Raw genomic sequence first — 57,671 nt, 5'->3', positions numbered from 1 at the left:
CTCATATTCAATTATGGTAAATTCGTGGTAAAACACTTATTTTTTCAAGTGATGAACAGCCCTTAAATGCTGTATTTATGCGGATAATCGGATTTTCTATATCAAGTTTTTTTTAATGTCAAGTTATTTTTGTTTCTATTTTATATATGACCTCTTTGTTGCTATCATATTTTGTGCATAATGCACAAAATCAAAGTACCAATATTAGTGCTTTCCACGATTGTACTTTTACAATGAAAAGACGAAGTACCTGTGATAAATTCATTGCTCTAAAATTATTAGAGAAACTATACAATATAGCTATCCTTTTTTCTCTTGTCTGCCATAAACAGAAAAGAAAAAGCCCTGTCAAGAGCCTGCCACTTCTTTAGAAGTGGTGCTTGCACTCTTGATCTGGGCTTTTTGTTTGCTGTATCTTTCACGCAAGAGGAAAAAGGCTACTCGTCCCCGTTGTCAAAATCACTGATTTTTAATACTTCCCGTAACAGCTCCATATCCTCTTTTGAGTTTGGGTTTATCTTCTTTACAACCTGATAAGGCGTACCGTACTTATGTCCCTCTGTGCTTTCCCCGAACATATCCATGCTGTATAAATCATCATAGCGGTTTAATACTTTCTGAAATTTCAAGTGCTGGATAAATTCCTTGATAGGGTAAAGGTCGGACGCTTGTATGTCTGTTCCGCTGATATAGTCTGTGATATATTTCCGCAACTGTTCCAGCTCATATTCCAGCCATTCTTCCTCGCTGTCAAAGAAGTTATCATAGTGTCCATGTTTCAACTCTGCGTTTAGGCGTTCTTCCGTCCTTAAAAACTGGCATACCTCCTTTTCCGCCTGTTGGACAAACTTCCATTCCCCCGACAACAATTCATTGGGCGTTACTCCCAGTACGTCCATTATCTTTTCCAGCGTGTCAAAGGTCGGATAGTTTACCCCTCGTTCAATCTTGGAAAGGCTCTGCATATTGATACCGATGGCGTCCGCAAGCTCCTGCTGTTTCATTTTCCTGTGTTTTCTTATGGTCTGTATGTTCTCCCCTAAAAAATTTATTTTCTTTGTATCATGCTCCATAACTTCTTATATCTTCTCCTTTCCCGGCTTTTTCGTTCCTTTATAAGCCTATCATACTTATTATAGACGAAAAAGTCAAGAAAAAGTTCTTGACAAGTAATTCTAAAGGCGTTATTATCATAGCAGATATAGTGATTAAGCACAATGAGGTTAATCACACGCTTGAGTAAGCATAGAAAAGAGTTGTTTTCGCTTTGATAGCATGAATAGGCATGGACTATCCGACCGAAAACTGTGTTTCTTCCTGTGCCTGCCCCGTTTAGCCACGAGCCTCCCAAAGGCTCGTGAGCGTTAAGAACGGGGCTGGTGCAGGAAGAAAAGGGAACGCCGCAGGCGTTCCGTACAGGGCGTATATGTAACACCGCCCTGCGCATACATGTCATAGTACCTAGAAACTGTGATAAATAAAGGAAAAAACACAATTTTTACACCGCAAAAAACGGGACATACGAAAGGAGTAATGCACTATAACTACACACAAAAATTTATCCGTTAAGATTGATTACATCAGCATTGTATTTGAAACGGCAACTGCTGAAGATGTCATCATGCACATTTTAGGTTTACCGACTGACATTTTCAATGTCTATCCGGCAAGCATTAAATACAAAACCTATCAAGCACGCTGGCAGATTGGAGATATTTATGTATCGGGCGACGCAAGAAAAACAGAGGATAACCCACAAGGGTTAGGCTGTTATCTTGTTATGACCGGCAGAGGGTGTGATGATATTTTCCGTATTCTCGACAGTAGGAATTGTACTTTTGGGGATATGTTCAAACATTGTGAGCGAAGATACGGACAGGATAACTTCCACTTCACAAGGCTTGATATTGCCATTGATGATAAAAACGAAAAGCCATTTTTTACCATAGAGCAGATAAAGAAGAAATGCGAAAAAGAGGAATTTATCTCGAATAGTGAGGGCTACCACTTTGACGAAAGCAAGTTTGATGATTTCGACACCGCAAAGACTGTTTATATCGGTGCTGGTAAATCGGGATTGTCCTACCGCTTTTATGATAAGGATAAGGAAGTCTGTTCAAAACATAATAAGACGCTTGAGGAAGTCGGCAGTTGGAAACGGACAGAAATGCAACTGCGTGATGATAAGGCTCATGCTTTTGCCATGACATTCAAGGAAAGACCGCTGGAACTTGGAGAACTGGCTTTCGGTCTATTGGCAAACAACCTACGCTTTGTCGTACCAAACAGAAACGAAAGTAATAAGAGCAGATGGAAAACTTGTCGGTTTTGGGAACGCTTTTTAGGGGCTGTGGAAGTCTTAAAACTGCAAGTACCAAAACAGCAAAATTCCCTTGAAGAAACACAGCAATGGCTCACAGAGGGTGGCGTGATTTCCGCTGTCAAAAGTTTTTACTTCTTGGAAGAACATGACGCATTAGGCGGACTGGAAAAAGTGGGAACTATGCTTGATAAGGCAAGATACAGCAATTCCCTTTCCAGTAAATTAACCGCCCATTTACAGAGGATAAACCGCACCGACCTTATCCCCTATATCCAGTATGACACGAAACATGGGAAAGGGGGTATCTGATGAATAACAACGATATTCCCGTATGGGAAAAATACACCCTTACCATTGAAGAAGCGTCAAAGTATTTCCGTATCGGAGAAAACAAGTTAAGACGCTTAGCAGAGGAAAACAAGGACGCTGGCTGGCTCATTATGAATGGCAACCGCATACAGATTAAACGCCGACAGTTTGAACAGGTTATTGACAAATTGGACGCAATCTAATGCAAATGAGCCTTGTATGTGTTATGATGAACACAAGTCATATCAAGGCTCTTTCCAACAAGGAAAGGAGCAGACACCATGAAAGAAAAAAGACGGGATAACAAAGGTCGTATCCTGCATACTGGAGAGAGCCAACGAACAGACGGGAAATACTTATATAAATATGTAGACGCATTTGGAAACACAAAATATGTGTATGCTTGGAGATTGACACCCACAGACCCGACACCAAAGGGAAAACGGGAAAAACCCTCACTTCGTGAACTGGAACAGCAGATAAGACGGGATATTGAGGACGGTATCGACAGCACAGGCAAGAAAATGCCGCTTTGCCAACTCTATGCCAAACAGAACGCACAGAGGGCAAATGTGAAGAAAAGCACAATAAAACAACGGGAACAACTCATGCGGTTATTGAAAGAGGATAAGTTAGGTGCTAGGAGCATTGATACGATAAAACCCTCTGACGCTAAAGAATGGGCGTTACGCATGAAAGACAAAGGCTTTTCCTACAATACCATTAACAACCATAAACGCTCGTTAAAAGCGTCATTCTATATCGCCATACAAGACGATTGCGTAAGGAAAAATCCCTTTGATTTCAAGTTAAGTGAAGTCCTAGAAAATGATACCAAAGAGAAAGTTGCATTGACAGAGGAACAGGAACAAGCCTTACTCTCATTCATCAAGACGGACAATGTGTATCACAAGTATTATGATGATGTGCTGATACTGTTAAAAACAGGACTTCGTATCTCGGAACTGTGCGGACTGACAGTAGCCGATATTGATTTCAAGAATGAAGTTGTGATTATCGACCACCAGTTACTAAAGAGCAAGGAACAAGGCTATTATATTGAAACGCCTAAGACGAAAAGCGGAATAAGGCAAGTACCATTAAGCAGAGAAACGATACAGGCATTTCAACGGGTTATGAAGAAACGCCCAAAGGCAGAACCATTTGTGATAGACGGACGGGGCAATTTCCTATTTGTCAATCATAAGGACAAGCCAAAAGTTGCGATTGATTACAACGCCTTATTTGTCCGTATGGTAAAGAAATACAACAAGCACCACAAGGACAATCCCTTGCCACATATCACACCGCATACGCTACGCCATACGTTCTGCACAAGGCTGGCAAGCAAGAACATGAACCCAAAAGATTTACAGTATATCATGGGGCATTCAAACATTAGTATCACAATGAATTGGTACGCTCATGCGTCCATAGATACCGCAAAATCAGAGGTTCAGCGTCTAATTGCATAGAAGTATTTACCACGATTTTAACCACGCTTGATAGCGAAAATATAAGAAGATAGACCTAGATATGTGAGGTTTACCACAAAAGCAAAATGCCCGTAGAGCCGATAAAATAAGGCTTTGCGGACATTTAAGAAGATATAAAAAGATAGTCAAAAAGACATATATAATTTGTCCCAAATCTTAAGAATTTTGTTGGCCGAATCGCTTGACAAGAGTGGTTCGGCCATTTTCTATTCCGAGCCCTCAGCCTGAGCCTTCACTCGCGCATAAGCGCGCACGATACGAGAGACGGTACTCTTGCTGATTCCCGTATACCGTTCGATCTCGCGCAGCGTGTAGCCGACATTGTGCAGGGCGAAAATGATTCCGTCTCGCCGCGAGGGTGCTACGGTCTTGAGTTCGTTGAGCGGCACGCCCAGGCGCTTCGCCATCTTGTCGGCAAACGCACGCCGCTCCCACTCCGTCTCATCCATATCGTGAATCACCGGATCGGAACCATCGGGCATCGACAGAGAATAATCCAGAAACCCCTTGGCAGACTCAAAGAGCTCAAGCACACAAGAAGGGTCCGAAAATCCCCTCGTCGTATCGTTGTCATACGCTCGCAGATACTCGGCAAAGCTGCTCCAGGGATAACGCTCGATCAGGGCGATACCCGCCTCCTGCGGATTAGCGTGAACATAGCGAATGGCGGCCATTAGATAACGGTCGGTATCGAGCGAGCGCCGGTCAAAACGGTTCTGGAACAGATGGCCTGTGCGCCCCGTTCGTTTATTGAACCGCCGCGCGTACGTCAAAAGCAGCCGGTGCATCGCCGCGCTCATCGCGTCCTCGTAATCTGCAAGCACCAGATGCACGTGATTGCCCATAAGGCACCAGGCGATAACCGTCACGCCCGCCTCGCGGCAGCACTCGCGCATCAGCTCCAAAAACTCCCACCGGTCTTCATCGCCCTCAAAGATGAGCTGCTTGCCCGTACCGCGGGCACAAACATGGTAAAAGCCGGTAACCGTTCTCCAAACGCGCTGCATGGCGCTCCCTTCGCCGGGATCTGCTTGCCATCCAATACAGCACGATTGAAGCGTGCCATCAACACATTCACGCAAAACAATACTCTCGCGCGGCCAAAGGCAGTAAACAAGCGGCGAACGGCACCGTTGCAACAGGTCAACCCCTGCAACGCTTGCAAGAGCTGACCAAAAGCTTGCCCAAGACGAACCCCCTCTACGGAAGTTCGCGACCACAGAACATATAGTTAAACCGTTTCAATTAAAACTTCCGGACTTCTCGCTACGAAAACTGAGCCGTTCGCCGAATATTCCGTGCATTTCGCGGTATTATAGGGGCTGCATGTCATGTCCCTTTCGAAGGGTCGCCCGGCAATCGCCAGCCACGACCCCCAGACGGGACGCCAACACGATAGAGAGGAGAGGCATGCAGTACTCACAGGAAGTGGAGAACATGTGCCCCGTTGCCAAGGGTGCATACCACGGCCCCGCACCCATCCCCGAGGAGGGCAAGTGGGTCCAGGCTAAGGAGATTTCCGACATCTCCGGTCTTACGCACGGTGTGGGTTGGTGCGCACCTCAGCAGGGCGCCTGCAAGCTCACGCTGAACGTCAAGGACGGCATCATCGAGGAGGCCCTCGTTGAGACCATCGGCTGCTCGGGCATGACCCACTCTGCCGCCATGGCTTCCGAGATCCTTCCCGGTAAGACCATCCTCGAGGCCCTCAACACCGACCTCGTCTGCGACGCCATCAACGTTGCTATGCGCGAGATCTTCCTGCAGATCGTTTACGGCCGCAGCCAGACCGCGTTCTCCGAGGGCGGCCTGCCCGTGGGCGCCTCCCTCGACGACCTCGGCAAGGGCCTTCGCTCTCAGGTCGGCACCATGTTCGGCACCAAGGCCAAGGGCGCTCGTTACCTCGAGCTCGCTCAGGGCTACGTCACCCGCATGGCTCTCAACGACAAGAACGAGATCATCGCATTCGAGTTCCTGAACCTCGGCAAGTTCACCGACGCCGTCAAGGCCGGCAAGACCCCCGAGGAGGCCATCGCTGGCGCTATGGGCCACTATGGTCAGTGGGAGAACGCTGCCAAGTACATCGACCCGCGCACCGACGAGGAGACTCACTCCGTCGCCAGCGTGTTCCCGGTTCACGAGTAGAAAGGGAGGGAAATAACTATGACTGTTACGTTCGAAGGTTACGAGCGCCGCGCTGACAAGATCAACAAGTGCCTCGCCGACAACGGCATCGCCTCCCTCGAGGAAGCTCTGCAGATCTGCACCGACAAGGGCTTCAACCCGCGTGAGATCGTCAACAACACCCAGTCCATCGCCTTCCAGAACGCCGAGTGGGCCTACACCCTCGGCTGCGCTCTCGCTGTCAAGCGTGGCGCCAAGACTGCTTCTGAGGCTGCCGCCATCATCGGCGAGGGCATCCAGGCCTTCACCGTTCCCGGCTCCGTCGCCGAGGACCGCAAGGTCGGTCTGGGCCACGGCAACCTGGGCGCTATGCTGCTCTCCGACGACACCGAGTGCTTCGCCTTCCTGGCCGGCCACGAGTCCTTCGCTGCCGCTGAGGGTGCTATCGGCCTGGCTCTGAACGCCAACAAGGCTCGCAAGAAGCCGCTGCGCGTTATCCTGAACGGTCTGGGCAAGGACGCCGCCCAGATCATCGCCCGCATCAACGGCTTCACCTATGTGAAGACTCAGTTCGACTACTACACGGGCGAGCTCAAGGTCGTCGAGACCATCCCCTACTCCGATGGTCCCCGCGCTGCCGTTAACTGCTACGGCTCCGACGACGTCCGCGAGGGCGTTGCCATCATGTGGCACGAGAACGTCGACATCTCGATCACCGGCAACTCCACCAACCCCACGCGCTTCCAGCACCCCGTCGCTGGCACCTACAAGAAGGAGCGCCTCGAGGCTGGCAAGAAGTACTTCTCCGTCGCTTCTGGTGGCGGCACTGGCCGTACCCTGCACCCGGACAACATGGGCGCCGGCCCTGCCTCTTACGGCATGACCGACACCATGGGCCGTATGCACTCCGACGCCCAGTTCGCCGGTTCTTCCTCCGTGCCTGCGCACGTCGACATGATGGGTCTCATCGGCATGGGCAACAACCCCATGGTCGGTGCCACCGTCGCCTGCGCTGTCGCCGTCGAGGAGGCCCTCAAGGCCTAATCACGCCCGCGCGATGCTCATATAGTTGAGCTTTAGAGCCGCTACCTTTCGAGGTAGCGGCTCTTTTTGTTTGCGCTATCGCAGGGTAGCGAATGCCGATATATCAGTTGGGGCGAAATACGAGATGTGACGAGATGAAACGTCAGAGCGTCCATGACGCCCACCTGTCATATGTGCCCTTTACCGATTTGCCGAGTCTTTGCGGCCCCATTACCGATCACCCGTGCGACAATGCGCCGGACGAGAAAGGAATCCGATGGAATCGACTGATGTACTGGTAATTGGATCTGGCATTGCGGGCCTTTGCGCCGCCATCGAAGCGGCGCGCACGGGTGCAACCGTCGCTGTGGCAAGCGCCGGCAAGACTATGAGTGGATCGAGCTTCTTCCCCGGAACCTGGGGCCTGGGGCTTATCGGACCCGTTAACGAAGACGACGAACAAGACCTCATCGACACCATCCAGACCGTTGGTGGCGGCGTCGCCGACCCCGAGCTTGTCCAGACGTTTGTCCACAGCATTCCCCAGGCAATTGAATGGCTTGAGCAAGACCTGGGCGTTGAGCTCCAGCGTCCGCAAAGCGCTGAGAGCGCTCAGCAAAAGCAATTTATCCCCTGCTTTGACCACAAGACGCGCATGTGGCGCGGCCTCACCCGCAAGCCCCTTGAGGACGCTCTGACGACCCGGATCGAGTCACTCGGCATTCGCCTGCTCCCCCGCCATGAGCTTATCGACCTTGTTGAGGACACGGACGGAAAGATTGTCGGCGCCACGCTCTACGACCGCGCAAACGAGCATCTCATGTCTCTGGCAGCTAAAGCCACTATCATTGCTGCGGGCGGCACGGGTGGCCTGTTCGAGCGCAGCCTCACTTCCGCCGACGTGCTCAGCTCATCACAGGCTATCGCGCTGGTGCACGGCGCATCGCTTACTAATATAGAATTCATGCAGATGATGCCCGGCTTCATCGAGCCCAAGCGAAACCTTGTCTTTAACGAAAAGACCTGGCGCTACGTACATGTAGACCAGCCGGTCGATATTGCCGACGGCAAGCTAAACGATCTGCTTGAGCAGCGCTCCGGATATGGCCCCTTCACTTCGCGCCTGGCTTCCCGCGCCATCGATCTTGCCATCGATCAAGCAGGCGCCGAAGGCTTGGCGCTCCACTACGACTTCCCCCGCGAGGACATCCCCGAGTTTGTGCAGACCTTTGCCACCTGGCTACAAGACGAGCACGGCATCGCGCCGACCGACGAGATGCGCGTGGCGATGTATGCCCACGCCGCTAACGGCGGTATCAAGATCGACAAGGCAGCCTTCACGGGCGTCGAAGGCCTCTACGCCTGCGGTGAGGCGACAGGCGGCATGCACGGCGCCGATCGCATTGGTGGCCTGTCAAGCGCCAACGGCATCGTGTTTGGGCGCATCGCGGGCGCATCGGCAGCCCAGGCAGCACAGAATGCAGCTGAGGCATCCCTGAAGGCGGATATCGCCCTCCCCCAGTACGGCATTGCCACAACAGACGCCGAGCGCCTGACACGCAGCCTTAGGCACACGATGAGTACCTATTGCATGATCAACAGGACCGAGACGGGCCTATCAAAGGCACTACACGAGCTTGAGGGCTTGAAGACGGAGGCAACGACCTTGAGCACACAGAAAGTCCAGGACAGCGAAGTCGCAGCCCTCGCTCGCCTGCAATCGCAGATTCAACTAGCACAGGAAATGGTCAAAGCCATGCGCGCACGGACCGAAAGTCTCGGATCGCACTATCGAGCGGACTAATTCGATTCTCACTTAGAGTTTGATCACAATTTCTCAACATGCATCGAGCCCCGTAAGCATGATTCCCCAAGGAGAACACGCTTACGGGGCTTTAGCCGTGTTTTCCCTAAGGGAATAACGGTGCAGATAGCTCAGCTCCGCGCCCTTTCGGGTCCGACCACATGCGAGGTCAACAAAAAAGACGGCCAACTTTCGTTGACCGTCTAAACATGCTTTGGTGGGCCGTCAGGGGGTCAGCCTGCTGTGCAGGCGGCCGCTGCGGCGCTTCGCGCCTTGCGCGCTGCGCTGGCAAATGCTCGGGCATTTCCTCAGCTCCGCGCCCTTACGGGTTCGAACCCATGTACTGTTAACAAAAAAAGACGGCCAACTTTCGTTGACCGTCTAAACATGCTTTGGTGGGCCGTCAGGGGGTCGAACCCTGGACCTTGGGATTAAGAGTCCCCTGCTCTACCAACTGAGCTAACGACCCAAAGCTAAAGTCCGTTATAGCGGACTTTAGAGGAGATATCGTGTGGTGGGCCGTCAGGGGGTCGAACCCTGGACCTTGGGATTAAGAGTCCCCTGCTCTACCAACTGAGCTAACGACCCGATATCAACACGAAGCAAGAACTGGGGTGGGTAAAGGGACTCGAACCCTCGACCTACGGGACCACAACCCGTCGCTCTAGCCAACTGAGCTACACCCACCGTGTCCTGTGCGCTTCGCGCTCGACTATTATTGCAAGGAACGCCACGCGATGCAAGCCCCAATTTTCAAGAATTTTGAAAAGAGTTTTTCGAGACCATTTCAAGCAAATCCCATCGGTTCCATAGGAGTAAACTTGCTCCACCCAATGCTCGAAAGGATAGGCATGAAAGAACTCTCCAACCGCACGGCGGCGTTTACCGATTCGGTCATCCGCCGCATGACGCGCATCTCCAACAAGTATGGTGCCGTCAACCTGTCGCAGGGCTTCCCCGATTTCGATCCCCCGGCGCAGCTGCTCGATAGCCTCAGCACCATTGCCACCGACCCCAAGCCGCTTTACCACCAGTACTCCATCACCTGGGGCTCCCAGGTCATGCGCGAGGCGCTTGCCACCAAGCAGGAGCACTTTATGGGCATGCCGATCAACCCCAACGAGAACATCGTGGTCACCTGCGGCTCCACCGAGGCCATGATGGCCGCCATGATGACGGTCACAAACCCCGGCGACAAGGTCGTCATTTTCTCGCCGTTCTACGAGAACTACGGCGCCGACACGATCCTCTCGGGCGCTGAGCCCATCTATGTGCCGCTCAACCCGCCCACCTTTGACTTCGACCGTGAGGTCCTCGAGGCAGCCTTCCGAGACAACGATCCCAAGGCAATCGTCCTATGCAACCCGTCCAACCCCTGTGGCAAGGTCTTTACCCGCGAGGAGCTCACCTTTATCGCAGACCTGTGCAAAAAGTACGACGCCTACTGCATCACCGACGAGGTATACGAGCACATCGTCTACGCGCCCCACGAGCACGTCTATATGGCCACGCTGCCCGGCATGTTCGAGCGAACCATCAGCTGCAGCTCGCTGTCCAAGACCTACTCCATCACCGGCTGGCGTCTGGGCTACACTATCGCCCCTGCCGAAATCACCGAGCGCATCAAGAAGGTCCACGACTTCCTCACCGTAGGCGCCGCCGCTCCCCTGCAAGAGGCCGTCGTCACCGCCCTCAACTTCGACGACAGCTATTACCAGGAGGTCCTCGACCTCTACACCGCCAAGCGCGACCTATTCTGTCAGGGACTCGACAGCATCGGCCTCACGCACAACGTGCCGCAGGGCGCCTACTACGTGATGATGGACATCTCTGAGTTTGGCTATGACAGCGACCTCAACTTCTGCGAGGATCTGGCCTCCAAGGTGGGCGTGGGCGCCGTTCCGGGCTCCAGCTTCTTCCGCGAGCCCGTCAACCACCTCATCCGCTTCCACTTTGCCAAGCGTGACGAGACGCTCAACGCAGCACTGGAGAACCTCAAGTTCCTGCGTGATAAAATCAAACCGCGCGGGTAAGTACGGTCAGTAACTAAAGGCACTAAAGAAACCTCGTGAACCCGTTGGGCCACGAGGTTTCTTTTTATAGCGACCTCATTTATTTTTTAGAGCGCTATACTTTAGTCACGGAGCAACTCGTCCCAGAGAGGAATACTATGGCAGAGCAGCAGCTCATCGGAGCACTCGAGGCCGGCGGCACCAAGATGGTCTGCGCCACGGGCTATGCAGACGGCACGGTCCTGGAACGCGAGCAGATTGCGACCACGACCCCGCAGGAGACCGTTGAGGCCGTCAACGCATGGTTTGCCGACAAGGGCATCGCCGCGCTGGGCATCGGCGCCTTTGGCCCCACCGCAGTCAACCCTGCCTCGCCCCAATACGGCAAGATCCTGGAGACGCCCAAAACGGCATGGCGCTACTTTGACCTGCTGGGCACCATCCAAAACGAGCTCAATATTCCCTGCGGCTACGACACCGACGTCAACGTCGCCTGCCTGGGCGAGGTCACCTTTGGTTGCGCCCAGGGCCTCACTGACGTGGTGTATCTGACCATCGGTACCGGCGTGGGCGCCGGCGTGCTCTCGGGCGGTAAGCTCGTGCACGGCATGATGCATCCCGAGGCCGGCCACATCCTGGTCACTCGCGACCCGCGCGACACCATTGGCGAGCACAGCGGCTGCCCCTTCCACGACAACTGCCTCGAGGGCCTCATCGCCGGTCCCGGCGTCAAAAAGCGCTGGGGTGGCAAGAGCGCCGGAGAGATGGCCGATGACCCGGAGGCCATGGACCTGCTCGCCGGCTATCTGGCGCAGGCGCTCATGACCTACATCCTGTGCTACGCACCGCAGAAGATCGTCATCGGTGGCGGCGTGGCCGACCACACCCCCATCGTGCCGCTCGCGCGCAAGAAGTGCGCCGAGATGCTCAACGGCTACATCGTCACGTTCGAGATGGCCGACATCGATAGCTACATCGTCAACAACAGCCTCGAGGGCAAACAGGGCATTATGGGCTGCCTGGCCCTGGGCGCACAGGCGCTTCAGTAGCAGACGCACCCGCAGGGCATGGCGCGCCCGGCAAATCCGACCTACGGAACAACGCCATCACGCCTCATATAAGCCCTCAAATAAAAAAGGCCGCCTAGGACCAAACAATACGTCCTAGGCGGCTTTTTTGGCGCACATCAGCGACCGTAAGAGATATCGGAGCACAACACCCGTTGCCGCTCCACAGCAGTCGATCATCACATCGGTGATCATGCCGGCGCGCCCCGGCACAAAGAGCTGAATCGTCTCGTCGATCGAGGGAATCAGCAGCAGGAACACCGCCGTGGGCAGCAGCACGTCAAAGGTGCGCCGGCCCTCAAAATCAAAGGCATGCGTTGCCAGGACGCCGAGCACCATATACTCGGTAAAATGCGCGCACTTGCGAACAACAAAGTTGGTCACCCATTCATATGGAAGTCCCACGCCGTGCAGGAAACCGCGGATAGCTTCCATGACCGTTAGGCTCAGCGAGCCCGACCCCGAGCCGGGAACCAGCGAATTGCCCCAGATCAAGAGCGCCATCAGGCAGGTCACGACCGCCCATTTTCGATTGATCTTAACCATGCAGAAGTTATGCCTCCGCGCGGAGCGGCGCGAAGCTGGCGGTACCGCCCTCGATAACGCTCAGATAGGCACGGCCCGTACGCTTGGCGGTAGAGGACTGCAGGCGCTCGATCTCTTCCTCGAGGATCTGATTGACGCGCTCGTGACGACGATTTTCCATAATGCCGGCGGCAATAGCCTCGGCCCGCTCGATGCCCTCGCGCGAGATACGGGCGGTATCCTCGGGGAACACAGCGCCGTGACGGCCGACATAGGCGGGTGCAGCAGGCTGAGGGGCAGCGACGGGAGCGGGAGCTGCAACAGGAGCCGGCTCGTCGATCTCGTCCAGAATCGCGGTGGCGGCGGCCCACATGTCCTCGTGGCCCGAGTAATCGGCCATGGGGACATCAACCTCGAGCGAGGCATCCGGAAGGTCGCCGGTGTCGATGCGATCTTGGGCATCAATCGATGCGGTGATGGCCGCAGGCTCATCGAGGTCATCGAGATCGATGTCCGCGACACCGGAAATGATAGGCATGCTGGCGAGGTTTGCGTTGTACGGCGCAGCCTCAGCCGCCTGCTGCTGGGCAGGAGCGCCCCAAAGCGAGCTTTCGGCGGCGCGGCGGGCGGCAACGGCCTCCTCGTCCGCGGTCATGGCTTCATCAATGTACGAATTATCGGCAGAAGCGTTCGCGTCCGCCGAGGTAGCGCTGTAGGCGTTATTGCCTGCCGCGTTGGCAACGAGTGCCACGAAAGCCGCCGTGCTGCCCGCAGGGGCGGCCTGGGAGCCCGACACGGCGCGTGCCGCGGCGGCGATGTCATCGCGATTGAAGGAGCCGGTCTGCCCGCCGTTGGTGAGCTCGTCGATGGCGACTTGATAGACGTCGCGCGAGCGCGCAGGGTCGCAGCTAACCGGCGAATCGTCGTCGAGCATGCTGTCGATCATGGACCAAGCCTCGGCCTCGTCCATAGCATCTGCGGCTCGAGCGATGGTAGGGACACCATCATCGGCATGACGGCGCTGGAACGCACCAGTCAGGCCGGAAAGGAATGCCGAGGTAGACTGCTCCGACTGAGCCTGAGAAGCAGAAGCCGCAGCGTAAGGAGTAGCATCATGCTGCTGAGCTGGAATCGAGGCGGTCTTGAACTCGCTTTGATGCTGATTGAGATTGGCGGCACCGCCCATGGCATCGGGCTGGAACAGACGCTCTTCACGCTGCGCACGGTACTCGGAGATACCCAGCGAGGCGGCATAGATACCCACGCCCGCCACCGCGCCCACGGCGAAGGGAACCGCACCCGCTACGACCGTCTCGTTCACCGACGAAAACGGCAGCGTCGCGCCATACATAACCACGGGAGCGGCAAGGCCGATCCCGCACGAAAGTCCGGCAAGGACTGCTCGTTGTGTTGCATCAGAAGAAGCCATGAGCTCTCCCCATCTTCCAGCACCCAAATCGCATCATTCAGTTGGCTGCGCGAGAGAAGATGAAGCGGGGCTATGCCCCAAAGCAACGGTATATGGTTCGTTTCATCTGCGTTTTCCGTCGCGAAGCTTAAAAGCTATTATGCGAAACCGCCCTGTCGATTGCAAGCGACGATGTCGGATTGAAACGGGAAACCTGCTGCTCGTCGGTCTTACGGTCAAAAATAAGCGCGGAGCGGCGCTATGGAAAAGGGCCGAGGCTCAAAGCCCCGACCCTTTATCGCATTGATGACTATTGCTGCGCGTGGATGACAACCTAGAACGTCTGCTCGTAGTCGCTGTGTTTTTTGGCCGAACGCACCAGGAACTCCTGGTTGGTGTTGGTGCCCTTAAGACCCTTGATAAACGATGCGGCTGCGCGCTCGGTGTTGTTCATGCCGGCAAGAATGCGACGCAGACCAAAGACAAACGGGCGCATCTGCTCGTCGACCAACAGGTCCTCGTTACGTGTACCGGAGGCAACGGGGTCGATAGCCGGGAAGATGCGGCGGTCGGCCAGGTCGCGGTCGAGCTTAAGCTCCATGTTGCCGGTACCCTTGAACTCCTCAAAAATGACCTCGTCCATCTTGGAACCGGTGTCGATGAGGGCAGAGGCCAGGATGGTGAGCGAGCCACCGTTCTCGATATTGCGGGCTGCACCCAGGAAGCGCTTGGGCGGATACAGTGCCGCCGAATCGACGCCGCCCGAAAGGATGCGGCCCGAGGCGGGCGCCGCCAAGTTGTAGGCGCGGGCGAGGCGCGTGATGGAGTCGAGCACCACCACGACGTCGCCACCCAGCTCTACGATGCGCTTGGCGCGCTCGATGACGAGCTCTGCCACGCGGGTGTGGTTGTCGGCAGGCATATCGAAGGTCGACGCTACAACCTCACCCTTGATGGAACGCTGCATATCGGTGACCTCTTCGGGGCGCTCGTCGACGAGCAGGCAGATGAGGTGCACCTCGGGGTTGTTAATCGAGATAGACTGGCAGATCTTCTTGAGGATCGTGGTCTTGCCGGCCTTGGGTGGGGACACGATCAGGCCACGCTGACCCTTGCCGATCGGTGACACGATGTCGATGGCGCGACCGGTAATAGAGTCCTTGCCGTGCTCCATGCGCAGCGGCTCGTTGGGATAGACCGGAGTGAGGTCGCCGAACTTGGGACGGTTGCGAATCTGCTCGGGGTCCAGACCGTTGACGGTCGTGATTTTGGCGAGGCCGGCGCGCTTGTCGCCACCGCGCGAAGGACGCAGCGAGCCCTCGATGACGTCACCCGTGCGCAGGCGCGCGGAGCGGATGAGGTAGGCGGGCACGAAGGCGTCGTCGTTGGACTTCATGTAGCCATGGGCGTGGATGATGCCGGAGCTGTCCGGGCGAATCTGCAGAATGCCCTTGATATCGCGGAAGCCCTCGGCTTTCGCGGCGGTGACGTAGATCTCCTCGACGAGCTCGGCTTTCTTCTTGCCGGTCGTCTCGATCTCGAACTCCTTGGCCTTCTCGCGAAGTTCGGCGACCTTCATGGCAGCGAGCTCCTCGCGCGAAAGCGTGGGCTCGGTGGGAGCGGCATTACGCTCCTTGTTGCGTTGCTTGCGATCGCGCTGGCGGTTGCGACGGTCGTTGTTGCGCTCGTCCTTGCGCTCGTTGCGCTCCTCGTTGCGCTTGTGCTGGCGACGGTTTGGGCGAGCGCCGTCTTCGCCCTCGGCGTGGGCGGCACCATCGGTTGCGGCGGTGTCAACATTGGCCGCAGCGGCGTCATTGGCCTCGGCGCCAGAATCAACCTGCGCTTCGACATCAGCCTGCTGCTCGGCGGCCTTGGCCTTAACGGACTTCTTGCGACCGCGCTTGGGCTTCTCGGATGCAGGCTGTTCGACGTCCTGGGGCTCGACGGCATCAGTCGATGCATCGGCGGTCGTCTCGGCGGAATCCTCGGACGCACCCTTCTTGGCAGCCTTAGCCTTGGACGTGCGCTTAGCAGCAGTGCGACGGCTGCGACCGGGACGGACGTCGGCGGGCTCGGCATCGGCAGAAACGGCCTCGGAAGTCGTAGCATCCTGGACGGGTACATCGGCAGCAGTTGAGGACTTGGCGGTCACCGCAGCATCCCGAGCGGCGGCGGCTGCGGCTGCGGCCTTCTCGGCCTCGACAAAGGCCTTGGGCTTGCGACCGCGACGGTGCGGGCGCAAAGCCGGATCGACAACGGGAACTTCGTTGGCCTCGACAGGCGCAGCGGGCTCAACAGGCGATGTGCCCTCCCCTGCCGCGGAACGGACCGAAGCCTCAGTGAGCTCGGGGGTTACCTGATCGGCAACCTGCTCGGCCTTAGCAACCGTGCGACGGCGTGTGCGCGGTGCCGGCTTCTCGGTCGGCTGGTCGGCGGCAGGCGTCTCGGGCACAGACGGAGCTGCAAGCTCGGTCAGAGCCGCGGCCTCACGCTCGGCAGCACGACGGCGGGCGCGCACCACCTGGGCCTCGCTAATCTGCGCCAACGCACGTGCCTGCGCGACCTCATCGGAAATCGGCGCCGAGGAGTCAGCTGCAACGGTGCGCTTGGCGCGCGTCGTGCGCGTGGTACGGCGCTTGGGCTTGGTGACCTCCTCGCCGTCAGCAGCAGGCTTGGCCGTGCGGCGCGTACGCTTGGGCTTTGCCGGAGCAGCCTCCTCACCAGTTGCAGGCACGGCCTTCTCAGCCGTTGCAGCCTTAGGCGTCTCAGGAGCCAAGGCTTGAGCGGGCGCCGCGACCTGGTCCGACGCAACCGGTGCAGCGGGAGCGGCCTGCGTCGTCGTTATTTCGTTTTCTTGCTGTTGATCAGACACAGTGTTTGCTCAACTTTCTTTTCAAGCCCTGTGATCACATGCTCCCTGCATAAACCTTCAGGGCGGCTAAACAGTCTAGTTCCGTTCAAAACGACGGACATCATTGATCTGTATCGAGATGATTGCGTCAACTACGCAGCGTTAGTGTAACACAACCGCCGCCACCTGCAACTTAGTCATTGGGGACGTTCTTAAACGACTAGTCAAAAGGGACACTCTTTGTTTGCCACCCACAAATCTGACTGCCTCCGCCAAAACTATGGCGGTTTACTACGATGAATCGCTCAACCGCGACCACTCCGAAACTTGTTGAACTAAAACCGCAGGTAGATGCCTTGCACTTTTTAGCAAAAAGCCGGCGTGGTTAGAATTCCTCAATTCATCGTAGTAAACCGGCATAGTTTCGTATTTCCAGCAGTTCCAAATTCATCAATACGTCGGCGTTTGCGAAAAAAGCCCGACCTCCGTAGGAGATCGGGCTTATAGGGCTCAGTTAAACCAAACCTACACGGTCAAATGACCCGCAGATTACATCTGCTCGGGCGCGGAAACGCCAACAAGGGTAAGCACCAGGGCGAGCGTCACGCGGACGGCGTCGCAGGCGGCCAGACGGGCGCGCGAGAGCTCGGGGTCGACGGGACGGCCCTCGCTCGGCAGAACCTGGCAGGCAGCGTAGAAGCTGTGGAAGTCACCGGCGAGTTCCTCAGCAAAGTGGGTCAGACGGAACGGAGCGCGATCGCGAGCGCAGCTGGCGATCAGGTCGGTGAGCTCGTTGAGCTTGCGCGAAAGGGCGAGCTCGGTCGGGTCGGTCAGCAGCGAGTAATCGACGTTCTCACCGATGGCCTTGGCGGCAACGGCCTTCATGCCCATCTCGTCGGCCTGCTCAGGCGTTACGTCGGCGGCACGGCGCAGGATGGAGCACACGCGAGCGTGAGCGTACTGCACGTAGTACACCGGGTTGGAGTTGTCGCGCTTCTTGACGGCCTCGATATCGAAGTCGACCATCTGGTTGGAGCTCTTGGAGATGAGCGTGTAACGGGCGGCGTCGGAGCCGACCTCGTCGACGAGCTCCTGCAGGGTCACCATGGTGCCCTTGCGCTTGGACATACGGACGGGCTTGCCGTTGCGCAGCAGGTTGACGAGCTGGCCCAGCAGAACCTCAAACTTGCCGGGATAGCCAAGAGCGTCGCAGACGCAGCGGACGCGGTCGATGTAGCCGTGGTGGTCGGCGCCCCAGATGTCGATGACGTGGTCGACGCGCTGGAACTTATCCCAGTGATAGGCAACGTCGGAGGCGAAGTAGGTGTACTCGCCGTCGGACTTGATCAGGACGCGGTCCTTGTCATCGCCCAGGTCGGTGGAGCGGAACCACAGGGCCCCGTCCTTGGTGTAGAGGTAGCCCATCTTGTCGAGCTTCTCAAAAGCGCGGTCGACGGCGGAGGTGCCGGCGGTCTCGCCCTCGGTGTCCTTCACGTACAGCGAACGCTCGGAGTACCAACGATCGAAGTCGCAATTGACGGCGTGGCAGAGGTCGCGCATGTTGTCGACCATCTTCACATAGCCGCGCTCGCGGAAGCTCTCCATACGCTCCTGCGGATCGGCGTCGACCCACTTGTCGCCGTCGGTGCGCCAGAACTCGGCGGCCTCGTCGATGATGTAGTCGCCGCCGTAAGAGTCCTTGCCCAAGGTCTCGGCAAAGTTGTCCTGATACGGATGGGTCTCGGGGTGCTCGTCGTTCTCGTCGGCAACAAAGGCGTCGCGGTCGGCGATCAGAAGCTTGTGAGCCTCGTCGATATCCACGCCCTGCTTGGCGATGATGTCGGCAAGCTGCATATAGCGCGTGCTGATGGAGTTGCCGAAGGTGTTCATCTGAGAGCCGTGGTCGTTGATGTAGAACTCACGCTGGATGTCGTAACCGGCGTGGTCCATAACACGGCAAAGGGAGTCGCCCAGAGCGGCCCAGCGGCCATGACCGATGTGCATGGGGCCGACGGGGTTAGCGGAGACGAACTCGACCTGGGTCTTCAGGCCGCCACCGACGTTGGACTTAGCGAAGTCCATACCCTTCTCGCGAGCCTCGCCAAAGATGGCGTTCTTGACGGCAACGGAGAGATAGAAGTTGATGAATCCAGGGCCGGCGATCTCGACCTTCTCGATTGCGGGATCCTCGGGCATATGGGCAACGACGGCCTCGGCGATCTTGCGCGGGGCGCAGTGAGCCAGCTTGGCGGACTTCAGGGCCATGGTGGAGGTCCACTCGCCATGAGAAGTGTCAGCCGGTCGCTCGATAGCGCAATCGTCAAGTTCAAATGCGGAAAGGTCGCCGGCCTCCTGGGCCGCAGCAAGCGCAGCGCGTACCAGCTCTTCAATCTTCTCGGGCATAGATCCTCCTTGTGTTAAAGCCCCCGAGCTCTTGGTCACTCGTAGGGCAAAAGCCAGAGTTTGTAGCACTCTATCACAAGCGACGGGCACTATCGCAGGGTAAAGCCAATCGAAATTGCATATGCACAAAATTGACTACAGCTTGTATGGAGTCTCTCAAAGATGCCGGTCTGCCTGCAGATTATGCACGCGTTGAAAATGCATAAAGGTGTGAATGAGCTGTGTCTTTTATCGAATACTCTTACCTATCGGAGTTGTGTGCTTTTCCTGCATAAAGTAAGGGTTTCCGCACGTCAGCGTGGTATTCTAGACATACGCAAATTCGTATAAGTTGGAGGTAGCATGTTCTCAATCGGTCAACACGTCATTCATCCGGGTCAGGGAGTCTGCACCGTCGTCGGTTTTAGGGACGACACGCCGCAGCCCATGCTGTTGCTCGAGACCAAGCAGGGACATGCGCAGACGATCCTCATGTACCCCGTGGCGCAGGCCGATCGTTTGCATGCCGCCATCTCCCAGCAAGATGCCGAGCACCTGCTGAGCCACTATGACGAGCTGGAGTGCGACACCTTTACCGAGCGTAACAGCTCGCTTGAGGAGACGCACTTTAAGCAGCAACTCAAGCTGGGCGCGCCCGAGACGGTCCGCGTGGCAAAGACCATGATGCACCGCATTCGCCAGGCCGAGGAAGCTGATAAAAAGCCCAGCTCCTACTACATGCGCGTACTTAAGGAGGCCAAGCGCCGCTCCATAGAGGAGTTCGCCGTGGCCCTGGGCGTCACCGAAGAGGCCGCCGAAGCCCGCCTAGCCCAAGCCGCCCTCAACTAACCCATCCGCGCCAAAAACCACCACAAAGGGGACAGGCACCTTTGTGGTGGTTTTTTCGTTCTAGTCGTTCTAGTAGTATTCATTCTTAGCGATACCTACGAGCACAAGGAGCCTCTTATGGCAGAGCCACTTACCGCCGGAATCACCCGCGACCGCGCATTCGAACTGCTCAACGAGCACAACAAGGACCCGTTCCACATCACCCATGGCGAGACGGTCGAGGGCACCATGCGCTACTTTGCGCGCGAGTTCGACCCTGAGAACGAGGAGTTTTGGGGCATCGTCGGCCTGCTGCACGACCTGGATTGGGAGGAGCATGAGGACGATCCCATGAACCACACCATCTATGCGGCCGAGATCCTCGAGGGCGAGGGCGCCTCTCCCGATCTCATTCGCGCCATTCAGACGCACACGTCCGATTTCAACACCTCGCTGCCCAAGCCCGAGCTGCAGATGGAAAAGATACTGTTTGCCTGCGACGAGCTCACCGGCTTGATCGGCGCTGCCGTCATCATGCGTCCGAGTAAGAGCGTCATGGACTTTACGACCAAGTCGCTCAAGAAAAAGTTCAAGGACAAGCGCTTTGCCGCCGGCTGCTCGCGCGATGTGATTTCGCAGGGCGCCGAGATGCTGGGCTGGGAGCTCCCCAAGCTCTTCGACCGTACCATCGCAGCCATGCAATCCTTCGCCCCCGACCGCGACACCTTCCAGGCTTAATTCCAAAACCACCACAAAGGGGACAGGCACCTTTGTGGTGGTTTTTGTTTGCGCGGGCGTTAGGGGCGGACCTGGCCGGTGCCGCGGAGCTTGTATTTGTAGGTGGTGAGGGCCTCGGCGGCAAAGGGGCCGCGGGCGTGGAGCTTTTGGGTCGAGATGCCGATCTCGGCACCCAGCCCAAACTCGCCGCCGTCAGTGAAGCGCGTGCTGGCGTTGGTATACACGGCCGAGGCATCGACCGCATCCAGGAAGCGCTCGCATGCATCCTCGTCCTCGGCGATGATGGCCTCGGAATGCATGGTCCCGTAGCGGTTGATGTGCGCGATGGCCTCATCCTCGTTCGCCACGACCTTCACGCTCATCTCGAGCGCCAGGTACTCACGGCCCCAGTCCTCCTCAGTCGCGGCGACGTAGTCATCGCCCTCCACAAAGCCGGCGTCAGCGCACGCGGAGCACGTAGCCTCGTCGCCGTGAATGAGCACGCCGTGGTCATGCAGCACGGCCACGACCGCGGGCAAAAACGCATCGGCCACGGCACGGTCGACCAGCAGCGACTCGGCGGCATTGCACACGCCCACGCGCTGCGTCTTAGCGTTGACGATAATATTGAGCGCTTTATCGAAGTCGGCGGATTCATGCACGTAGATGTGGCAGTTACCCGTGCCCGTCTCGATCACCGGAACGAGTGACTCGCGCACGCAGCGCTGGATCAGGCCCGCACCGCCACGCGGAATGAGCACATCGACGACGCCGCGGAGCTTCATGAGCTCGCCGGTGGCCTCGCGGTCGGTAGACTCGATCATCGACACGGCCTCGCGCGGGAAGCCCTTGGTCTCGAGCGCATCGGCCAGCAGCTCAGAAATCATGGCGCACGAGTGATAAGCTAGCGAACCGCCGCGCAGAATGCAGGCGTTGCCGGTGCGGATGCAGATGCCCGCGGCGTCGGCCGTCACGTTGGGGCGCGCCTCGTACACCATGGCGACCAGGCCCAACGGCACGCTCACGCGGGTGAGGTCCACGCCGCTTGCGAGCACGCGGTGGTCGAGCACGCGGCCGACAGGATCGGGCAGCTCGGCAAGCTTCTCCAGGCCGGCGGCCATACTCTCAACGCGCTCGGGCGTCAGCAGCAGACGGTCGAGGAGCCCCGCCGAGGTCCCCGCATCGCGCGCGGCGGACATATCGAGCTCGTTGGCGGCGACGATGGAGTCGACACCGTTGCGCAGTGCTGCGGCCATGGCGCGCACGACCTCCTGGCGCTGCTCGTCGCTCGCCGTGACAAGCGAGGCCGACGCTGCCTTAGCGGCAACGGCAAGATCGTGGACATACGTGGCTATATCGACCGACATGGGCGGCCCTTTCTCCTAGAAGTTTGCAACCATGGTAGCCGATTTGCGCATGGCCTCGCGCGCGGCGGTAGAATTGGTCAACCCGAAACACCGCAACGAACGGAAGTATCACATGGCGCTCATCACCTCGTACCACGTCCCCGGCCTGTATGTCGAGGACCACAGCATCGACGTCCCCCTCGACTGGCGCGGCCTGGAGCCGATGCTCCTGGCCGTCGGCAGCACCATGCGCCGCGGCGCTATGCCGGCACCAATCGCCGGCGCGCCCGAGAGCATCAAGCTCTTCTATCGCGTGGTTTGCGCGCCCGACCGCATCAACGACGATCTGCCGCTGCTCCTGTTTTTACAGGGCGGCCCCGGCGGCGAGAGCCCGCGTCCGTTGTCGCCCACAAGCGATGGCTGGATCGAGGAGGCCGTCAAGCACTTCCGCGTGGTCCTGCCCGACCAGCGCGGCACCGGACGCAGTAGCTGCGTGGACGGACGCACGATCGCGGCCTTGGGCGAGCGCGCCGAGGCAGCCGGCGCCGATGCGGACCGCTCGCAGGCAGACCTCCTCAAGCGTCACCTCGCCAGCTCTATCGTGCGCGATTTTGAGTACCTGCGCCTGGTGGGCTTTGGCGGCAGGCCCTGGGTCACGCTCGGGCAGAGCTACGGCGGCTTTTTGACGCTGAGCTATCTGTCACTCTTCCCCGAGGGCGTGGCGGCAAGCTTTACCTGCGGCGGCATCCCCCACGTGCCGGCGAGCGCCAGCGAGGTCTACGCGCACACCTTCCCGCGCATGGCTGCCAAGACGCAGCAGTATTACGACCGCTACCCCGCCGACGTCGAGCGCGTGGCAGCCCTGGCCGATGCGCTCGAGGCTCAGAAGCCCGTGCTACCCGACGGCTCGCCGATGACGGTCGAGCGCCTACAGCTCATGGGCAGCGACTTTGGCATGAAGCCGAGCTTTGAGCGCATGCATTGGATTATCGATCATGCTTTTGTTGACGGCGACGGCACGCTGACCTGCGGTGCCTCGGTATCTGACAGCTTTTTGATGCGCGCCTTCGAGCGCACCAACACGCGCACGAATCCGCTGTACTGGACGCTTCAGGAGTTCATCTACGCCGACGGCGACACCATGCCCATTCGCTGGGCCGCGGCAGAAGAGAAGGCACACCGTGCCGAGTTCGACACGCTCGCGCGACCGCTCATGTTTACCGGCGAGGCCATGTTCCCGTGGATGTTTGAGCAGATGCCCGAACTTAAGCCCTTCAAGCCGGCGATGGACCTGCTGATGGAGGACACCAGCTGGGACAAGACCTACGACCCGCAGCGCCTGGCCTGCAACGAGGTGCCCTTGCAGGCCGCGGTGTATTTCGACGACATGTACGTCGATTCGGGCCTGCAGCTCGATACGCTCAGCCGTGTGGGCAACTCGCATGCCTGGGTGACCAACGAGTTCGAGCACGACGGTCTGCACGGCAGCGTGGTGTTCAAGCACCTCTTCGACGAAGCCCTCAACCGAGGAGACCTGCGCCGGATCTTCTAGCAAAGGAGTGCCCCCCTGCTGGCACAAAAGGAACGTCCCCAGGTGCCAGGTTAATGAAGTCATTGCAGAAAGAGGACGGAAAGCGAAAACGCCCCCAAGCGAGCAAGGTGACGTGAAAGAGGAGGGCATTGACCTTTTGGTCATGCCCGACGATTGAACGTCAGATTGCCGCTTAGGGGCGTTTGCAGCGTCAATTGGTTACGCGAAGACGATTAAATTGTCCCTGTGTATCGCCGGCTTCTCGGCCAGGTTAGCGAGCAGGCGGTTGCCGGCAATCTGGTCCTGGCGGCGGCCGGCGGCAAGCTCCAGCACGTCCGAATCGGCCTCGGCGATACCGCGGGCGACGACCATACCGCTCGGATCGCACACATCGAGCACATCGCCCTCGGCAAACTGGCCATCGACCTCGCGAATACCCACCGCAAGCAGGGAAGATCCACGGCTGACCAGCGCCTTCGCAGCACCATCATCGACCGTCACCGAGCCATGCGCCTTGTCGCCCAGCGCGATCCACAGCTTGCGGGGTGCGATGTCCAGACGCTCCGCCGGCGGATCGAACAGCGTGCCCACGCTCTCGCCGCGGGCGAGACGCACGAGCGCATCGGGCTCCTCGCCCGAGCAAATCACGCTCTGAATGCCCGCCGTCATCAGGATGCGGCTCGCGCGGATCTTGGTAATCATGCCGCCCGTGCCCACCGATGTGGAAGAATCGCCCGCCGAGGCAATAATCTTGGCATCGATCTTATGCACGACCGGGACGAACTCGGCCGTGGGGTCTTCATGCGGATTGGCAGTATAGAGACCATCGATGTCCGAGAGCGTCACGCACAAATCGGCAGAAACCAGGCAGCTCACAAGCGCCGCCAGCGTGTCGTTGTCGCCAAACTTGATCTCGTCGACGGTAACGGTATCGTTCTCGTTGACGACCGGCACCACGCCAAGCTCCACGAGGCGCAGCAGGGCGTCGCGCGCATGCAGGTAGGACGTGCGGCGGGCCGTATCGTGGCGCGTGAGCAGAACGAGCGAGGTGAGCAGGTCGCGCGCATGGAACTCCTCGTCGTAGGCCGACGAGATGATGCACTGACCGGCCGAGGCGCAGGCCTGCAGGCTCGGCAGGTCACCGACCGGCTTGCGGTCGAAGCCCAGCACGGGACAGCCACAGGCGATAGCGCCCGAGCTCACCACAACCAGACGCCAGCCGAGCTTGCGCAGCGCTGCGGCCTGATCGGCAAGTCCGCCGATAAAGGCGCGGTTGACCTTGCCATCGGCACCCACCACCGTGGACGAACCGATCTTTACCACCATCGTTTTATAAGAAATCGTCATACGTCAAACCAATCAACTGTTCAGCGAACGGGCGAACGGGCAACGAGAAAATGATCCGTTTTCCTCCGTCCCCAAGGGATCATTTTGCCCAGGGGAAAGCCGAGGCCGCGGCCATGTTCTTGCGCACAAGCTCGTCTCGCACCTGAGCCAGGCCCTGCTCCATGCCCACCACATAGGTCTGCGGGTACAGGAAGCGCTTGAAAGCTGCGTCCAGATGATCGAGCGCCCAAGCACAGCGCTCGCGCGCGTCCTGGATGCTCTCACGCGGAGCCACCGCACTGCCATCGCGCACGATCGGCACCAGCAGCTCGCGATACTCAAGTTCGGACACGTCGGTCACCAAGGCGGCATCATTCACGGCCACGAGGGTATTGCCGTGCGCGGCGCCCTCCCCCGCCAGATGGTCCTCGTCGTAGATCATGTCGCAGACCGGGCCGCCAAAGCCGTCGTAATAACGGCGCACACGTTGCACGCCCGGGATCGTGCGCTTGTAGGGCTGCTCGGAGAGCTTGACCACCGGCGTCCATGGATCTGCCTCGCTCGCACGGCGGGCGGAAAGCTTGTACACGCCGCCCAGCGCCGGCTGGTCATAGCAGGTCGCAAGCTTGGTACCCACGCCAAAGCTGTCGATGGGCGCGCCCTGGTCGAGCAGCGACTGAATCGTGTACTCATCCAGATCGTTGGAAACCGAAATCCCCACATAGGGCAGGCCCTCGGCATCAAAACGGCCGCGAACATACTTGGAGAGCTTGGCGAGGTCGCCGGAGTCGATGCGAATGGCCGACAGACGCTCGCCCGCCGCCTCCATCTCCTTGGCAACCGTAATGGCATGCTCGCAGCCCTCGCGCACGTCATAGGTGTCGATAAGCAGCGTACAGTTCTTGGGACTCGACTTGGCAAAGGCGCGGAAGGCCTCGAGCTCGGAATCGAAGCTCATCACCCAGCTGTGCGCATGCGTGCCAAAGACGGGAATACCGTAGCGGCGGCCGGCGAGCACATTGGACGTAGAGGAGCAGCCGGCAACGTAGCTCGCGCGAGCAACGGCCAGGCCGCCATCGGGACCCTGGGCTCGGCGCAGGCCAAACTCCGCCACGGGGCGACCGTCGGCGGCGAGCACCACGCGCGCCGTCTTGGTGGCGACAAGCGTCTGGAACCCAACGATGTTGAGCAGCGCCGTCTCGAGCAGCTGGCATTCCAGCGCGGGACCGGTGACGCGCACCATGGGCTCGCGCGGAAAGACGAGCTCGCCCTCGGGAACGGCGTCGATGTTTACATGCGCACGAAAATCGCGCAGGTAGTCGAGGAATGCAGGCTTGAACATCGCGCCGCCGGCCGGGGCCTGGAGTGAGGCGAGGTAGTCGATATCCTCGGGCGTAAAGCGCAGGTTCTCGACAAGCTCGGACAGCTCGGCGGTGCCGCACATGACGGCATAGGCGCTGCCAAAGGGATGGTCGCGGTAAAACGCGGTAAAACAACCTTGCTCATTGGCCTTGCCGCTCTCCCACAGGCCCTGGGCCATAGTGAGCTCGTACAGATCGGTGAGCATTGCGATGTCGGTGGGATGAGAGATATCGGTCAAAGCCATGGGGCGACCTTTCGGATGCGTTGTGCAGAGGTTGAGGGTTGGAGAAGGGCAGAGTGTTCGGGCATGACACCCGGCGCGAATCGGCTAGAGCAGGCCCATGCTGGTCAGGATCGTGTAGCCCATAAAGATGACAAACGCGATGAGGGCAAGGACAATGATGATTTTTTGAGCCGGCGCCATGCCAGGGATCTCGTTCTCGCCCGTAGGCTCCTTGGAGGTAACCATGCGCTGGGCAAAGGTCATCTCGTCACGGCTCGGCTTGGGATCGACGGACTTGGGACGAGCGGCCTTTTTAGGCTGAGGTTTGGGCGCGGCAGGTGCGGGCTTCGCGGCGGCGGGCTTGGGCGCGGGGGCGACGTTCGCGGCGGCCTCCTCGGCCTTCGCACGCTCGGCACGCAGGGCGGCCAGCTCCTCACGCTCGCGGCGTGCCTCTTCCTGGGCCTCGCGACGAGCTTTCTCGGCGCGGAGCTCTTCCAACTCGGCGCGTTCCTCGGCAGACAGTGGTTGGGACTCAAGCTCGGCCATGGTACAGCCCTTTCTTTTAAAAAAAGCCGCCGACACAATGTCAGCGGCTTATCAAATCCAAGGGTGGAGACGAAGGGAGTCGAACCCTCGGCCTCTGCCATGCGACGGCAGCGCTCTCCCAACTGAGCTACGTCCCCAGGACAAGTTGATATTTTACCTACGGCTCGCCAACTGTCAACGCCCAATACCCAGTCTTTTTGGGACGGGGCTTTTTTGACTACTTTTCGAGAAGGCGATCCTCTCGATGATTTTTTAATCCCCGTCCCAGAAAAATCATCGGCGAACGCGCTACTTTGCGCTGGTGAGGACGCCGGTGGTGTCGAAGGCTGGGGTGAAGCTCTCGTCTACCGCGCCGCCTTCTTGCCAAAACATCGTCGTAAAGCCCAGGTCGTCGGCATGGTCGAGCACCTGCTCATACTCCTCGCGCGTCACGGCGCGCGCCAGGTCGCCGCCTTGTTCGCGCATGAGTGCATTGGGCGTGTACTGGTTCATGACCGAGATCGGCACGTCGCCCACCGTCTGCCACACCAGGTCTAACACGCGGCACGAATCGTCGGCATGCCCCGGCAGCACCAGGTGACGCACGATCATGCCGCGCTTCATGAGCCCGTCCTCGTCCACCAGCTCTCCCCCGCGGCGATCGATCTCGCGAGCCATCTGGGCCAGACCCGACACGGCCACGCGCGGGTAGTCCTTAATATGAGAAAGCGACTGCGCAAGCCCCACGTCGGCATACTTAAAGTCGGTAAGCCACACGTCGACCAGATCGCCGAGCGCGGTCACGGCACTCGCCCGCTCATAGCCGCTCGTGTTGTAGACGATCGGGATGTCCAGCCCGCGCTCCCGAGCTGCGGCAATCGCGGCCGGCAGCAGGTGAGCATAATGCGTCGCCGTCACCAGGTTGATGTTATTGGCACCCTGCTCCTGCAGCTCCAGCATAATCTCGACCAAGCGCTCGGGCGAAATCTCAAGGCCAAAATTGCCCGTTGAGATCTCGTGGTTCTGACAATAGATGCATTTGAGCGAGCAGCCGCTAAAGAAAATCGTGCCCGAGCCGGCCTCGCCCGAGATAGGCGGCTCCTCCCACATATGAAGCGCTGCGCGGGCCACCTTAAGCGTGTTGTCTGCGCCGCACACGCCACGCGCGCCCTCGTCGCGCGCCGCACCGCAACGGCGCGGACACAAATGGCAGGCGGGCGAAAAAAGTTCGGTCAACGACGTCGGCATAAAAACATGCTCCAAAACAACGATTCAGCAGGTCAAACGTAAAGGGCCAGACCGCGTAGACGGCTCCGTCCCTAAGGCGCCGTAATCGTCCGACACGATTTTTGTAATGTCAAGACTGGAATCGACAAAGTGCCGCTTTATGATGTAGGTATTCCGCCCCCCGCGGAGCAACTGGGTGAACCGTCGCGTTTATTTAGGGAGCCCACACAGTCGTACCTAGTACAGGTATCCTTCGTTGTTAAGGACGCTGGAACAGTCGATGAGGGCACCCACCTGTTTTAGGTGGGTTCATTTTCGTAACGTGGGGGGTGGTTTTCTTTTGCCGAAAATCACCATTACAGTCCACATGGATCCCCGCCGGCATCCCGACAAGCCATCGACAACATCCCAATATCTGGTAAGCGCGTGATTATCGCTGCGTGCAATTCCATGCACCCCCCTTGGTCGAGTATCATGATTCGGCTATGCCCTTTGCGCATGGCGTTCTTCTGACCTTTCCCTTCGACGCTTGGCGGTTTTTAGATTCATGGCTTCATCCCCGAGCTACATACCGTACCTGTGCGTGGCAGCGGCGGCCTTTATCACGACCTTCCTCACGGTGCCCCTGGTCAAGCGCTTGGCAATTAAGCTCGACGCCGTCGACTATCCTTCTAAGCGCCGCATCAACACCAAGCCCATCCCGCGTTTGGGCGGAACGGCGGTGTTTTTGGGCCTGGTCGTTGCCTGCATTGTGCAAATCCTAGGCACCTGGCACCTAGGCTGGCCGCCCGTCCTGGTGCCGCATCCGCGCCTTCACATTAGCTATCCCATGCTGGCGCTCTCCTTTACCGTCATCTTTGCGACCGGCGCTATCGACGACGTCATCCAGCTCAAGCCCAAGCAAAAGCTGGCCGGACAGGTCCTCGCTGCGCTCATCGCCTGCGTGGGTGGCCTGCGCATCGGCGTCATCGTCAACCCGTTTGCCCCCGGCGAAATCATGCTCGGATGGCTCGCCTACCCCATCACCGTGATCTATCTGGTGGCATTCACCAACATCATTAACCTCATCGACGGCCTCGACGGCTTGGCCACGGGCATCTGCGGCATCGCGTCGTTCACCATGTTTTCGATGGCCGTTCTCTCGGGCCGCATCGACGCCGCCGCGCTCTCCATTGCGCTCTTTGGCGCCTGTCTGGCCTTTTTGCGCTACAACTTCAACCCCGCAAGCATCTTCTTGGGCGACTCGGGGTCGCTGCTTCTGGGCTTTGCGCTGGGCTCCATCTCGCTACTCAACGTGAGCCGCACCGCCGCGCTCACCTCGCTTATCATCCCGCTCATCGTTGCCGGCGTGCCCATCATCGACACGTTTAGCGCCATCGTGCGCCGCAAGCGCGCCCACATTAGCATCGGGCAGGCCGACAAGGGCCACATCCACCACCGCCTGATCCAAGAGGGCTACAACCAAAAACAGGCAGTGCTCCTCATCTATGCCTGGTGCATCATGCTTTCGGCCGGCACCGCCGCGATTAACCAGGTCGAGGTCCCCATGCGCGTGCTCATCTTTACCGTGCTCGCCATTGGCTCGGCGGCCTTTGCCAAACACCTGCACCTGTTTGAGCCCGTGCTGCGCCACCATTACAACAAGCGCACGCACGAGGACGAGCTCGTCACCCCCGACGACCCCGCCTTTAAGCAGGAGGAGCAGGCGGCGGAAGAGCGTAAGGAAGAGCGGCACCACAGGCGCTAGGGTTTGCTGCCGAGGATGCGTCCAGACGCCGCCGGCCAAACGTGCAGCCACGCCGCGCCCATCGCACAAGCCGCCGCTCTCCCGCCCCTCGCCTACTTACGACCCGCCCCTCCAATAAACGCGTTATCATCTTGACCCATGAACATACGTTAGGAGCAATCATGCCAAACGAGAACAGCTACGAAGTCGCGCTGCAAAAGAGCAACGCCATTCGCGAGGGCCTGGCCAAAACGCCCGAAAAGTTCACCATGCTCACCGGCGACCGCCCCACCGGCCGTCTGCACCTGGGTCACTACTTCGGCACCCTCAAGGGCCGTGTTGAGCTGCAGAACATGGGCGCCAAGACCAACGTGCTCATCGCCGACTACCAAGTCATCACTGACCGCGATACGACCGAGCACATCCAGGACAACGTGTACAACATGGTCATGGACTACCTTGCCTGCGGCATCGACCCCGACAAGACCATGATCTACGCGCACTCCGCCGTACCCGCCGCAAACCAGCTCATGCTGCCGTTCCTGTCGCTGGTCTCCGAGGCCGAGCTGGCGCGCAACCCCACGGTCAAGGCCGAGATGGAGGCCTCGGGCCACGAGCTCACCGGCCTTCTGCTCACCTACCCGGTGCACCAGGCCTGCGACATCCTGTTCTGCAAGGGCAATGTGGTGCCCGTCGGTCGCGACCAGCTGCCGCACATCGAGCTCACCCGCACCATCGCCCGCCGCTTTAACAACCGCTACGGCAAGGTGTTCCCCGAGGTCGACGCGCTGCTGTCCGAGACCCCGCTGCTGCCCGGCCTGGACGGTCGCAAGATGAGTAAGAGCTACGGCAACGCCATCAACATCTCGATGACCGCCGAGGAGACGGCCAAGCGCATCAAGAAGAGCCAGACCGACTCCGAGCGCATGATCACGTTCGATCCCGAGAACCGCCCCGGCGTGTCCGGTCTGCTTTCGACGGCCGCCATCTGCACCGGCCGTTCCGAAGTCGAGATTGCCGAGGAGATTGGCATGGGCGGCTCCGGCCAGCTCAAGAAGTACGTGACCGAGGCCGTCAACGAGTACTTCGCGCCGATCCGTGAGCGTCGCCAGCGCTACGAGAACGACCTGGATTACGTAAAGGACGTCCTGCACGAGGGCAACCGTCGCGCCAACGAGATCGCCGAGCAGACCCTTGCCGAGGTTCAGGAGGCCATGGGCATGGTGTACTAGGCAAAGCGCCTTCGCACAACATACACGGTGAGGTTGAATCCTCACCGAAACAGGAACAGGCCCGCTGGCAGTTAATTGCCAGCGGGCCTGTTCCCGAAGTACACCGTTGAATCGCACAGAGGGGAGGAATGCGAATCAAACTCAACAGGGCAGGCTTTTTCATCGCCTATGGCCTGCTCCGTTGCTGAATACAATATAGTTCACCGTGGTTTACTTTCTGACGGCAAAATTCGCCGTCACACCTTCTCCATAAGTTAACCCCGGTAAACTAAAACTACCACAAAGGGGACAGGCACCTTTGTGGTAGTTTTGGCGCGAGCAAGCCGTTAAAGCCCGGCCGGCCAACGACAGGCGCCCAAGTCGACGTGCATGGAATCGGCAAATGTCACGCCCTCCCCCAGCAGAAGTTCGCGTTGAGCATCGGGGCCACCAAAGGCGAAGCCCTCGCAAATGCGGCCATCGGCAAACACCACGCGATGACAGGGAATCTGACCAGGGCGCGGATTGTCGTGAAGCGCGTAGCCCACGTACCGCGCACTCCGCGGACGACCGGCGAGCAGCGCCACCTGACCGTAGGTGGCGACCATCCCCTCGGGAATCTGCTCGACCACCTCGTACACCCGTTCAAAAAAGCCCTCAGACGCCATTGCTCGCTCCCTTCCATCCGGAATAGCATAAACCACCACAAAGGCGCCCGTCCCCTTTGTGGTGGTTTTGGCAGGTGAGCTAGTTGACGGGCTGGAAGAAGGCTACGGCTACGGCGCCGGGGCCTACATGGGTGCCGATGGTGGCGCCGATGGTGTGAACGGGCAGTTCGCCCTCGGTGTGGCCAGCCCACAGTGCCGCGCTGTCCTCGATATACTTCTTGAGCACCGCATCCGAAAGGCCCGTATAGCCGAGCGCCAGCGGCATGGAAAAGTCGATGCCGCCTGCCTTTTCGACCTTCTGGTTGAGCAGGTTACGTCCGTTCTTGGAACCGCGCGCCTTGCCCAGCTGCACGATCAGACCGTCCTCGGCAGCCACAACGGGCTTTACGTTGAGCAGCGTGCCCACGGCGCCGGCAGCAGCAGACAGGCGACCGCCGCGCACCAGGTACTCCAGCGTCTCGAGCAGACCAATAACCACCACGCGGTCACGGACGGCCTCGACAGCCGCCGCAATCTGGGCCGCGCCCTGGCCCTCGTCCACTAGGCGCAGGGCATACTCGACCAGCACGCGCTCACCCAGGGTAACGTTATTGCTATCAACCACATACACGTCGCCGCCCGGCGCCTCGGCAAGCGCGGTACGGGCGCTCTGATTGGTCCCCGAAAGTTTGGCACCCACGGTAATAATCACCGCCTCGTCGCCGGCCTCACGCGCCTCGGCAATCGCCTGCGAAAACGCGTACGGGTTGACCTGGCCGGTCTTGGGCAGCTCATCGCGCTCCACAAGCATCTCGTAAAAGCGCTGGTGATCGATGTCGATGCCATCCATATACACATCGGTGCCAAAGGTAACGGACAGCGGCAAAACACGCAGAGCGGGGTGCTCCGCCGGCGACATATCGCTTGCGGAATCGGTAATAATGCGGACGGACATAACAAATCCTTTCTTGCACAGGTCTCGCGCAGGGAATTTTGACAACAATGTCCCGGCACGGCGTACGCGCTCAAACGGGACGATGCAGTTGTTGGCTGAAAGCTAGCGCCAGCGCGGCTCTAGATCTCGCGCAGGGTGTTGAGAATCGTGCGCAGCGACGCATACATCTGCTCGCGCTGTTCCACACCCATAGCCTTACCGGTGGTATCGAGCACCTCGCGAATGATGCGGTCCGCCTCGCTCATGCTCTCGCCGCCTAGAGCGGTCAGGCGCACCGGAGCACGATACTTAACGGCGGCATCGCCCGAATCATCGACCTCGACGTAGCCGCCCTCCTCCAGATGCGCGAGCGTGCGCGAGACGGCGGCACGGGTCACGCCTGCCATGCGAGCCAGGTCAGCACCAGTCAGGCCGTCCTTGCTGCGCTCAAGATAGTACAGGCACATAACGTCGGAGCCCTTGAGGCCCAGCCTTGCGCCCTCGGATGTCTTAATGCGCTGGATCTCCTTGTAGAGCCCGCTGATCAGTCCGACAAAGTCCTCGAAACGTGTCTCGTCGTTCTGCTGCATGGGAGACGACCGCCTTTCGCTTGCATGATGCTAACGGGTAAACATCTTAGCCGCACAAGGCAACACCCATACCCAAATATCCCATTTGTTAACCCATCAACATAAAAACCACCACAAAGGGGACAGACACCTTTGTGGTGGTTTGGGGCATCGAGTTTGATCCGCAGACTTCGCTACAGCTCCACGCAAGGATTGTCGCGGGTCACAAGCGTTTTAACGACAACCGTCGCTCCCAGATAGCGCTCGAGCAACTCAGCCAAGCGATCGATCGCGGCCTGGCAATCCCCCATCCGCTCGGGCTCCACGCACTCAATCGCCAGGAACGCATCGGCCGAATCGTCGGACAGCGCCGTGCGAACGCCGTCGCGCCAGTTCCAGCAGCGGCACACGGCGCCCGCATCATCGATGTAGGCGAGCTCGCCGGGAAGCGTCGGGTCATCTGTCTCCTCGCCAAGCGGCAGAAATGAATCGCCACCGTCGGTCACTGCCAACCGCAGATCGCCCTCGATAGCATGTAGATCCTCGCCGCCAACGGGCAGCGCGTAGGTCAGCGACACCGTGTTGTAGATGTCCACCGCGGGCGTAATGTGGCCCACCGGTTTGCCCTTGAGCACGCGCTTGAGCAAGTTCTCGATCGAGCAGCGGGCGCCCTTTTTGGTCTTGAACAGCCGATAAGCCTCGCGCCATGCCTTGACCGGTGCGTTCTCGCTGATAGTATCGCTGGTCAGATGACGCTCCGCATCGATATTGGCGCGGTCGAGCAACGCCGCAATCGCACCCACGTCCTCTTGAGGAATCTGAGCGGCGGGCTTCATGCCCTTTACGACCACAACACCGACAGCCGCCTGCGGAAATAGCTCCCAAAACGAATCCTCGGCAACGAAACTCTTCATGTGCTCTCCCTTCATAGCATGCGCCCGAGCCCGGGTGCCTAAACAAAAAGCGCCCTTACGACGGCCACCTTCAAAGTCCTACGGTGCCGCCACAAGAGCGCTTACGCTGCCCCCATCCGGAGAAGGGAGCGATATGTCAGGCGTATTGTAACCCGAGTCATCCGCGCGAGTAAAACCACCACAAAGGCGCCTGTCCCCTTTATGGTGGTTTTGGGTCTGAAGCAACGTTAGTGTCGGAGTCCCAGCAGGCCGCGGCCGCGATGACGGGCGTCGGCGTGCACCTGAGCGTGCGGACCGGCGGCCTTGACGGACTCGGGCAGGTGCGAGTACTTCTTCTCGAAGTTCTCCTCGAACATCACCGCCAGATTGTGCGCGGCCTCGTCATAGCGCGCGGTGCTCTGCCAGTACTGGCGCGGCACCAGGATGCCGTCGGGCACACCGTGGCACGTCGTGGGAATGTCGACGTTAAAGATATCGTCGTGGACGAACTCGCTGTCCTCGATGGTGCCGTCGAGGGCGCGCTCGACCAGGGCGCGCGTGTAGGCCAGCTCAATGCGATGGCCCACGCCGTAGCCGCCGCCGATCCAGCCGGTGTTGACCAGATAGACGCGGGTGCGACCGTCGGCGATGCGCTCGCCGAGCATCTTAGCGTAGACCATGGGGTCGAGCGGCATAAACGGCTCGCCAAACAGCGAAGAGAACGTGGGCGTGGGCTCGGTGACGCCGACCTCGGTGCCGGGGATCTTGGCCGTAAAGCCCGTCACAAAGTGATACATGGCGGCGTCGGCCGTCAGGCGTGAGATGGGCGGCAGCACGCCAAAGGCATCGCAGGTCAGGAAGAGCACGACGCTTGGGGTGGTGCCCATGCCCTTGGTCCACGCGTTGGGAATGTGCTCCACAGGGTATGCCACGCGCGTGTTGTGCGTGATCGAGATGTCGTCGTAGTTGGGCTTGCGGTTCTCGTCTAGCACCACGTTTTCGCATATGGCACCAAAGCGGACGGCGTTGAAGATTTCGGGCTCGTGGAACGCGTCCAGGCCCTCGCATTTGGCGTAGCAGCCACCCTCGATGTTGAAGATGCCCATGTCGGACCAACCGTGCTCGTCGTCGCCGATCAGTAGGCGCGTGGGGTTGGCCGAAAGCGTGGTCTTGCCGGTGCCGGACAGGCCAAAGAACACGGCGGTCTCGTGCGTGACAGGATCCATGCTGGCCGAGCAGTGCATGGGCAGCACGTCGTCCTCGACGGGCAGCAGGTAGTTCATGACGCTGAAGATCGACTTTTTGATCTCACCGGAGTAGCCGGTGCCGGCGACCAGAATCACGCGTTCCTGGAAGTTGATGACCACGGCGGCGCTGGAGTTGAGGCCCTTAATGGCGGGATCGCACTGGTAGCCGGGAGCGGCGAGCACGCAAAAGTCCGGCTCGCCGGTGCGCGCGATTTCGCGGGCGAGCGGGCGGGCGAGCATCTGCTTAATAAAGAGTGCCTGGCTGGCACGCTCACAGGCAACGAGCAGTCGACGCGTGTGGTTGCGGTCGGCGCCAGCCATGCCGCGGGTGACGAACACATCGCGCTCGTTGAGGTAGTTGACGATACCGGCCTTGATGGTCTCGTAGCTCTCGATCGAAAGCGGTCGGTTGACGGCGCCCCAGGCGATCTTGTCGTGCACGTCGGGCGTGTCGACGATAAAGCGGTCGTTGGGCGAACGGCCGGTGCGCTCCCCCGTCTCGATCACCAGTGCGCCGTTGGAGGCCATGCGGCCTTCTTCGCGGCGGATGGCGTGCTCGACAAGCTCTGCCGCCGGCAGGTCCACCAGCAGGCGGGGCTGATTTTCGGCGGGATCTTCAACGAGCGTAAGACCAAAGTTGGATAGAACTTCTGCAGGGGTAACACCAGGCATGGGGCCTCCTTTAAAAACGCGACACGTGGACGCAGCGCGCACTTTACTCACGTAAAGCCCGTTGTACCCGATATGCAAAAACGTTTTTGCGGCAACGTCGAAGCGCCCGCCCAACGGTCAAAAATCGCACGCAAACGGCCTAGTCATTGGGGACGTTTTTAAACGACTAGTCGTTGGGGACACTCTTGAACAGGCAACAACCAAGGAGCGTCCCCGGATACCGGCACTTAGGGACGTTCCCAAAGTGCCGGCACATAAAGAACGTCCCTAAGTGCCGACTACTGAATGGCGCCGCCGAAATTATTGAACAACCTGTTCAAAAACACGAGCAAACGCCGCCGCGTCTATACTAGAGCGCAGCAACAGAAAGGACTCCGCTTTGAGCATCACGCCCATCGATAGCATTCGCCGCGCCATCGCCCGCCGCAACGGCGTCACCGACCCCACCGTATCGGGCGGGGCGCACGGGCAGGGCGGACGCATCGAGAACGGCCTCTTCCCCGCCTCGCACACTGCCGAGGAACTCGCACGCATCCAAGAGCTGAGTCAGCGCAACGCCGGCGGGCCCGATAGCAGCCAAGCCACACGTCGCCGGCGCGAACGCGATCGGGAGCCCGGCCCCGTCCGCCGCATGGTCAACGCTTGGTGGAACCGTCTGCTCGGCGCCGTCTACGGCGGCGGCTTCTCCATGCAGGAAGCGGAATACGAGGAGCACGCCACCCGTCGCGACTACCTTTGGAATACCCTGGGCACCGCCGTATGGGGCATAGCGTTTCCGCTGCTCACCATCGTGTCGACGCAGCTCGTAGGCGCCGAGGAGGCCGGCAAGTTCTCCATCGCCTTTGTCACCGGCACGCTCATCATGATCGCGTGCAACTACGGCGTGCGCAATTTCCAGGTCTCGGACATCGACGAAAAGACATCCTTTGCCTCCTACCAGCTCAACCGCTGGATCTGCGGAGCGCTCGCGCTGGCATGCGGCCTGGTATACAGCAGCGCCCGCGGCTACGATGCGCAGATGGCCACGATCGGCCTGGGCGTCTACCTCTATAAGGTGATCGACGGCATCGCCGACGTGTACGAGGGCCGCCTGCAGCAGGCCGACAAGCTCTATTTGGCCGGCATGAGTCAAACGCTGCGCTCCGCCGGCGTCATCGCGGTCTTTAGCGTGGCCCTGCTCCTCACGCGCAGCATGCCCATCGCGGCCATGGCCATGGGTGTTACCGCGATTGCCTCGCTTGTGCTGGTCACCGCCCCGCTCGCCCTGCTCGAGACCGAAAAATCGCGTCGCGTGAGCCTGCGCGAAGTCGGCCACCTCTTTGCGCAGTGCGCCCCGCTCTTTGGCGCGCTCTTTTTGTTCAACCTTATCGAGAGCATGCCAAAATTTGTGATGGAGGGCACGCTGGCCTACAAGTATCAGCTGTACTTTAATGCCCTGTTCTTTCCGGCGCAGGCTATTTTGTTGAGCATTGGATTTATCTATAAACCGCAGCTCCTGCGTCTGTCGAGCATTTGGGCGAATCCGCGCAAGCGTCGCCGCTTTGACCTGATCATTATTGCCGTTATGGCGCTGATCGTGGCCATCACCGGCGTGTGCGCCGCATTTATGGCAGGTCCCGGTATTCCCCTCATGAGCTTTATGTACGGCCTCAGCTTTGAGCGCTACCGTACGCTGGCGCTGTTGATGGTCGTCGCCGGCGGCGTCACCGCGGCCATCGACTTTATCTACGCCATCATCACGGTGCTGCGCCATGCCGGCGACGTCACCAAAATCTACCTGATCTGCTTCGCCGTAAGCGTGGTGCTGCCGGTGATCCTGATCAACCTGCTGGGTCCGATGGGCGCCGTGGTGAGCTACCTAGCCATCATGGCGCTACTCCTGGTTCTGCTGATTATCGAATACGCCCACATCCGCCAACGCATCGAACGCGACCGCAACCCCTACGGCGCCTAATTCGAATCAATTTGAAGAAAAGAAACGTCGATGTTTAGGCACCGACAGCGAGCAGTCTCGAGGTGCCCCAGGTTGGCGCGAAAGAGGAGCGACGCGTACTTCTGTACGCGAGCGACGGTTTGAGCGACAAGGTGGGGTGCTTCGGGGCTGCGCAGCGTCAACGTGACCGCCGTTCGGTAGAACGGCGGAACAAGGTTATTCTCCAGGGTTGATATTCGCGTAGAACTCCGCACCATCATCCAGGCGTAGGATCCCGACGCGGCCGAACTCGGAGCCGGTGGCGGCGGCGCAGTCGATATCGATGCGATCGGGCACGCCGGCGGTATCCTCGCCACCCAGGCGCACAATCTGCCCGCGGCCCGACTCCTCATCGAGCCCCGCCAGGCCGCCAACCTCGCAATAGCGCCCAAGCGACACCGTGGGCGTGTGGCCGCTCACCACGACCGGGCCCTCGCCCTCGGCAGAAAGCAGTCCCGTCGGCGCATCCCAATAGCCGTGACGAATCCACAGCAGGTCATCGGACGACTGCACGGCGAGCATTTGCCGCAGCAGCTCGCTATCGGCATCGACCGCTCCCCTGCCGTCACCGCAATCGACACCATGCTCAAGTAAAAACGCGCGCGCCGCCTCGGTCTGGATGCCGGCATGTACCAGCAGATACGGGCGCTCCTCGGTCTCGGCCACCGCGTAGAGCGGCAGCGCAGCCATCCATCGCACGAGCTCCTCGTATGCCTCAAATTCCATGTCGTTGAGCTGCTCGCGCGTCGTCCAGCCACCGTTGATATCCCAGGTCTCGGCATCGAGCGGATCCTGGCCAATGATGGCATCGAGCATGATCTGCTCGTGATTGCCCTTGAGCACGCGGGCGTTGGGCAGCGAGCGCACGAGCTTAATAACGCCGACCGGATCGGGCCCGCGATCGATCATGTCGCCCAGCACGTACAGCGTGTCGTCGGACGCCAGCGAAATCTTAGACAGGGCCTCGTCAAGCGCACGCACGTGCCCGTGAGCATCAGATGTCACATAGATCGCCATGGTACGCCTCTCTTTGCATTGCAGCGGAAGCCCGGCGCCGCAACTAAAACTTCAAGTTGAACTTAAACGTTACCCATTGTACTCCGTTGCAATAAAGCTGGAAAGGGTTTCCGAGCAGAGGCAAAGACGGCAGCCGTCTATGACGATATCGCGCACGCCCGCAATCCAACCCCATAAACCCACCATCTTTGGGTACAAATAACCGCAGACAACTGACCGTGCCACGCCAACCACCCAGGAGCGGACACCATCCATGAACCAGATCCTTCTTTTTATCGGCCTCGTTATTATTCTGTGCCTGACCATCAAGCCCGTCGGTAAAAAACTCCCCTTCCCCACCCTGCTCATCTTTATCGCGCTCGGCATGCTGTTGGGCGTCAACGGGCCGGCGCACATCGAATTTAGCGACTACGCGCTCACCGAAACCGTCTGCAGCACGGCGCTACTGTTCATCATGTTCTACGGCGGCTTTAACACCAATATCGACCGTGCCAAACCCGTTGCCGTGCCCGCGGTACTGCTGAGCACGCTCGGCGTCGTCATCACTGCCGGCATTACGGGTGCGTTTGCGCACTTCGTGCTGGGTTTTGACTGGATTGGTGGCCTGCTGCTGGGATCGGTCGTGGCATCCACCGACGCGGCCAGCGTCTTTAGCGTGCTGCGCGAGCACAGCCTGTCGCTGAGAGGTGGCACCGACTCGCTGCTCGAGGTCGAATCGGGCTCCAACGACCCCGTCGCCTACATGCTCACCGCCGTGCTCGCCACACTCGCGGCCGGCGGCGACATTAACATCCCCGTGCTGCTGGCCAAGCAGATCATCCTAGGCGTGGGGCTGGGCCTTGCCATCGGTTGGACATCCAGCCGCCTGATTGAACGCGCACACGCAACGGCCGAGGGCGCGCAGACTATCTTTTTGTTCGCCGTGGCGATCATCGCCTACGCGCTGCCGAGCTACCTGGGTGGCAACGGCTTTTTGGCCGTGTACCTGGCCGGCATTGTGCTGGGCGCGAGCGACATCACCGGCAAGGTCGAGATGGCGCACTTCTTCGACACCCTCACCGAGATGGCCGAGATGACCATTTTCTTTTTGCTCGGCCTGCTCGTGACGCCCGCCCGCCTGCCGCAAATGCTGCTGCCGGGCCTGGCGCTCATGGCGTTTATGCTCTTTGCGAGCCGCCCCATCGCCGTCGGTCTGCTGCTGGCGCCCTTTAAGACGAGCCCTCGCCAGGTTGCGCTCGTAAGCTGGGCGGGCTTGCGCGGCGCGGCTTCGGTCGTCTTTAGCCTCTTTGCTGTGGTGGCCGGCGTTCCCGGCGGACACGACCTATTTGACCTAGTGTTTGTGATTGCCGTATCGAGCATTGTGGTGCAGGGTTCGCTACTGCCGGCGGTGGCGAAGAAACTCGATATGATCGATGCGGCCGGCGACGTGCGCCGCACCTTTAACGACTACCGCGACGAGGACGGCATGTCGTTTGTAAAGCTCAAGGTGGGCGCTGGCCATCCGTTTGCCGGGCGCTCGCTCGCCGATATCGGCAGCGCCACGGACATGCTCGTGGTCCTGGTGCTGCGCGACGGGGCGCATCCGGTACTGCCCAATGGCGACACCGTGATCCAGGAAGGCGATCTGCTGGTGATGGCAGCCCCAACGTTCGAAGAGCGTGCCGAGGTTACGCTGCGCGAGGTCACCGTGACGCCCCACGGTCGCCTGGCCGGTCAGCGCCTGCGCGACGTGCCGCAGGGCAAGCACCCGTTTATCGTGGTGATGCTCAAGCGCGAAGGCCAAACGATCATCCCCGACGGCGACACCCTAATATACGCCGGCGACGAAGCCGTCATCGCCACGCTAGCGTCGTAGTGACCAGGGGTAGCTAATTTGCGACGAAGAGATCAAGCGCCTGGAAAGCCTGATGCGGTCGCTCGCAGACCTAGACCTGCCGGAGGAGTAAGGCCCCTCCCCCATGTAACCATCCTGTAAATCATAGCGGCGTAGTCGAGTTTTACCGTGATGCGGTCGCGCCTGGCGCTCCACTGTGCTAAAGTATCCCGAACGTTCAAACGACTATGAGGGGGACCTAGAAGATGGCACGTGTGCACAACTTCTCAGCTGGCCCGGCCGCGCTGCCCACCAGCGTGCTCGCCGAGATCGCCGACGAGATGATGGACTACCGCGGTTGCGGCATGTCCGTGCTCGAGATGAGCCATCGATCTAGCATGTACCAGCAGATCATCGACGACGCCGAGGCAGCCCTGCGCCGTCTGCTGAGCGTCCCCGACAACTACCGTGTCCTGTTTTTGCAGGGCGGCGCCACGTTGCAGTTTGCGGGCATCCCGATGAACCTCATGCGCCGCGGCCGCGCCGGCTACGTCGTGACCGGCAACTTTGCCAACAAGGCGTACAAAGAGGCCGCCAAGTACGGCGAGGCCGTGCTGCTCGCGAGCTCCGAGGACACCAATTTCGACCGCATTCCCGACATGGCCGACATCAACGCGCGCGTTGCCGCCGAGGCCGCGGGCGACGGGCTCGACTACGTCTACATCTGCCAAAACAACACCATCTTTGGCACCATGTTCCACGAGCTGCCCGCTTGCGGCGACGTACCGCTGGTCGCCGATGTCTCGAGCTGCTTTCTGTCGCAGCCGCTCGACGTCGAGCGCTACGGACTCATCTACGCCGGCGCGCAGAAAAACGCCGGCGCCGCGGGCGTGACCGTGGTCATCGTGCGCGACGACCTAATCGCCGACGGCCCCGCCTTTGCGCAGACGCCGCAGTACCTGGACCTTAAGACCCAGGCCGCCAAGGGCTCCATGCTCAACACGCCCAACACCTTTGGCATCTACGTGTGCGGCAAGGTGTTCCGTTGGGTCGAGCAGACCGGCGGACTTGCCGCCATGGCCGAGCGCAACTGGGCCAAGGCCAACCTGCTCTACGACCTGCTCGAGCACAGCGAGCTGTTCCATGGCACCACGCAGACCGATAGCCGCTCCATCGCCAATGTTACGTTCCGCACCGGCGATGCCAACCTCGACGCCGCCTTTGTTGCGGGCGCGGCAGAGCACCAGATCCAAAACGTCAAGGGCCATCGCCTCGTTGGCGGCATGCGCGCCAGCGTGTACAACGCCGTCACCATGGAGGACGTGCAGGCGCTGGCCACGTATATGAAAGACTTCGAAGCGCAGCATAGTTTGAGTCCGCGATCTAACTAGCCCGCAACACGCGGGCCGACCAGCCACCTCAGACCACCCTGTTTAGATCAAAACCTGCTAAGGAGTTTTTCCATGCGCAAGATTAAAACCATCGACGACATTACCAAGGACGGCAAAGTCGAGTTTGGCGAGGGCTACGAGTTTGTAAGCACCGCCGAGGAGGCCGACGCAATCCTGATGCGCTCGACCGACCTGCACGGCTACGAGCTGCCCGAGGGCATTCGCGCCATCGCCCGCTGCGGCGCCGGTGTCAACAACATCCCCGTTGAGGAGTACGCCAAGAAGGGCGTCGTCGTCTTTAACTCCCCCGGCGCCAACAGCAACGCCGTCAAGGAGCTCGTCTTGGGCATGCTGGTGCTTTCGAGCCGCGGCGTGGTACAGTCGATGAACTGGGTGCGCGACAACGCCGACGACCCCGAGATTCAGGTCGATGCCGAAAAGGCCAAGAAGGCCTTTGTGGGCCGCGAGCTCAAGGGCAAGCGCATCGGCGTCATCGGCCTGGGCAACGTAGGCTCCAAGGTCGCCAACGCCTGCGTCGATCTGGGCATGGACGTCTACGGCTACGACCCGTTCATTTCCGTCGAGCACGCGTGGGTGCTGAGCCGCGAGGTGCAGCGTGTGGGCACGCTCGAGGATCTCTGCCGCGGCTGCGACTACCTCACCGTGCACGTGCCCAGCAAGGCAGACACCATCGGCATGATCAGCACCGAGCAGATTAACCTGCTGGCGCCCGACGCCGTGCTCATCAACTACGCGCGCGAAACCATCATTGACGAGGACGCCGTCGACGCCGCCCTGCGCGCGGGCAAGCTCAGCTGGTTTAGCTGCGACTTTGCCACGCCCAAGACCGTCAAGATGCCCAACACGTTTATCACCACGCATTCGGGCGCCGGCACCGGCGAGGCCGAGGCCAACTGCGCCGACATGGCCATCAGCGAGCTCAAGGATTACCTGGAAAACGGCAACATCGCGCACAGCGTCAACTACCCCGCCTGCAGCATGGGCAAGGCGCGCGCCGCAAGCCGCATTGCCTGCCTGCATGCCAACGTGCCCAACATGATCGGCCAGATCACGGCCATTCTCGCCAAGGACAACGCCAACGTGCAGCGCATGACCAACGAGTCCGCTGGCGAGAACGCCTACACCATGTTCGACACCGATGAGCACCTGGACGGCAGCACGATCGAGGCACTTAAGCAAATTCCGTCGATGTATCGTGTGCGCGTGATTAAATAGCGCCGGCGCCAATCCTGCCAGGCAGACCACGAAGCCCATTCGGCCCCCGTTTTCACGAAACGGGGGCCGATTTTGTTGCTCCGGACGACTTTAAAATGATACCCAGAACAAGTTTTTTCAGATAATCGATAGTGAGGCTCAAGTCGCTAAGCACACCCGCTTTGATAAACAGCTTTATCAGGGACTTTAGTAGGTAAAAATCGATCTCTATGTGCCGAATGTAAGTTGACTGTCCATTTTCCGAAACAACTTATTCTAGATAGCATTTTTAAGGCCCCTCCAAGGCGAAATATAAGCCTTTTTGTGACCAAAACTCTAGTCCGCGCGACCGTTTTCCACCCGCGCGGCTACATTCCTGCCCAATCGATAAAAATCTCCTCACGAAGCCGCCGTTCGAGCTCCTGCTGTCGCGGCGTCTTGTCTTTCAGCGGCACATCGAGATAGGACATGATGAGCTCCATCACCACGCGGAAGGCATCGGAGTCGGCCAGCTGACCATAGGTCATCAGAATGACGGGATATCCCATCGCTTGCAGCGCCGTCGTTCGATCGGAGTCCGAAATCTTGGATTCAATGGATCCGTGAATGGCTTTACCCTGGCATTCAACCAGACACTCTCGGCTGCCGTCCTTATTTGCCAGCAGGATATCGGCATAGCGCCTATCAAGCCCCGAAATCAGGCGGGCGCTGCGCGTCAAGCGAATCTCGACGTTATTGGTAAGGCGCAGCCCTTCGCCGCCGCGCAACCTCGTAAGGCCAAACAGCATCGAAGCCTGGACCTCGAGCGGCGATGCCGCCACCCCCGTAATGCACTTCGCGGCACGTGTGAACGATTTAGCGCCGCGGAGCCCCTGGATCTTATCGACGTACTCTGTAAGCTCAGAGAGCTCAATCAAGGGAGGTCGTTTCCACAAGTCCGTTGGATTCCCCGAGACATCCTTTACGTTTTCCCAGCCCGACCGTGCGTCACTCCATCGGCTCCCATATGCCTGCTCAAGTGCCGACTTTACCTGAGGCGCAATCTTGCACACGGCAAAGGTGCCGCACATCTCATACATGCACATGATTAGACGCTCGTTTGAGACCGAGGAAGCCAGGGTCAGCAGGGTAAAGAGCGGGGACGCGACATCGAGGCCAAACTCCGTCTGCCGCACGGAATCAAACGGCCTCTCCCCGTTCCAAACATGCCTGACAATGCGATCGCCCTTGCGCCCGCAGACGCCCCGCGCCAACACGTGTAACGGGGTGCCCAGGAAATGCTTGACGAGCGGATGCTCACATAGGTGCTCCCTGCGCGGATCGTCCGCAGAATCGGGCAGGTCCGGCATTATTGCCAAGACCTGTGGGGGTATCCGGTGATACCGAAAGGCAGATATGTCGCACAGCATGTCGTCCATGAAGGGTACGTACCCACCGCGTCGTTTGTAAACCCGCCTGGACGGCAAACGCGCTGGCTCGGCCTGCGAACGGTAAATACCGCTGCGCGCACGCCGCGGATCTCTCAAGAGGCTTACAATCGGTTTGGAAAGCAGACTGATTGTGAGGTTGCATATGGTTGATGAGGACTTTGCCTGGCGGCTTGCGCAGGAGCTCGTGCGGATCGACAGCTCAGACCCGGGCGCGTATGAGGATGAAATTGAGCGGTATATCAAAGCGCTGGTTGAGGCTCAGCTGGAGCGGTTGAGTCATCCGGTGCTCCATGCCGTGCAGGTTGAGGAACTCGAGGTGCTCCCCGGACGCCGCAACCTCATGATTACCATACCGGGCGTGAGCGACGAGCCGCGGCTGGTCTATATCTGCCACATGGATACCGTCACCTTGGGCGACGGCTGGGATACAGGCATTCCGCCGCTCGGAGCAATCGTGCGTGACGATAAACTCTATGGCCGCGGTGCCTGCGATATGAAGGGTGGCCTGGCCTGCGCCATTTCCGCACTGTTCCATACGCTCGAGCGCATGACGGCAAGCGGTGAGCTGCCCCGACGTGGCTTTTCGCTCATCTGCTCGGTCGACGAGGAAGACTTTATGCGTGGCTCCGAGGCGGCCATTGATGCCGGCTGGGTCGGTTCGCGCGAATGGGTGCTGGACACCGAGCCCACCGACGGACAGATCCAGGTGGCGCACAAGGGGCGCACATGGTTCGAGATTGAGATGGCAGGCGTCACGGCGCACGCGAGCCAGCCTTGGAAGGGCGCCGACGCCGTCGCCGCCATGGCAGAGGTCGTCTGCGCGTTGCGCCGCGCGTTCATGGCGCTGCCCGTACACGATGAGCTGGGGCCATCGACCATCACGTTTGGACAGATCGAGGGCGGCTACCGCCCCTATGTCGTGCCCGACCATGCCAAGGTCTGGGTCGATATGCGCCTGGCCCCGCCGACTGATACGGCCGCCGCGACGCGCATGGTAGAGCAGGCCATCGCCGGCGCCGAAGCCGCGGTCCCCGGCTGCCATGGAAGCTATACCGTGACAGGCGACCGCCCCGCCATCGAGCGCGATCCAAGCTCTCCCCTTCTGGCTGCACTCAAGCGTGCCGCCGATGACGTGACGGGCACAGACACGACCGTCGGCTTCTTTACCGGCTACACCGACACTGCCGTCATTGCCGGCAAGACAGGCAACCGCAATTGTATGAGCTACGGCCCCGGCTCGTTGGCGCTCGCGCACAAGCCCAACGAGTATGTGCCCCATGCCGATATCGTTCGCTGCCAAAACGTGCTCATCGCGCTTGCCGATCACACGCTCTGGGACGCAAGCGGCCAAGTTGGGGCATAATAAGCCGCGAACAAACCGACTCGCGCGTTAGGACCGCCCATGAAAGCACTTCCGTTTCCCTGCATCCGCCCAGCTCAGGACCGCGTGCTCGAGGCGCTGCCTGCGATGGGCGGTATCCTGAGCGGCAACGACGCCCTGCGCGGCGCCATTGCTGACGGCCTAATGCTCAAGGATCCAGGCGCGGCGTATTACGTGTACGAGTGTTCGGGAGAGCTGGGACGCGTGACGGGCGTTGTGGCAATTTGCCCGGTTGGTGTACTGACGGACGACAACGCGTCCTCCGCAGATGCGGCCGCAGCCGCCCGCGCAATCGCCGAGCTTAAGGTGCAGCCTCGCCCTGTAACGCTCGCCTACGAAGCCTCGCCCGTCATGGATATCATCCTCGGCGCCGCCAAAGAAGGCGCGTCGCTCTATGCCGTCACCGACCCCGCCGGCATTACGCACCGTGTGTGGGAGGTCAAGCGCGAGGACGCCGTTGCTGCCATCCGTGCCATGCTCGATCAGGCACCCGACCCCGTGTTCGCCGGTGACTCCGCCTATGCCGCCGCACTGGCTGGGGCATCGCAGATTCTGGCCGATGAGGCCCGTGCCGCCGGAACGTACACCGGCAAAGAGCCGTTCAACTTTGCCGTAGCTGCGCTCTTCCCCGCCGCGCAGGTCAGCGGCGGCGCGCCGCAGGTTCCGACGGGTCTGCTCACTCACCAGATCTCACGGTTCTAGCGGACTCAAACGCGAAGCTGGAAAACCCAGCATCCAAACAAACAAGGGGCGGGGATGCAATGCCCGTGCATGCATCCCCGCCCCTTTCGCATCAAACAATTTCGCCGGCAAACCGCGCCGCAACGCCAGCGCTACCCGCGCTGCGGGCCTACTGCCGCTACAAGCGGTTCAAGCCCCAGCTCGCGCGCGTAATCCTCCTGCGTAAAGACTTCGACCAACTCAAACGTGTCGGATTCGTCGTCAAACGCAAAGTGCAGCACCGAGCAGTTGCCCGGCACGCGATCGCGCTCGTCGGCCGCCGCACCCTTCACGTGATCCATAAACTCCTTGATAGCCGAGCCATGGCTTACCGCGAGCACACACGTATGGTCCGGACGCTGCATGAGTTCGGTCAGCGTCGCCACCATGCGCTCGCGCACCTGGATCTGGCCCTCGCCGCCAAATTGACGATAGAAATCGCGCCACGGGCGCTCGGGCATAAGCATCACGCGCTCGGCCTCAAAGTCGCCAAAGAACCACTCACGCAGGCCGTCCAGGCGCTCGTACGCCAAGCCCAGCCACAAGTTGGCGATAGTCTGCTCGGTGCGATGAAGCGTGGAGGTGTAGGCATGATCGGGCTCAATGCCGCGCGCACGTAAAAACATGCCGGCGCGCGCCGCCTGGTCGCAACCCAACTGCGTAAGCGGCGAGTCACTCCACCCCTGAATGATACGCTTAAGGTTGAATATCGTCTGTCCATGACGGACCAGATACAGATCTTTATTCATAGGGGTCCTTTCGTTCGTTACCAACCCAAGAGCGAAAACGCCCCGTCGCAATAGCCAAAATGAAGCACGGCACCGTTGTCGGGTAGCTCTCCCCCGCCAGTCACATACTCAAGAAACTCCTGGCAGGCTGAGCCGTGGGAAACCGCCAGCACGCAGTCGTGCTGCGGCCGGGCCATAATACGGGACAGCGCCGCGACCATGCGCGACTGAAGCTGCACTTCCGACTCGCCGCCAAAGGCCACCGGATAATCGCCCCAGGGCTGCGGCGGCATCTCGCGATTTGATGTGCCCTCCAGCGAGCCAAAATGCCACTCACGCAGGTCATCGACCAGTTCAATGGAACGGCCCTCGCCAACGATAAGCTCGGCCGTATGCCGCGCCCGGCCCAACGGCGAGGAATACACATGATCAAAGGCCACGCCACGCGCCGCAAACGCCGTACGCGCCGTCAGCGCCTGCTCGCGCCCGCGCGCCGTAAGCGGCGAATCGTGCCAGCCCTGCAAAATGCTCTGCACATTGAGCTCAGTCTGCCCATGCCGCACCAAATACAGATCTGCCACACGCTCTCCCCTCGTACCACCACAAAGGGGACAGGCACCTTTGTGGTGGTTTACCGTCTGATCACGCCGCGGTGACGCTCAGCTACACCAGCACGTCGGCGAGCGGGCGCTTGGGTACGTGGTGCACCTGCGCATCGTCACGCCAGTAATTAATTGAGCCGTCGGGGTTGGAATCGATCGCATCGATCATCTGCGTCTCGGCCGGCACGCCAAAAGCCATGATCAGCTTGAGCTCATACTTGTCGTTATCGAGCCCCATAGCATCGATCGCGTGGGGCGTAAAGGCCTTGAACATGCAGGCTGCCACCTCGGGCGTGGCGCTGCGAGCGGCGAGCATCATCGTCTGCGCGGCAATGCCCGTGTCGACCTCGGTGATGGGCGCGGCGGGCTTACCCGGAACAGCGCGCTCGGCAAGAATCGCGATGTAGCCGGTCGGACGCTCGCCCTCGGCAGGACCCGGCCAATCCTTGAGCGCACCGGCCCATGCAAGCTCGTCAAATACACGCGCGCAGTCCTCTGCACCGCTTACCACATGAAAACGCAGACGCTGAGCATTGGCACCGCAGGGAGCCAGGTGCGCCAGTTCCGCCAGCTCGAGCAAAAACTCGCGCGGCACGCGCATGGACTCGTCAAAGCGACGGCACGTACGGGCACGACGGACCAGCGCATCAAACGCTTCCAGACCGAGCTTTTCGCAGCCCTGCTTTGCCATCGATTCTGCGCTTACCGGCGCTGCGGGAACTGCTTCGTTCATAGGGACCCCCAATTCAAGCCAATTGTCTTTAGGAAAATCTAACCTAAAACGTAGGCAATAACGAACAGGGCTGCAATGTTCTACACCTGTTGAATAGAAAATCGCGACGTGGGGAACAACGGAAACAATTCGGGACCTTTGGGTTACGTTTCGCCCTCCCCGACCCATACGCCAGCGCCTTTAAGCGATACTGGTTGTAACGATCAAGGCTTACGCCGCACGGAAAGGAGACATTATGGGCATCTTTAAGAACGATGACCAAAAATCGAGCCAGTTTGGATTTGACGAGGAAAAGCATGGCGGGCAAAGCCGTCAAGGCCGTACGCTGGATCTACGCCATCACGGGCGTCTTAGCACTCATTGCTGGTATCGCGCTGCTTTTTGCACCCGCCAAGTCCCTCGTCTTTTTGACGACCGTCCTGGGTTTTTACTTTGTAATCACTGCTGCCATCAGACTGTTCACTGCCATTTTTGAGCCGCTGCTGCCCACCGGCTGGCGCGTGACGAGCATCATCTCCAACCTACTCATTATCTTGGGCGGCGTCATAATCCTGCGCAACCAGGCCTTCTCGACCGCGACGCTCACCACGATGGTGGTTATCGTGGCCGGCTTTGGCTGGATTGTCGAAGGTGTCATGTCCATTCTGGAGTCCGAGCTTTCGTCCAACCGCGCCCTCGCCATCCTGAGCGGCGCACTTTCCATCATCGCCGGCATGTTCGTGTTTATCTATCCGCTGTGGTCGGCCAAGATGCTCGTCATCTTTAGCGGCGCCGCGCTGCTGGTGTTTGGCGTAACGCTGATTGTTCGCGCTATTCAATTTGGCAAACTGGTGCGCTAGATGCCACGAACGCTCTTTATTGATGCAGACGCCTGCCCGGTCACGCGCGAGTCGATTGACTGCGCGCGGCGGGCGGGCGTCGCCGTTGTTATCGCCGGCAACAGCACGCAAAACCTGGAACGGCACATTCGCCGCGACGACCCGCGCGATGCCGAGCACGCGCGACGCGGCTTTTGGGTCACGACGCTCGACGTGAGCGTGGGCGCCGACAGCGCCGACTTTGCCATTGTCGAACGCCTGCAGGCGGGCGACGTGGTCGTGACGCAGGACATTGGCTTGGCGAGCATGGTGCTCGGGCGCGATGCCGCCGCTATCGGTGTGCGCGGGCGCGTCTACGACAAAGCAACCATCGACATGCAGCTGTTTATTCGCCACGAGGAAAAGAAGGTGCGCCGCGCCGGCGGACGCACTCGCGGGCCGGCGGCATTTACCAGCGAAGACCGCGCCCGCTTTAAACGCAACCTCACCGAGCTGCTGCGCTAACCAAGGTAGATTTTTGGGACATGTCCGGAAATCTACCTTTTTGTTTTGGCGGCGGGGAATGCCCTGGTCACAGAGGTAGATCGTAAGACATGTCCCAATAATCTACTTAAAGGCCAACGGCGGAGAGGATGAGGCCCCAGCCAGCGCCGATGACGTACATCATGATCAGGAACACGGCATTTTCGCGGGCGCTGCGGTTGGTGCGGAACAGCACCAGATAACCCACGCCGGCGGAAATGAGCGTGCCGGCGAGCATCGGCGCCAGTTGCAGCGCGCCTTCCAGATACAGCTGTGTAATGACCACGCTCGCCGAGCAATTGGGAATCAGCCCGACAAGCGCCGAACCCAGGACAGCGAGTGTCTCGTTGCCGCGCAGGAACTGCTCGATCGCGGACTCGCCGAACGTCTCGAGCACGGCGACCAGAATCAGCGTCACCAGAAAAATGAATACCGAGACCTGCACGGTGTGCGAGATCGCACTGCGGATGATCGACAGGACAGGCGTCCCTTCGTGGGAGTGAGAGTGACCGTGACCATCATGGTGTTCATGTTCGCCCTCATGACCGTGATCGTGGCCATGTCCGTGTTCGTGCTCGTCCTCGTCTTCATCACAACCGCAATGGTCGCGCTCGCACAGCTCGTGGATGTGGTCGGCGCTCACGCCTGCCTCGGCCACCTCGTCGATGATGTCACCGCCGCTGTGGTCGTCGTGCGCGCAGTTCACGTGGGCCGGGTTGGCCGCGGTTCCCAGCACGGTACGGCGAATCGCCGCGTGCGCGCGGGCGTTACGGCGCAGGCCGCGAATGGCAGCGTCCACGATAAAACCCGTGACCAGTGCGATCAGCGCTTTCGAAGCCAAAAGCATCGCCATAGTCTGCACGGGAACCTGCTCGGCAAGCAACAGCGGCAGCATCTCATCGGAGGTCGAAAGGAACACCGCCACCAACGTGCCCAAGGTCACGACACGGCCGGCGTACAGCGTTGCTGCCATGGCCGAAAATCCGCACTGCGGCACCATGCCCAGCAGCGAGCCAACCACGGGACCCGCAGCGCCGGCGCGCTTGATAGCGCCGTTGACGCGGTCGCCCGCAACGTGCTCAAGTGTCTCGAGAGCAAGATACGTCACCAACAAAAACGGCAGCAGCGACAGCGTGTCCTTGCCGGCGTCGAGCAGAATATCAATCAGTAAATCCATGACGGATGGAACCTTTCGTGTCTTTCGGCAGCATTGTAAAAGTCCTAGCGGTCAACTAGGGTATTGTAGTTGTCCCGGGCGCGGTGCCAATAGTTGCCCATGGTAAACTATCATCTCGCCACAACTCAGTAACCCCGAGCCGCGCGACGCGGCCCGTCCAAGGAGCAGCCTATGAACGTTTCGCAAGCACTTGAATACGAGCGCCAGCCGTTTATTCCCATGTTTATCTATGGCGACCACGGTGCCATGGAGTCCGAACGCCAGAAGGGCGAAGAGGCCCTCAAGGTGCTCGAGACCGAGTATTTTACTGCCGAGGACGACCCCGGCTTCGACTTTGCCACCGTGCGCGACCTGGCCGACCGCAACCGCGACCTTTGCGACCAGATTGGGGAGGCACGCCTGCGCAATGTGACGCCCGCGACGCTCTCGCGCGGCCTGTCCGACGCCGACACCTGCGCCGCCATCGGCAAAATGCAAAAGCGCACCGCCGCGTCGGTCATGCGCGAAATCCGCGGCGACCGCGACGCGCTCGGCGTGGCCTACGCCCGCAAGCCCATCCAGGGCACCGTGCTCGGTATCGACATCGAGACCACCGGCCGTGCACCCGAGCGCGGCTATATCATCAACGTGGGCTGGGAGATCATGGAGCTCACCAGCGACGCCGTCCCGCATGACGCCGAGGCACACTACTGCGGCCTGCCCGACATCTACCGCGGCGAGGATGTACCGCTGTCGAATATCCACCACATCACCTGGGACGACATCGACGGCAAGAAGCCGTTCCGCGAGAACAAGGAGCTGCAGAAGCAGCTGCTCAAGCTCATGAAGAAGTACCCGTACATGGCACACAACGCCGCGTTTGAGGACAGCTGGTTCAAGATCCACCTGGACGGCTACGCCGAGGCACGCCGCGCCGGTAAGATCATCGTCATCGACTCGCGCCAGATCTGCCGCAGCCTGGATGCCGACGTCCGCTCGCTCCCCCGCGAGTCCGCCCCCGCCGCGCTCGAGAACTGGGCACGCCGTCGCGGCACCCTCGCGCCCGACGCCAACGAGCAGCATCTGGGTCTGGACGACACCGACCTCATGCTCCGCACGGTACAGGCCGAGTTCAACCTCAAGAACCTATTCGCGAAATAGCAACGCCTGCGACAAACACTACTTGCTCACGAGCGGCCTCGCAGCGGGAAACACCGCAGCGGGGCCGCCCTACGTTCCACAGATAGATCTGCCATCACAAATACTGAACCCTCATTTTGAACGATTCGGCCAATTCCCGACACGTAATTCGTTGTCGGATGGTGATGCATCGATATCAAATGTGCAGCAATTGAGTTTTTATATGCTATAGCTAAGCTGCGAGAACATTGATTTTAGGCGTGCCAGCCCATAATCGCGTCAAGCTTTTGGACAGCATTTGGTTAGGCCCCTAAAACGACTTTCCCACTCAGCGCCATCAACACGGCATTAGCTGGCACGATATATACCATGAGTATCGTATTGTCACATACCACTGCAAAAGCGGTCTACCAGGCCGCGCATTCGGCGTCTGCGAAAGACACCGAGCCCTGTAACCCTGCCGCGATTTACGGATCATGTCCCACCGGAACGCTCCTTGACGCAGCCGCAGAATGGCTCACCAAACACGATGTTTCCCTCGACGCAAATGATTGCCTCGAGATAATGGTGTTTGATCGCAGGAATGCGCGCTATGCAATGAACTGTCAATGCCACGTTTCGTCAAAACGATTCTCGAACTCACGCTTTATAGAGCTCAAAGATGGCATCTTCATTGTTGGCGTTGAGCTTTGCGCACTTCAGGCCGCCACCTATCTCCCTTTTCGCGAACTGGTGGAGTACTACTTTGAATTGTGCGGCGCTTACTCCCTTGGAACCGGCTCTTCCACCTCGTATAACGAGCGTTTCGCGCTCACCTCGACCGAAAGGTTAAAACAGTTCTTTAATTCCATTACCAGATACTACGGTCTGGCCCTTGCCCGAAAGGCAATCCAATGTGTGCGCGACGGATGCCGGTCTCCTATGGAAACGGCCTTTGTCATGATGCTAACGCTGCCTAAAAGCGAAGGAGGGCTTGGTATTAAGGGAATTGAGACCGATTACGAGGTGCAGGTCACCGCTGCCGCAAAGAATCTCACGAGACGCAAAAAGTTCTTTATGGATGCGTATCTAAAGAAATCTCGCACAGACATTGAATACAACGGGTTTTATCATGACGCGGAAGAAGACCGCGCCATCGATGAGGAGCGCAAGAATGCGCTTGCGTCCATGGGATACGGAATCATCACCGTCAGTCGTTATTCCTTTATGCATGCCAGCGCTTTCGTTAGGGTCATGGAGGCGATCCAACGGAAAGAGGGCATACGCCCCTCGCGTCTGCCAAAAGACTTTCAAATCATGCAAGAGGACCTGAGACAGTTTGTGCTCAGAAGGTTTATAGAAGAGAAAAAGCGAATTCAGAAGCAGCTTCGCCAGGATTCCGAAGATCGTCAACGAATCGACCTCGAAAAAGCAACACTCGAAGGCATCACGCTGGATGACCCGACAATAAATGAAGTTCCGGCAATCGATGACATGCAGACTGTCGAATCCGACAGCCCATCATTTGCCCAAATAAGCAGTCTCGCGCCCGAGGGCAGAATCTTCGGGGCCGGAAGCTAGACCGGCTAACAAGGTGGGTACCCTAGCGATGTGCAAAATTGCGAGTATTCAGCAGGGTCGGCCCTCCAGCACCCACAAGTTAATCCAAATGAGAAACAAAAACGCTATCGAACGGGAACATTAGGCAACATTTGAGGAAGACCTTGTCTGCTTACCGCCCTTGGATAACTCTTGAGCGGCTTTATTTGGCCTGGAATAGATTAACGGACCCCCTATAGTTGCAGAATACTCCAATTTTTGCACGGCGCGGGGGCACCCACCCCGGCATCGGCTATCAAAACCGCTCAGTCCGGAATCTCGTCCACTATTCCCCATCATTTTGTGCGACGAATTACCTGAACGTCATTGACATATGAACATGCGCTCATATAATCGGAAGTAAGTTATATGAGCGCATGTTCATATGAAAGGATATTGCAATGAGCATCCGCGTTGATGAAACGAAACCCGACACCGAGGCCACCGAGCCCGTGATCCCCACCACCTGCTCGCCCGAGGACCTTCCCGACGAGGAGCTTCTCTACGACCTCGCCGACCTGTTCAAGGTCTTCAGCGACACCACGCGTATCAAGATTCTCTATGCCCTCATGGGCCGCGAGCTCTGCGTGGCAGACATCGCCGAAGCGACCGAAACCTCGCAGTCGGCAGTATCGCACCAGCTGCGCACACTCAAGCAGTCGCACCTAGTTAAATTCCGACGCGACGGCCGCAACATTCTCTACTCGCTCGCCGACGACCACGTCTACACCATGCTCAACCAAGGCATGAGCCACATCTGCGAATAGCGACCAACCACGGTACCAGCGCGGCCTGCACCCAAGCCGCAAAAACAGAGAAAGGAACCCACCATGAAAAAGCAGTTTAAACTCGACGAGATCGACTGCGCCAACTGCGCGCGTGAGCTTCAGGACGAGCTGGCCAAGCTCGAGGGCGTTAAATCCGTGTCCGTCAACTTTATGACCCAGAAGCTGACGCTCGAGGCCGATGATGCTGAGTTCGACGAGGTGCTCAACCGCGTTGTTGAGTTTACGGCCGACGCCGAGCCGGACTGCGAGATTATTCTCTAGCCCAGGTTTACGCCAACCTGCAAGGCCGCGCTTGCCGCGGCCTTTGCTCGCGAAATTATATGAGCGAGTGTTCATTCATTCAAATGGGAGGATACGAGTCATGGCCACCGCCGACCCCAAGAAGAAAAAGAAGAAGCGCAAGAAAAAAGAGTCACTCGAGCATAAGCGCAACCGCATCCTGGTAGCGCTGGGCATTTTTGCGGTGGTGTACGCCCTCGAGGAGCTCGGCACCCTCGCCGCCACATTCGGCACCCCGGGCGACATCTACGCCAGCTTTGCGCTGTTCCTCGTGCCGTTTTTGATTGCCGGATACGACGTACTACAAAAGGCATTCAATAACATCCGCCGCGGCAAGGCGTTCGACGAGAGCTTCCTCATGGCCGTCGCGACCATCGGCGCGTTTGCCATGGTGTTCTTCCCCGATACCGACCCGCACATGGCCGAAGGCGCCGCCGTCATGCTGTTCTACCAGGTCGGCGAGCTGTTCCAGGCATACGCCGTGGGCAAGAGCCGCAAGTCGATCAGCGCCATGATGGACATCGCGCCCGACTACGCTAACGTCGAGCAGCCCGACGGCACGCTCGAACAGGTCTTTCCCGATGACATCGCCGTGGGCACCGTGATCGTGGTCAAGCCCGGCGAGCGCGTGCCTATCGACGGCGTCATCGTCGAGGGCGAAACCCAGCTCGACACCGCCGCACTCACGGGCGAGTCAGTTCCCCGCCCCGCCAAGTCCGGCGACGATATCATCAGCGGCTGCATCAACATGACGGGCCTCATCCACGTGCGCACCACCAAGCCCTTTGGCGAGTCCACCGTTGCGCGCGTCCTGGAGCTCGTTGAAAACGCCAGCGAAAAGAAGGCGCGCACCGAGAACTTCATCACGCGCTTTGCCCGCGTCTACACCCCCGCCGTCACCGGCGCGGCCGCGGTGCTCGCACTTGGCGGCGGCCTGATCACCGGTGCCTGGTCCAACTGGATTCTGCGCGGCCTGACCTTCCTGGTCGTCAGCTGCCCGTGCGCCCTCGTGATCAGCGTACCGTTGAGTTTCTTTGGCGGCATCGGCGGCGCGTCCAAGCTGGGCGTTCTCATCAAGGGCTCCAACTACCTCGAGACGCTCGCCGACGTGGATACCGTCGTCTTCGACAAAACCGGCACGCTCACCAACGGCACGTTCTCGGTCGTCGCGGTGCACCCCGAGGCAGGCTATACCGAGCAGTCGTTGCTCGAGGTCGCAGCCCTTGCGGAGTCGTTCTCCGATCACCCCATCGCGCAGTCCGTGCGTGTCGCCTACCAGGGCGAGGTCGACCCCAAGCGCGTTAGCGACTCCGCCAACGACGCGGGCCACGGCGTGACGGCAATCATCGACGGCAAGCACGTCGTCGTTGGCAACGCAAAGATGCTCGCCGCGGCCGGTATCGACGCTCCCAATTGCGAGGTCGTCGGTACGATCCTCCACGTGCTCGTCGACGGCACCTATGCCGGCCACATCGTAATTGCCGACACCATCAAGGTCGATGCGGAGCAAACGATTCGCGACTTGCACGCCGCTGGCGTCAAGCACACCGTTATGCTCACGGGCGACCGCGAGGAAGTGGCTGCGTCCGTTGCCGAACAGTTGGGGCTCGACGAGTTCCACGCGCAGCTGCTGCCGGGCGACAAGGTCGAGCGTGTTGAAGCGCTGCTCGCGGCCGAAAGTGGCAAGGGCAAGCTCGCCTTTGTCGGCGACGGTATCAACGACGCGCCTGTGCTTACGCGCGCCGATGTGGGCATTGCCATGGGCGCCATGGGTTCCGACGCCGCAATCGAGGCGGCGGACGTCGTGCTGATGGACGACAAGCCGTCCAACATCTCCCGCGCGATCCGCGTGGCGCGCAAGACCATGTCGATTGTTTGGCAGAACATCATCTTTGCGCTGGGCATTAAGTTGCTGATTCTGGTGCTTGCGGCACTGGGCATCGCCAACATGTGGCTTGCCGTGTTCGGCGACGTAGGCGTGGCGATCATCGCTATCCTGAACGCCATGCGCGCGATGGGTGTCAAGAACCTGTAGCGCCTGTGGTCCCTCCGGCCGGGGCCGGGCTTGGTTTTGAAAACG

The 57,671-nt window shown here is 59.5% G+C and carries 48 protein-coding genes and 4 tRNA genes; 26 read left to right on the top strand and 26 right to left on the bottom strand.

The features are described 5' to 3' along the window. Nucleotides 1–437: 437 nt before the first annotated feature. Nucleotides 438–1,073, bottom strand: a complete 636-nt coding sequence (locus tag ACEG18_RS00260) for a helix-turn-helix domain-containing protein (RefSeq protein WP_129981837.1) — start codon at nt 1,071–1,073, stop codon at nt 438–440. Nucleotides 1,074–1,540: 467 nt separating this feature from the next. Here ACEG18_RS00260 and ACEG18_RS00255 point away from each other — a divergent pair, with 467 nt between their 5' ends. The 3 genes from ACEG18_RS00255 to ACEG18_RS00245 all read left to right on the top strand — a co-directional run bounded on the left by ACEG18_RS00255 (nt 1,541) and on the right by ACEG18_RS00245 (nt 4,107). Continuing rightward, on the top strand, nt 1,541–2,632 hold the full coding sequence (locus tag ACEG18_RS00255) for a replication initiation factor domain-containing protein (protein WP_162776433.1): 1,092 nt from the start codon (nt 1,541–1,543) through the stop codon (nt 2,630–2,632). Further along, nucleotides 2,632–2,835: an excisionase gene (locus ACEG18_RS00250; protein ID WP_002607397.1), complete on the top strand. Its 204-nt coding sequence runs from the start codon at nt 2,632–2,634 to the stop codon at nt 2,833–2,835. The genes ACEG18_RS00255 and ACEG18_RS00250 overlap by 1 nt, the downstream gene beginning before the upstream one ends. A gap of 78 nt (nt 2,836–2,913) precedes the next feature. Then, nucleotides 2,914–4,107, top strand: coding sequence for a site-specific integrase (locus ACEG18_RS00245; protein ID WP_318710871.1), 1,194 nt, complete (start codon nt 2,914–2,916; stop codon nt 4,105–4,107). Nucleotides 4,108–4,334: 227 nt separating this feature from the next. On the opposite strand, the gene ACEG18_RS00240 is transcribed toward ACEG18_RS00245, so the two are convergent. After that, nucleotides 4,335–5,135 carry a transposase gene (locus ACEG18_RS00240; RefSeq protein ID WP_372540834.1) on the bottom strand — a complete coding sequence of 267 codons (801 nt, stop codon included), beginning with the start codon at nt 5,133–5,135 and terminating at the stop codon, nt 4,335–4,337. 403 nt (nt 5,136–5,538) lie between these two features. Between ACEG18_RS00240 and ACEG18_RS00235 the strand changes: the two genes are divergently transcribed. The 3 genes from ACEG18_RS00235 (at nt 5,539) to ACEG18_RS00225 (ending at nt 9,079) form a co-directional block, all read left to right on the top strand. After that, nucleotides 5,539–6,273 carry an iron-sulfur cluster assembly scaffold protein gene (locus tag ACEG18_RS00235; protein WP_006235554.1) on the top strand — a complete coding sequence of 245 codons (735 nt, stop codon included), beginning with the start codon at nt 5,539–5,541 and terminating at the stop codon, nt 6,271–6,273. A gap of 18 nt (nt 6,274–6,291) precedes the next feature. Then, on the top strand, nt 6,292–7,296 hold the full coding sequence (locus ACEG18_RS00230; RefSeq protein WP_055252290.1) for a GGGtGRT protein: 1,005 nt from the start codon (nt 6,292–6,294) through the stop codon (nt 7,294–7,296). A 256-nt stretch (nt 7,297–7,552) separates the two neighbouring features. Continuing rightward, complete coding sequence (locus ACEG18_RS00225; protein ID WP_372540833.1) at nt 7,553–9,079, top strand: FAD-dependent oxidoreductase; 1,527 nt, start codon at nt 7,553–7,555, stop codon at nt 9,077–9,079. 393 nt (nt 9,080–9,472) lie between these two features. Here ACEG18_RS00225 and ACEG18_RS00220 read toward each other — a convergent pair. The 3 genes from ACEG18_RS00220 to ACEG18_RS00210 all read right to left on the bottom strand — a co-directional run bounded on the left by ACEG18_RS00220 (nt 9,473) and on the right by ACEG18_RS00210 (nt 9,766). After that, nucleotides 9,473–9,548 (bottom strand) — tRNA-Lys (locus tag ACEG18_RS00220). A gap of 43 nt (nt 9,549–9,591) precedes the next feature. Further along, nucleotides 9,592–9,667, bottom strand: a tRNA-Lys gene (locus tag ACEG18_RS00215). Between the two features lie 22 nt (nt 9,668–9,689). After that, nucleotides 9,690–9,766, bottom strand: a tRNA-His gene (locus ACEG18_RS00210). A 164-nt stretch (nt 9,767–9,930) separates the two neighbouring features. Between ACEG18_RS00210 and ACEG18_RS00205 the strand changes: the two genes are divergently transcribed. Continuing rightward, nucleotides 9,931–11,112: a pyridoxal phosphate-dependent aminotransferase gene (locus tag ACEG18_RS00205; RefSeq protein ID WP_372540832.1), complete on the top strand. Its 1,182-nt coding sequence runs from the start codon at nt 9,931–9,933 to the stop codon at nt 11,110–11,112. A 137-nt stretch (nt 11,113–11,249) separates the two neighbouring features. Next, entirely contained in the window at nt 11,250–12,140 is an 891-nt protein-coding gene (locus ACEG18_RS00200; RefSeq protein WP_372540831.1) for an ROK family protein, read from the top strand. Between the two features lie 114 nt (nt 12,141–12,254). On the opposite strand, the gene ACEG18_RS00195 is transcribed toward ACEG18_RS00200, so the two are convergent. The 4 genes from ACEG18_RS00195 to argS form a co-directional block, all read right to left on the bottom strand. Next, entirely contained in the window at nt 12,255–12,704 is a 450-nt protein-coding gene (locus ACEG18_RS00195; RefSeq protein ID WP_372540829.1) for a VanZ family protein, read from the bottom strand. A 7-nt stretch (nt 12,705–12,711) separates the two neighbouring features. Beyond that, the gene (locus ACEG18_RS00190; protein WP_372540828.1) at nt 12,712–14,112 is read right to left on the bottom strand and encodes a hypothetical protein; all 1,401 of its coding nucleotides are present in this window, start codon (nt 14,110–14,112) and stop codon (nt 12,712–12,714) included. A 313-nt stretch (nt 14,113–14,425) separates the two neighbouring features. After that, nucleotides 14,426–16,963, bottom strand: coding sequence for a transcription termination factor Rho (gene rho / locus ACEG18_RS00185; RefSeq protein ID WP_372540826.1), 2,538 nt, complete (start codon nt 16,961–16,963; stop codon nt 14,426–14,428). Nucleotides 16,964–17,491: 528 nt separating this feature from the next. Further along, nucleotides 17,492–19,345, bottom strand: a complete 1,854-nt coding sequence (gene argS, locus ACEG18_RS00180; RefSeq protein ID WP_372540824.1) for an arginine--tRNA ligase — start codon at nt 19,343–19,345, stop codon at nt 17,492–17,494. Nucleotides 19,346–19,687: 342 nt separating this feature from the next. Between argS and ACEG18_RS00175 the strand changes: the two genes are divergently transcribed. Both ACEG18_RS00175 and ACEG18_RS00170 read left to right on the top strand, forming a co-directional pair. Beyond that, the gene (locus ACEG18_RS00175) at nt 19,688–20,173 is read left to right on the top strand and encodes a CarD family transcriptional regulator (protein ID WP_006235480.1); all 486 of its coding nucleotides are present in this window, start codon (nt 19,688–19,690) and stop codon (nt 20,171–20,173) included. A gap of 117 nt (nt 20,174–20,290) precedes the next feature. Next, entirely contained in the window at nt 20,291–20,890 is a 600-nt protein-coding gene (locus ACEG18_RS00170; RefSeq protein ID WP_372540822.1) for an HD domain-containing protein, read from the top strand. Between the two features lie 59 nt (nt 20,891–20,949). Here ACEG18_RS00170 and ACEG18_RS00165 read toward each other — a convergent pair whose 3' ends face one another. Further along, nucleotides 20,950–22,236 carry a glutamate-5-semialdehyde dehydrogenase gene (locus ACEG18_RS00165; RefSeq protein WP_372540821.1) on the bottom strand — a complete coding sequence of 429 codons (1,287 nt, stop codon included), beginning with the start codon at nt 22,234–22,236 and terminating at the stop codon, nt 20,950–20,952. Nucleotides 22,237–22,348: 112 nt separating this feature from the next. On the opposite strand from ACEG18_RS00165, the gene ACEG18_RS00160 reads away from it, so the two are divergent. After that, nucleotides 22,349–23,767 (top strand): alpha/beta fold hydrolase, encoded by a 1,419-nt coding sequence (locus tag ACEG18_RS00160; RefSeq protein WP_372540820.1) that lies wholly within the window; start codon nt 22,349–22,351, stop codon nt 23,765–23,767. A gap of 198 nt (nt 23,768–23,965) precedes the next feature. Here ACEG18_RS00160 and proB read toward each other — a convergent pair whose 3' ends face one another. The 5 genes from proB to ACEG18_RS00135 form a co-directional block, all read right to left on the bottom strand. Beyond that, on the bottom strand, nt 23,966–25,093 hold the full coding sequence (proB, locus tag ACEG18_RS00155) for a glutamate 5-kinase (RefSeq protein WP_372540818.1): 1,128 nt from the start codon (nt 25,091–25,093) through the stop codon (nt 23,966–23,968). 79 nt (nt 25,094–25,172) lie between these two features. Continuing rightward, nucleotides 25,173–26,678, bottom strand: a complete 1,506-nt coding sequence (locus ACEG18_RS00150; RefSeq protein ID WP_372540816.1) for a nicotinate phosphoribosyltransferase — start codon at nt 26,676–26,678, stop codon at nt 25,173–25,175. Nucleotides 26,679–26,762: 84 nt separating this feature from the next. Beyond that, nucleotides 26,763–27,203 carry a hypothetical protein gene (locus tag ACEG18_RS00145; protein ID WP_372540815.1) on the bottom strand — a complete coding sequence of 147 codons (441 nt, stop codon included), beginning with the start codon at nt 27,201–27,203 and terminating at the stop codon, nt 26,763–26,765. A gap of 64 nt (nt 27,204–27,267) precedes the next feature. Continuing rightward, nucleotides 27,268–27,340 (bottom strand) — tRNA-Ala (locus ACEG18_RS00140). A gap of 151 nt (nt 27,341–27,491) precedes the next feature. Next, on the bottom strand, nt 27,492–28,430 hold the full coding sequence (locus ACEG18_RS00135) for a radical SAM protein (protein ID WP_372540813.1): 939 nt from the start codon (nt 28,428–28,430) through the stop codon (nt 27,492–27,494). Nucleotides 28,431–28,956: 526 nt separating this feature from the next. On the opposite strand from ACEG18_RS00135, the gene ACEG18_RS00130 reads away from it, so the two are divergent. Further along, on the top strand, nt 28,957–30,156 hold the full coding sequence (locus ACEG18_RS00130) for an MraY family glycosyltransferase (protein WP_372540812.1): 1,200 nt from the start codon (nt 28,957–28,959) through the stop codon (nt 30,154–30,156). 161 nt (nt 30,157–30,317) lie between these two features. After that, a complete protein-coding gene (gene trpS / locus ACEG18_RS00125; protein ID WP_372540811.1) occupies nt 30,318–31,367 on the top strand; it encodes a tryptophan--tRNA ligase in 1,050 nt (349 codons plus the stop codon). A 326-nt stretch (nt 31,368–31,693) separates the two neighbouring features. Here the strand turns inward: trpS and ACEG18_RS00120 are convergent, their stop codons facing one another. From ACEG18_RS00120 to pckA, 5 genes are all read right to left on the bottom strand, one after another. Beyond that, complete coding sequence (locus tag ACEG18_RS00120) at nt 31,694–32,014, bottom strand: MGMT family protein (RefSeq protein WP_099431894.1); 321 nt, start codon at nt 32,012–32,014, stop codon at nt 31,694–31,696. A 79-nt stretch (nt 32,015–32,093) separates the two neighbouring features. After that, the gene (locus ACEG18_RS00115; protein WP_372540809.1) at nt 32,094–32,948 is read right to left on the bottom strand and encodes a DegV family protein; all 855 of its coding nucleotides are present in this window, start codon (nt 32,946–32,948) and stop codon (nt 32,094–32,096) included. Between the two features lie 119 nt (nt 32,949–33,067). Beyond that, the gene (locus tag ACEG18_RS00110; protein ID WP_022093866.1) at nt 33,068–33,517 is read right to left on the bottom strand and encodes a MarR family winged helix-turn-helix transcriptional regulator; all 450 of its coding nucleotides are present in this window, start codon (nt 33,515–33,517) and stop codon (nt 33,068–33,070) included. A 173-nt stretch (nt 33,518–33,690) separates the two neighbouring features. After that, complete coding sequence (locus ACEG18_RS00105) at nt 33,691–34,410, bottom strand: B3/B4 domain-containing protein (RefSeq protein ID WP_372540808.1); 720 nt, start codon at nt 34,408–34,410, stop codon at nt 33,691–33,693. A 227-nt stretch (nt 34,411–34,637) separates the two neighbouring features. Next, a complete protein-coding gene (gene pckA, locus ACEG18_RS00100) occupies nt 34,638–36,308 on the bottom strand; it encodes a phosphoenolpyruvate carboxykinase (ATP) (protein ID WP_372540807.1) in 1,671 nt (556 codons plus the stop codon). Between the two features lie 379 nt (nt 36,309–36,687). Here pckA and ACEG18_RS00095 point away from each other — a divergent pair, with 379 nt between their 5' ends. Beyond that, nucleotides 36,688–38,262 (top strand): lipopolysaccharide biosynthesis protein, encoded by a 1,575-nt coding sequence (locus tag ACEG18_RS00095; protein WP_372540806.1) that lies wholly within the window; start codon nt 36,688–36,690, stop codon nt 38,260–38,262. A gap of 195 nt (nt 38,263–38,457) precedes the next feature. On the opposite strand, the gene ACEG18_RS00090 is transcribed toward ACEG18_RS00095, so the two are convergent. Beyond that, nucleotides 38,458–39,297, bottom strand: a complete 840-nt coding sequence (locus ACEG18_RS00090) for a metallophosphoesterase family protein (RefSeq protein WP_195535899.1) — start codon at nt 39,295–39,297, stop codon at nt 38,458–38,460. Between the two features lie 253 nt (nt 39,298–39,550). Here ACEG18_RS00090 and ACEG18_RS00085 point away from each other — a divergent pair, with 253 nt between their 5' ends. From ACEG18_RS00085 to ACEG18_RS00075, 3 genes are all read left to right on the top strand, one after another. Next, complete coding sequence (locus ACEG18_RS00085) at nt 39,551–41,152, top strand: potassium/proton antiporter (RefSeq protein WP_372540805.1); 1,602 nt, start codon at nt 39,551–39,553, stop codon at nt 41,150–41,152. Between the two features lie 224 nt (nt 41,153–41,376). Then, nucleotides 41,377–42,501: a 3-phosphoserine/phosphohydroxythreonine transaminase gene (serC, locus tag ACEG18_RS00080; protein WP_372540804.1), complete on the top strand. Its 1,125-nt coding sequence runs from the start codon at nt 41,377–41,379 to the stop codon at nt 42,499–42,501. 72 nt (nt 42,502–42,573) lie between these two features. Beyond that, on the top strand, nt 42,574–43,737 hold the full coding sequence (locus tag ACEG18_RS00075) for a phosphoglycerate dehydrogenase (protein WP_372540802.1): 1,164 nt from the start codon (nt 42,574–42,576) through the stop codon (nt 43,735–43,737). A 347-nt stretch (nt 43,738–44,084) separates the two neighbouring features. Here the strand turns inward: ACEG18_RS00075 and ACEG18_RS00070 are convergent, their stop codons facing one another. After that, a complete protein-coding gene (locus ACEG18_RS00070; protein WP_372540801.1) occupies nt 44,085–44,891 on the bottom strand; it encodes a hypothetical protein in 807 nt (268 codons plus the stop codon). Nucleotides 44,892–45,288: 397 nt separating this feature from the next. Between ACEG18_RS00070 and ACEG18_RS00065 the strand changes: the two genes are divergently transcribed. Together ACEG18_RS00065 and ACEG18_RS00060 are read left to right on the top strand one after the other, a co-directional pair. After that, nucleotides 45,289–46,509, top strand: coding sequence for a M20 family metallopeptidase (locus ACEG18_RS00065; RefSeq protein ID WP_118206439.1), 1,221 nt, complete (start codon nt 45,289–45,291; stop codon nt 46,507–46,509). A 39-nt stretch (nt 46,510–46,548) separates the two neighbouring features. Next, entirely contained in the window at nt 46,549–47,229 is a 681-nt protein-coding gene (locus tag ACEG18_RS00060; RefSeq protein ID WP_117758349.1) for a DUF1015 family protein, read from the top strand. Nucleotides 47,230–47,360: 131 nt separating this feature from the next. Here the strand turns inward: ACEG18_RS00060 and ACEG18_RS00055 are convergent, their stop codons facing one another. The 3 genes from ACEG18_RS00055 to ACEG18_RS00045 form a co-directional block, all read right to left on the bottom strand. Next, nucleotides 47,361–47,996 carry a histidine phosphatase family protein gene (locus ACEG18_RS00055; protein ID WP_372540800.1) on the bottom strand — a complete coding sequence of 212 codons (636 nt, stop codon included), beginning with the start codon at nt 47,994–47,996 and terminating at the stop codon, nt 47,361–47,363. Nucleotides 47,997–48,013: 17 nt separating this feature from the next. After that, on the bottom strand, nt 48,014–48,556 hold the full coding sequence (locus tag ACEG18_RS00050; RefSeq protein ID WP_055252053.1) for a histidine phosphatase family protein: 543 nt from the start codon (nt 48,554–48,556) through the stop codon (nt 48,014–48,016). 82 nt (nt 48,557–48,638) lie between these two features. Further along, a complete protein-coding gene (locus ACEG18_RS00045; RefSeq protein WP_158567926.1) occupies nt 48,639–49,310 on the bottom strand; it encodes a nitroreductase family protein in 672 nt (223 codons plus the stop codon). A 296-nt stretch (nt 49,311–49,606) separates the two neighbouring features. On the opposite strand from ACEG18_RS00045, the gene ACEG18_RS00040 reads away from it, so the two are divergent. Then, on the top strand, nt 49,607–50,149 hold the full coding sequence (locus ACEG18_RS00040; protein ID WP_372540799.1) for an HdeD family acid-resistance protein: 543 nt from the start codon (nt 49,607–49,609) through the stop codon (nt 50,147–50,149). Then, entirely contained in the window at nt 50,150–50,632 is a 483-nt protein-coding gene (locus ACEG18_RS00035) for a YaiI/YqxD family protein (protein WP_006235439.1), read from the top strand. A gap of 106 nt (nt 50,633–50,738) precedes the next feature. Here ACEG18_RS00035 and ACEG18_RS00030 read toward each other — a convergent pair whose 3' ends face one another. Beyond that, the gene (locus tag ACEG18_RS00030) at nt 50,739–51,827 is read right to left on the bottom strand and encodes a putative manganese transporter (protein WP_118377125.1); all 1,089 of its coding nucleotides are present in this window, start codon (nt 51,825–51,827) and stop codon (nt 50,739–50,741) included. A 171-nt stretch (nt 51,828–51,998) separates the two neighbouring features. Here ACEG18_RS00030 and ACEG18_RS00025 point away from each other — a divergent pair, with 171 nt between their 5' ends. The 5 genes from ACEG18_RS00025 to ACEG18_RS00005 all read left to right on the top strand — a co-directional run bounded on the left by ACEG18_RS00025 (nt 51,999) and on the right by ACEG18_RS00005 (nt 57,626). Continuing rightward, the gene (locus ACEG18_RS00025) at nt 51,999–52,967 is read left to right on the top strand and encodes a 3'-5' exonuclease (protein WP_372540798.1); all 969 of its coding nucleotides are present in this window, start codon (nt 51,999–52,001) and stop codon (nt 52,965–52,967) included. A 348-nt stretch (nt 52,968–53,315) separates the two neighbouring features. Next, nucleotides 53,316–54,506, top strand: coding sequence for a putative endonuclease domain-containing protein (locus ACEG18_RS00020; RefSeq protein ID WP_372540797.1), 1,191 nt, complete (start codon nt 53,316–53,318; stop codon nt 54,504–54,506). A 419-nt stretch (nt 54,507–54,925) separates the two neighbouring features. Next, nucleotides 54,926–55,291, top strand: coding sequence for an ArsR/SmtB family transcription factor (locus tag ACEG18_RS00015; RefSeq protein ID WP_082437811.1), 366 nt, complete (start codon nt 54,926–54,928; stop codon nt 55,289–55,291). 63 nt (nt 55,292–55,354) lie between these two features. Continuing rightward, on the top strand, nt 55,355–55,573 hold the full coding sequence (locus ACEG18_RS00010) for a cation transporter (protein WP_035137286.1): 219 nt from the start codon (nt 55,355–55,357) through the stop codon (nt 55,571–55,573). Nucleotides 55,574–55,673: 100 nt separating this feature from the next. After that, nucleotides 55,674–57,626, top strand: coding sequence for a heavy metal translocating P-type ATPase (locus tag ACEG18_RS00005; protein ID WP_372540795.1), 1,953 nt, complete (start codon nt 55,674–55,676; stop codon nt 57,624–57,626). Nucleotides 57,627–57,671 lie beyond the last annotated feature (45 nt).

The sequence above is a fragment of the Collinsella aerofaciens genome (assembly GCF_041537385.1).
In the GTDB taxonomy this organism is placed as follows: domain Bacteria; phylum Actinomycetota; class Coriobacteriia; order Coriobacteriales; family Coriobacteriaceae; genus Collinsella; species Collinsella aerofaciens_BV.
This window is presented reverse-complemented; position numbering and strand designations above follow the sequence as displayed.

What these genes read in the sequence shown, in the direction of transcription:
- ACEG18_RS00260 (WP_129981837.1), bottom strand. Translation starts at nt 1,073, where the DNA reads ATGGAGCATGATACAAAGAAAATAAATTTTTTAGGGGAGAACATACAG.
- ACEG18_RS00250 (WP_002607397.1), top strand. Translation starts at nt 2,632, where the DNA reads ATGAATAACAACGATATTCCCGTATGGGAAAAATACACCCTTACCATT.
- ACEG18_RS00245 (WP_318710871.1), top strand. Translation starts at nt 2,914, where the DNA reads ATGAAAGAAAAAAGACGGGATAACAAAGGTCGTATCCTGCATACTGGA.
- ACEG18_RS00240 (WP_372540834.1), bottom strand. Translation starts at nt 5,135, where the DNA reads ATGCAGCGCGTTTGGAGAACGGTTACCGGCTTTTACCATGTTTGTGCC.
- ACEG18_RS00235 (WP_006235554.1), top strand. Translation starts at nt 5,539, where the DNA reads ATGCAGTACTCACAGGAAGTGGAGAACATGTGCCCCGTTGCCAAGGGT.
- ACEG18_RS00230 (WP_055252290.1), top strand. Translation starts at nt 6,292, where the DNA reads ATGACTGTTACGTTCGAAGGTTACGAGCGCCGCGCTGACAAGATCAAC.
- ACEG18_RS00225 (WP_372540833.1), top strand. Translation starts at nt 7,553, where the DNA reads ATGGAATCGACTGATGTACTGGTAATTGGATCTGGCATTGCGGGCCTT.
- ACEG18_RS00205 (WP_372540832.1), top strand. Translation starts at nt 9,931, where the DNA reads ATGAAAGAACTCTCCAACCGCACGGCGGCGTTTACCGATTCGGTCATC.
- ACEG18_RS00200 (WP_372540831.1), top strand. Translation starts at nt 11,250, where the DNA reads ATGGCAGAGCAGCAGCTCATCGGAGCACTCGAGGCCGGCGGCACCAAG.
- ACEG18_RS00195 (WP_372540829.1), bottom strand. Translation starts at nt 12,704, where the DNA reads ATGGTTAAGATCAATCGAAAATGGGCGGTCGTGACCTGCCTGATGGCG.
- ACEG18_RS00190 (WP_372540828.1), bottom strand. Translation starts at nt 14,112, where the DNA reads ATGGCTTCTTCTGATGCAACACAACGAGCAGTCCTTGCCGGACTTTCG.
- argS (WP_372540824.1), bottom strand. Translation starts at nt 19,345, where the DNA reads ATGCCCGAGAAGATTGAAGAGCTGGTACGCGCTGCGCTTGCTGCGGCC.
- ACEG18_RS00175 (WP_006235480.1), top strand. Translation starts at nt 19,688, where the DNA reads ATGTTCTCAATCGGTCAACACGTCATTCATCCGGGTCAGGGAGTCTGC.
- ACEG18_RS00170 (WP_372540822.1), top strand. Translation starts at nt 20,291, where the DNA reads ATGGCAGAGCCACTTACCGCCGGAATCACCCGCGACCGCGCATTCGAA.
- ACEG18_RS00165 (WP_372540821.1), bottom strand. Translation starts at nt 22,236, where the DNA reads ATGTCGGTCGATATAGCCACGTATGTCCACGATCTTGCCGTTGCCGCT.
- ACEG18_RS00160 (WP_372540820.1), top strand. Translation starts at nt 22,349, where the DNA reads ATGGCGCTCATCACCTCGTACCACGTCCCCGGCCTGTATGTCGAGGAC.
- proB (WP_372540818.1), bottom strand. Translation starts at nt 25,093, where the DNA reads ATGACGATTTCTTATAAAACGATGGTGGTAAAGATCGGTTCGTCCACG.
- ACEG18_RS00150 (WP_372540816.1), bottom strand. Translation starts at nt 26,678, where the DNA reads ATGGCTTTGACCGATATCTCTCATCCCACCGACATCGCAATGCTCACC.
- ACEG18_RS00145 (WP_372540815.1), bottom strand. Translation starts at nt 27,203, where the DNA reads ATGGCCGAGCTTGAGTCCCAACCACTGTCTGCCGAGGAACGCGCCGAG.
- ACEG18_RS00135 (WP_372540813.1), bottom strand. Translation starts at nt 28,430, where the DNA reads ATGCCGACGTCGTTGACCGAACTTTTTTCGCCCGCCTGCCATTTGTGT.
- ACEG18_RS00130 (WP_372540812.1), top strand. Translation starts at nt 28,957, where the DNA reads ATGGCTTCATCCCCGAGCTACATACCGTACCTGTGCGTGGCAGCGGCG.
- trpS (WP_372540811.1), top strand. Translation starts at nt 30,318, where the DNA reads ATGCCAAACGAGAACAGCTACGAAGTCGCGCTGCAAAAGAGCAACGCC.
- ACEG18_RS00120 (WP_099431894.1), bottom strand. Translation starts at nt 32,014, where the DNA reads ATGGCGTCTGAGGGCTTTTTTGAACGGGTGTACGAGGTGGTCGAGCAG.
- ACEG18_RS00115 (WP_372540809.1), bottom strand. Translation starts at nt 32,948, where the DNA reads ATGTCCGTCCGCATTATTACCGATTCCGCAAGCGATATGTCGCCGGCG.
- ACEG18_RS00110 (WP_022093866.1), bottom strand. Translation starts at nt 33,517, where the DNA reads ATGCAGCAGAACGACGAGACACGTTTCGAGGACTTTGTCGGACTGATC.
- ACEG18_RS00105 (WP_372540808.1), bottom strand. Translation starts at nt 34,410, where the DNA reads ATGAAGAGTTTCGTTGCCGAGGATTCGTTTTGGGAGCTATTTCCGCAG.
- pckA (WP_372540807.1), bottom strand. Translation starts at nt 36,308, where the DNA reads ATGCCTGGTGTTACCCCTGCAGAAGTTCTATCCAACTTTGGTCTTACG.
- ACEG18_RS00090 (WP_195535899.1), bottom strand. Translation starts at nt 39,297, where the DNA reads ATGGCGATCTATGTGACATCTGATGCTCACGGGCACGTGCGTGCGCTT.
- ACEG18_RS00085 (WP_372540805.1), top strand. Translation starts at nt 39,551, where the DNA reads ATGAACCAGATCCTTCTTTTTATCGGCCTCGTTATTATTCTGTGCCTG.
- serC (WP_372540804.1), top strand. Translation starts at nt 41,377, where the DNA reads ATGGCACGTGTGCACAACTTCTCAGCTGGCCCGGCCGCGCTGCCCACC.
- ACEG18_RS00075 (WP_372540802.1), top strand. Translation starts at nt 42,574, where the DNA reads ATGCGCAAGATTAAAACCATCGACGACATTACCAAGGACGGCAAAGTC.
- ACEG18_RS00065 (WP_118206439.1), top strand. Translation starts at nt 45,289, where the DNA reads ATGGTTGATGAGGACTTTGCCTGGCGGCTTGCGCAGGAGCTCGTGCGG.
- ACEG18_RS00060 (WP_117758349.1), top strand. Translation starts at nt 46,549, where the DNA reads ATGAAAGCACTTCCGTTTCCCTGCATCCGCCCAGCTCAGGACCGCGTG.
- ACEG18_RS00055 (WP_372540800.1), bottom strand. Translation starts at nt 47,996, where the DNA reads ATGAATAAAGATCTGTATCTGGTCCGTCATGGACAGACGATATTCAAC.
- ACEG18_RS00045 (WP_158567926.1), bottom strand. Translation starts at nt 49,310, where the DNA reads ATGAACGAAGCAGTTCCCGCAGCGCCGGTAAGCGCAGAATCGATGGCA.
- ACEG18_RS00040 (WP_372540799.1), top strand. Translation starts at nt 49,607, where the DNA reads ATGGCGGGCAAAGCCGTCAAGGCCGTACGCTGGATCTACGCCATCACG.
- ACEG18_RS00035 (WP_006235439.1), top strand. Translation starts at nt 50,150, where the DNA reads ATGCCACGAACGCTCTTTATTGATGCAGACGCCTGCCCGGTCACGCGC.
- ACEG18_RS00030 (WP_118377125.1), bottom strand. Translation starts at nt 51,827, where the DNA reads ATGGATTTACTGATTGATATTCTGCTCGACGCCGGCAAGGACACGCTG.
- ACEG18_RS00025 (WP_372540798.1), top strand. Translation starts at nt 51,999, where the DNA reads ATGAACGTTTCGCAAGCACTTGAATACGAGCGCCAGCCGTTTATTCCC.
- ACEG18_RS00020 (WP_372540797.1), top strand. Translation starts at nt 53,316, where the DNA reads ATGAGTATCGTATTGTCACATACCACTGCAAAAGCGGTCTACCAGGCC.
- ACEG18_RS00015 (WP_082437811.1), top strand. Translation starts at nt 54,926, where the DNA reads ATGAGCATCCGCGTTGATGAAACGAAACCCGACACCGAGGCCACCGAG.
- ACEG18_RS00010 (WP_035137286.1), top strand. Translation starts at nt 55,355, where the DNA reads ATGAAAAAGCAGTTTAAACTCGACGAGATCGACTGCGCCAACTGCGCG.
- ACEG18_RS00005 (WP_372540795.1), top strand. Translation starts at nt 55,674, where the DNA reads ATGGCCACCGCCGACCCCAAGAAGAAAAAGAAGAAGCGCAAGAAAAAA.